Annotated in this window: 42 protein-coding genes and 1 pseudogene; 19 read left to right on the top strand and 24 right to left on the bottom strand. The window is 73.4% G+C overall.

The features are described 5' to 3' along the window. Positions 1 to 524 precede the first annotated feature (524 nt). Complete coding sequence (locus ACIP5K_RS33055) at positions 525 to 1,961, bottom strand: PucR family transcriptional regulator ligand-binding domain-containing protein (RefSeq protein WP_401415577.1); 1,437 nt, start codon at positions 1,959 to 1,961, stop codon at positions 525 to 527. A 183-nt stretch (positions 1,962 to 2,144) separates the two neighbouring features. Between ACIP5K_RS33055 and ACIP5K_RS33060 the strand changes: the two genes are divergently transcribed. The 3 genes from ACIP5K_RS33060 (at position 2,145) to ACIP5K_RS33070 (ending at position 6,409) form a co-directional block, all read left to right on the top strand. Next, positions 2,145 to 3,629 carry a sodium:solute symporter gene (locus ACIP5K_RS33060; RefSeq protein WP_401415580.1) on the top strand — a complete coding sequence of 495 codons (1,485 nt, stop codon included), beginning with the start codon at positions 2,145 to 2,147 and terminating at the stop codon, positions 3,627 to 3,629. 63 nt (positions 3,630 to 3,692) lie between these two features. Next, positions 3,693 to 4,688 (top strand): agmatinase, encoded by a 996-nt coding sequence (gene speB / locus ACIP5K_RS33065; RefSeq protein WP_401415583.1) that lies wholly within the window; start codon positions 3,693 to 3,695, stop codon positions 4,686 to 4,688. A gap of 47 nt (positions 4,689 to 4,735) precedes the next feature. After that, positions 4,736 to 6,409, top strand: coding sequence for a thiamine pyrophosphate-binding protein (locus tag ACIP5K_RS33070; RefSeq protein ID WP_401415585.1), 1,674 nt, complete (start codon positions 4,736 to 4,738; stop codon positions 6,407 to 6,409). A gap of 43 nt (positions 6,410 to 6,452) precedes the next feature. Here the strand turns inward: ACIP5K_RS33070 and ACIP5K_RS33075 are convergent, their stop codons facing one another. Both ACIP5K_RS33075 and ACIP5K_RS33080 read right to left on the bottom strand, forming a co-directional pair. Beyond that, entirely contained in the window at positions 6,453 to 7,247 is a 795-nt protein-coding gene (locus ACIP5K_RS33075) for an endonuclease I family protein (RefSeq protein WP_401415587.1), read from the bottom strand. Positions 7,248 to 7,395: 148 nt separating this feature from the next. Beyond that, complete coding sequence (locus ACIP5K_RS33080) at positions 7,396 to 9,489, bottom strand: ArnT family glycosyltransferase (RefSeq protein WP_401415590.1); 2,094 nt, start codon at positions 9,487 to 9,489, stop codon at positions 7,396 to 7,398. Positions 9,490 to 9,635: 146 nt separating this feature from the next. On the opposite strand from ACIP5K_RS33080, the gene ACIP5K_RS33085 reads away from it, so the two are divergent. The 3 genes from ACIP5K_RS33085 to ACIP5K_RS33095 all read left to right on the top strand — a co-directional run bounded on the left by ACIP5K_RS33085 (position 9,636) and on the right by ACIP5K_RS33095 (position 15,427). Beyond that, positions 9,636 to 13,397, top strand: a complete 3,762-nt coding sequence (locus ACIP5K_RS33085) for an ABC transporter ATP-binding protein (protein WP_401415591.1) — start codon at positions 9,636 to 9,638, stop codon at positions 13,395 to 13,397. Between the two features lie 129 nt (positions 13,398 to 13,526). Then, positions 13,527 to 13,946, top strand: coding sequence for a hypothetical protein (locus ACIP5K_RS33090; protein ID WP_401415593.1), 420 nt, complete (start codon positions 13,527 to 13,529; stop codon positions 13,944 to 13,946). An 86-nt stretch (positions 13,947 to 14,032) separates the two neighbouring features. Continuing rightward, positions 14,033 to 15,427, top strand: a complete 1,395-nt coding sequence (locus ACIP5K_RS33095) for an aminopeptidase (RefSeq protein WP_401415596.1) — start codon at positions 14,033 to 14,035, stop codon at positions 15,425 to 15,427. Positions 15,428 to 15,483: 56 nt separating this feature from the next. Here ACIP5K_RS33095 and ACIP5K_RS33100 read toward each other — a convergent pair whose 3' ends face one another. Both ACIP5K_RS33100 and ACIP5K_RS33105 read right to left on the bottom strand, forming a co-directional pair. Continuing rightward, positions 15,484 to 17,298 (bottom strand): glycoside hydrolase family 3 protein, encoded by a 1,815-nt coding sequence (locus ACIP5K_RS33100; protein ID WP_401415598.1) that lies wholly within the window; start codon positions 17,296 to 17,298, stop codon positions 15,484 to 15,486. Positions 17,299 to 17,467: 169 nt separating this feature from the next. Next, positions 17,468 to 18,391 (bottom strand): LysR family transcriptional regulator, encoded by a 924-nt coding sequence (locus ACIP5K_RS33105; protein WP_401415600.1) that lies wholly within the window; start codon positions 18,389 to 18,391, stop codon positions 17,468 to 17,470. A 104-nt stretch (positions 18,392 to 18,495) separates the two neighbouring features. On the opposite strand from ACIP5K_RS33105, the gene ACIP5K_RS33110 reads away from it, so the two are divergent. Continuing rightward, positions 18,496 to 19,449, top strand: a complete 954-nt coding sequence (locus ACIP5K_RS33110) for an EamA family transporter (RefSeq protein WP_401415602.1) — start codon at positions 18,496 to 18,498, stop codon at positions 19,447 to 19,449. Here ACIP5K_RS33110 and ACIP5K_RS33115 read toward each other — a convergent pair. Together ACIP5K_RS33115 and ACIP5K_RS33120 are read right to left on the bottom strand one after the other, a co-directional pair. Beyond that, a complete protein-coding gene (locus tag ACIP5K_RS33115) occupies positions 19,433 to 20,233 on the bottom strand; it encodes a sugar phosphate isomerase/epimerase family protein (RefSeq protein WP_401415604.1) in 801 nt (266 codons plus the stop codon). The two genes, ACIP5K_RS33110 and ACIP5K_RS33115, sit on opposite strands and share 17 nt — an antisense overlap. 10 nt (positions 20,234 to 20,243) lie before the next feature. After that, a complete protein-coding gene (locus ACIP5K_RS33120; protein WP_401415605.1) occupies positions 20,244 to 20,444 on the bottom strand; it encodes a hypothetical protein in 201 nt (66 codons plus the stop codon). Positions 20,445 to 20,704: 260 nt separating this feature from the next. Between ACIP5K_RS33120 and ACIP5K_RS33125 the strand changes: the two genes are divergently transcribed. Then, positions 20,705 to 22,132 (top strand): alkaline phosphatase family protein, encoded by a 1,428-nt coding sequence (locus ACIP5K_RS33125; protein WP_401415607.1) that lies wholly within the window; start codon positions 20,705 to 20,707, stop codon positions 22,130 to 22,132. 79 nt (positions 22,133 to 22,211) lie between these two features. Here the strand turns inward: ACIP5K_RS33125 and ACIP5K_RS33130 are convergent, their stop codons facing one another. Together ACIP5K_RS33130 and ACIP5K_RS33135 are read right to left on the bottom strand one after the other, a co-directional pair. Then, positions 22,212 to 22,979, bottom strand: coding sequence for an SAM-dependent methyltransferase (locus ACIP5K_RS33130; protein WP_401415609.1), 768 nt, complete (start codon positions 22,977 to 22,979; stop codon positions 22,212 to 22,214). A gap of 518 nt (positions 22,980 to 23,497) precedes the next feature. Continuing rightward, the gene (locus ACIP5K_RS33135; RefSeq protein ID WP_401415612.1) at positions 23,498 to 24,547 is read right to left on the bottom strand and encodes a LacI family DNA-binding transcriptional regulator; all 1,050 of its coding nucleotides are present in this window, start codon (positions 24,545 to 24,547) and stop codon (positions 23,498 to 23,500) included. 166 nt (positions 24,548 to 24,713) lie between these two features. Here ACIP5K_RS33135 and ACIP5K_RS33140 point away from each other — a divergent pair, with 166 nt between their 5' ends. Genes ACIP5K_RS33140 through ACIP5K_RS33150 form a run of 3 tightly spaced genes read left to right on the top strand, consistent with a single transcriptional unit; the run spans position 24,714 to position 27,861 of the window. Beyond that, complete coding sequence (locus ACIP5K_RS33140) at positions 24,714 to 25,880, top strand: Gfo/Idh/MocA family protein (RefSeq protein ID WP_401415614.1); 1,167 nt, start codon at positions 24,714 to 24,716, stop codon at positions 25,878 to 25,880. Further along, on the top strand, positions 25,877 to 27,034 hold the full coding sequence (locus ACIP5K_RS33145) for a dihydrodipicolinate synthase family protein (RefSeq protein WP_401415616.1): 1,158 nt from the start codon (positions 25,877 to 25,879) through the stop codon (positions 27,032 to 27,034). Before ACIP5K_RS33140 ends, ACIP5K_RS33145 begins: the two co-directional genes overlap by 4 nt. Before the next feature lie 29 nt (positions 27,035 to 27,063). Next, positions 27,064 to 27,861: a sugar phosphate isomerase/epimerase family protein gene (locus ACIP5K_RS33150; RefSeq protein ID WP_401415812.1), complete on the top strand. Its 798-nt coding sequence runs from the start codon at positions 27,064 to 27,066 to the stop codon at positions 27,859 to 27,861. A 183-nt stretch (positions 27,862 to 28,044) separates the two neighbouring features. On the opposite strand, the gene ACIP5K_RS33155 is transcribed toward ACIP5K_RS33150, so the two are convergent. The 3 genes from ACIP5K_RS33155 to ACIP5K_RS33165 form a co-directional block, all read right to left on the bottom strand. Further along, positions 28,045 to 29,403, bottom strand: a complete 1,359-nt coding sequence (locus ACIP5K_RS33155) for an MFS transporter (protein ID WP_401415619.1) — start codon at positions 29,401 to 29,403, stop codon at positions 28,045 to 28,047. A gap of 88 nt (positions 29,404 to 29,491) precedes the next feature. Further along, the gene (locus ACIP5K_RS33160; RefSeq protein ID WP_401415620.1) at positions 29,492 to 31,276 is read right to left on the bottom strand and encodes a sulfatase; all 1,785 of its coding nucleotides are present in this window, start codon (positions 31,274 to 31,276) and stop codon (positions 29,492 to 29,494) included. Next, positions 31,273 to 31,926, bottom strand: a complete 654-nt coding sequence (locus ACIP5K_RS33165) for a PadR family transcriptional regulator (protein WP_401415622.1) — start codon at positions 31,924 to 31,926, stop codon at positions 31,273 to 31,275. The genes ACIP5K_RS33160 and ACIP5K_RS33165 overlap by 4 nt, the downstream gene beginning before the upstream one ends. A gap of 161 nt (positions 31,927 to 32,087) precedes the next feature. Here ACIP5K_RS33165 and ACIP5K_RS33170 point away from each other — a divergent pair, with 161 nt between their 5' ends. After that, positions 32,088 to 33,062, top strand: a complete 975-nt coding sequence (locus ACIP5K_RS33170; protein ID WP_401415624.1) for a formylglycine-generating enzyme family protein — start codon at positions 32,088 to 32,090, stop codon at positions 33,060 to 33,062. A gap of 214 nt (positions 33,063 to 33,276) precedes the next feature. Here ACIP5K_RS33170 and rbsD read toward each other — a convergent pair whose 3' ends face one another. The 5 genes from rbsD to ACIP5K_RS33195 all read right to left on the bottom strand — a co-directional run bounded on the left by rbsD (position 33,277) and on the right by ACIP5K_RS33195 (position 39,237). Continuing rightward, positions 33,277 to 33,666 carry a D-ribose pyranase gene (gene rbsD, locus ACIP5K_RS33175; protein ID WP_401415625.1) on the bottom strand — a complete coding sequence of 130 codons (390 nt, stop codon included), beginning with the start codon at positions 33,664 to 33,666 and terminating at the stop codon, positions 33,277 to 33,279. Further along, complete coding sequence (locus ACIP5K_RS33180; RefSeq protein ID WP_401415626.1) at positions 33,663 to 34,562, bottom strand: ribokinase; 900 nt, start codon at positions 34,560 to 34,562, stop codon at positions 33,663 to 33,665. The genes rbsD and ACIP5K_RS33180 overlap by 4 nt, the downstream gene beginning before the upstream one ends. Before the next feature lie 82 nt (positions 34,563 to 34,644). Further along, complete coding sequence (locus tag ACIP5K_RS33185; protein WP_401415627.1) at positions 34,645 to 36,591, bottom strand: substrate-binding domain-containing protein; 1,947 nt, start codon at positions 36,589 to 36,591, stop codon at positions 34,645 to 34,647. Continuing rightward, positions 36,578 to 38,167: a sugar ABC transporter ATP-binding protein gene (locus ACIP5K_RS33190; protein WP_401415629.1), complete on the bottom strand. Its 1,590-nt coding sequence runs from the start codon at positions 38,165 to 38,167 to the stop codon at positions 36,578 to 36,580. The genes ACIP5K_RS33185 and ACIP5K_RS33190 overlap by 14 nt, the downstream gene beginning before the upstream one ends. 74 nt (positions 38,168 to 38,241) lie before the next feature. Next, complete coding sequence (locus ACIP5K_RS33195; protein WP_401415631.1) at positions 38,242 to 39,237, bottom strand: LacI family DNA-binding transcriptional regulator; 996 nt, start codon at positions 39,235 to 39,237, stop codon at positions 38,242 to 38,244. A gap of 215 nt (positions 39,238 to 39,452) precedes the next feature. Here ACIP5K_RS33195 and ACIP5K_RS33200 point away from each other — a divergent pair, with 215 nt between their 5' ends. Then, positions 39,453 to 40,034 (top strand): hypothetical protein, encoded by a 582-nt coding sequence (locus ACIP5K_RS33200; RefSeq protein ID WP_401415633.1) that lies wholly within the window; start codon positions 39,453 to 39,455, stop codon positions 40,032 to 40,034. A 379-nt stretch (positions 40,035 to 40,413) separates the two neighbouring features. Here the strand turns inward: ACIP5K_RS33200 and ACIP5K_RS33205 are convergent, their stop codons facing one another. Both ACIP5K_RS33205 and ACIP5K_RS33210 read right to left on the bottom strand, forming a co-directional pair. Further along, positions 40,414 to 41,109 (bottom strand): DUF5701 family protein, encoded by a 696-nt coding sequence (locus tag ACIP5K_RS33205; protein ID WP_401415634.1) that lies wholly within the window; start codon positions 41,107 to 41,109, stop codon positions 40,414 to 40,416. A gap of 159 nt (positions 41,110 to 41,268) precedes the next feature. Continuing rightward, on the bottom strand, positions 41,269 to 41,490 hold the full coding sequence (locus ACIP5K_RS33210; RefSeq protein WP_401415636.1) for a DUF4287 domain-containing protein: 222 nt from the start codon (positions 41,488 to 41,490) through the stop codon (positions 41,269 to 41,271). Between the two features lie 163 nt (positions 41,491 to 41,653). Here ACIP5K_RS33210 and ACIP5K_RS33215 point away from each other — a divergent pair, with 163 nt between their 5' ends. Continuing rightward, entirely contained in the window at positions 41,654 to 43,909 is a 2,256-nt protein-coding gene (locus tag ACIP5K_RS33215) for an ATP-dependent RecD-like DNA helicase (RefSeq protein WP_401415639.1), read from the top strand. Positions 43,910 to 44,095: 186 nt separating this feature from the next. Beyond that, a complete protein-coding gene (locus ACIP5K_RS33220; RefSeq protein ID WP_401415640.1) occupies positions 44,096 to 45,415 on the top strand; it encodes a citrate synthase in 1,320 nt (439 codons plus the stop codon). Between the two features lie 569 nt (positions 45,416 to 45,984). Here the strand turns inward: ACIP5K_RS33220 and ACIP5K_RS33225 are convergent. Together ACIP5K_RS33225 and ACIP5K_RS33230 are read right to left on the bottom strand one after the other, a co-directional pair. Then, on the bottom strand, positions 45,985 to 46,293 hold the full coding sequence (locus ACIP5K_RS33225) for a heavy-metal-associated domain-containing protein (protein WP_401415643.1): 309 nt from the start codon (positions 46,291 to 46,293) through the stop codon (positions 45,985 to 45,987). Positions 46,294 to 46,370: 77 nt separating this feature from the next. Next, positions 46,371 to 47,315, bottom strand: a complete 945-nt coding sequence (locus ACIP5K_RS33230) for a PrsW family intramembrane metalloprotease (RefSeq protein WP_401415645.1) — start codon at positions 47,313 to 47,315, stop codon at positions 46,371 to 46,373. Between the two features lie 74 nt (positions 47,316 to 47,389). On the opposite strand from ACIP5K_RS33230, the gene ACIP5K_RS33235 reads away from it, so the two are divergent. The 3 genes from ACIP5K_RS33235 to ACIP5K_RS33245 all read left to right on the top strand — a co-directional run bounded on the left by ACIP5K_RS33235 (position 47,390) and on the right by ACIP5K_RS33245 (position 53,870). After that, on the top strand, positions 47,390 to 48,607 hold the full coding sequence (locus tag ACIP5K_RS33235) for a cation:proton antiporter (protein WP_401415648.1): 1,218 nt from the start codon (positions 47,390 to 47,392) through the stop codon (positions 48,605 to 48,607). 88 nt (positions 48,608 to 48,695) lie between these two features. After that, positions 48,696 to 49,748 (top strand): zinc-binding dehydrogenase, encoded by a 1,053-nt coding sequence (locus tag ACIP5K_RS33240; protein WP_401415651.1) that lies wholly within the window; start codon positions 48,696 to 48,698, stop codon positions 49,746 to 49,748. 477 nt (positions 49,749 to 50,225) lie between these two features. Continuing rightward, positions 50,226 to 53,870, top strand: coding sequence for an ABC transporter ATP-binding protein (locus ACIP5K_RS33245; RefSeq protein ID WP_401415653.1), 3,645 nt, complete (start codon positions 50,226 to 50,228; stop codon positions 53,868 to 53,870). Positions 53,871 to 53,878: 8 nt separating this feature from the next. Here ACIP5K_RS33245 and ACIP5K_RS33250 read toward each other — a convergent pair whose 3' ends face one another. The 3 genes from ACIP5K_RS33250 to ACIP5K_RS33260 all read right to left on the bottom strand — a co-directional run bounded on the left by ACIP5K_RS33250 (position 53,879) and on the right by ACIP5K_RS33260 (position 56,404). Then, complete coding sequence (locus ACIP5K_RS33250) at positions 53,879 to 54,070, bottom strand: AlpA family transcriptional regulator (RefSeq protein WP_111664699.1); 192 nt, start codon at positions 54,068 to 54,070, stop codon at positions 53,879 to 53,881. A 363-nt stretch (positions 54,071 to 54,433) separates the two neighbouring features. Further along, complete coding sequence (locus ACIP5K_RS33255) at positions 54,434 to 55,471, bottom strand: helix-turn-helix domain-containing protein (RefSeq protein WP_401415656.1); 1,038 nt, start codon at positions 55,469 to 55,471, stop codon at positions 54,434 to 54,436. Between the two features lie 12 nt (positions 55,472 to 55,483). Continuing rightward, the gene (locus ACIP5K_RS33260; protein ID WP_401415658.1) at positions 55,484 to 56,404 is read right to left on the bottom strand and encodes a sugar phosphate isomerase/epimerase family protein; all 921 of its coding nucleotides are present in this window, start codon (positions 56,402 to 56,404) and stop codon (positions 55,484 to 55,486) included. A 124-nt stretch (positions 56,405 to 56,528) separates the two neighbouring features. Here ACIP5K_RS33260 and iolC point away from each other — a divergent pair. Continuing rightward, a pseudogene (gene iolC, locus ACIP5K_RS33265) lies at positions 56,529 to 57,467 on the top strand (5-dehydro-2-deoxygluconokinase); the annotation flags it as partial. Positions 57,468 to 57,671 lie beyond the last annotated feature (204 nt).

Here is a 57,671-nt window from a genome sequence, read left to right on the forward strand (position 1 = left end):
CGCAGTTCCCCGCGCCCCTGGGTGGTTCGTCGTCTGCGGCCCGGTGGCCGCGTCTCGCGCAGTTCCCCGCGCCCCTGAGATGCGCACTGCGTGCGGCATCTCATCAGAGAGGCGCGCCACCGTCCCGTCCCTCAGTGGAGGCGCGCGGAGCGCAGCCTCTGGGGGAGGCTGCGCGCAGCGCATGCCTCAGGGGCGCGGGGAACTGCGCGAGAAGCGGCCACCGGGCCGCGGATGGCGAACGACCCAGGGGCGCGGGGAACTGCGCGAGAAGCGGCCACCGGGCCGCGGATGGCGAACGACCCAGGGGCGCGGGGAACTGCGCGAGAAGCGGCCGCCGGGCCGCGGATGACGAGCCACCCAGGGGCGCGGGGAACTGCGCGAGAAGCGGCCGCCGGGCCGCGGATGACGAACCACCCAGGGGCGCGGGGAACTGCGCGACCAGCCGCCACCGGGCCGAACCCGAAGGATCACCGCTGCGCGACCAGCCGCCACCGGGCCGCGCCTGACGAAGCGGCGGCGGGGGGTTACGGGAGGTCTCTCAGGGTGAACCAGAGTTCCATGCGGACGTCCGGGTCGTCCAGGTCCGCCGACACCAGCACCCCGCACTTGGAGATCCGCTGCCGCACCGTGTTCCGGTGCACCCCGAGCGCCTGGGCCGAGCGGTCCCAGCTGCCGTGCAGGGAGAGCCAGGTGCGCAGGGTCTGCCGGAGTTCCGGGCGGTCGGCGAGCGCGGCCACGTCGGGCGCCGGGGTGTCGGCCCGGTGCCGCACCAGCGGCGCGCGCAGGGCCCGGGCGCGGGCCAGCGCATGGGCCGCCTGGGTGTCGGCGACGGCCAGCTGCCCGGCGCCGGCGGGGGCGGAGACGCCGAGGGTCCAGCCGTCGTGCGCGACGACGTCCTGGCCGGCCGGCACGAGCGCGCGGACCAGGGAGCCGGTGGCGTCGACCAGCGGGGTGCCGAACTCCGGCACCGGCCGGACACCCTGCGCCTGCGCGTGCGCCTGCGCGTGCACCACCCGCCAGCTGCCCCCGGCACCGAGCGCCCCGGCGGCGTCCTCGGGGCGCTCGCCGAGCAGCAGCCGGACCAGCGCCGCCGACCTCCGGGCGTCCCCCGTCGACCGGTGCTCGCCCTGGAGCAGCGAGAGCAGCACGACCGCGACGCCCGCGACGGTGTGGTCGCCGGGCGCCCGCGCCCCCGTGGCCAGGCCGAGCGCCCGGCCGTCGGCGCCCCCGAGCGCGTACGCCGACAGGTGCACGCCCGCCACCTCGTCGGAGGCGGACGCGGGCGTCGGGAAGAGCCGCGTCGAGGCGGGCCGCACCACCCGCAGCAGATCGGCGAGGGCCGCCTCCACCGCCTCGGACGGCGGGGTGCCCGCGTGCTGCGGCCCGGTGCCGTCGGGTCCGGCCAGCACCGCGTACCCGCCGGTGCGCTGGGCGAGCTGGCGCAGCACGGCCGGGACCGGATCGGGCCGGGCGGCCGCGGTGGCCAGCCCCTGCTGCGCCTCGGTGACCCGGCGCAGTTCGAGATGGCGCACCGCGGTCATCAGGTCCCACAGGGCGCGGCCGACGGCGCTGAACGTCGTCCGCTCGGGCACCTCCACCAGCGCGAGAGCGCGCCGCTCGCACGCCGCCACCAGAGCGGGCGGCACCGTGTCGTGCACCGGCGCCACCCCGAACCCCAGGGCGGCGGCGCCCGCCGCGACGATGCGTTCCGCGTAGGCGTCGTAGTAGGCGTCGGTGCCGGTGTCCTCCGGCGCGTGCACGCCCGCCGTCAGCAGCAGCTCGCCGCCCAGCAGGTACGGGTAGGGGTCCGACATCTCCGAGGTGTGGGCCGAGTGCACCGGCACCTCCTCGGCCGGCGGGCCCGCGATCTGCCGCAGCCCCAGCTCGGCGCGGGCCAGCAGCGCGCTCAGCGGGACGGCGGGCAGCGGGGGCACGGCGGGCAGCGCCGACGGGGAGGACATGGTGTGCGTTTCCTCTGGTTCGTACGCGATGAGTAGAGGAAACGTACACTTCAGCGACGCTTTCCAGCCACCTAAGGTCGTCCCGACCGGTGAGCACGGGTACGGGCGGATGTCCCCGTGTCGAGATCCGGGTCCGTTTCCCCGCACGACACGCCACCGAAGTGTGTGAAGGAGGGCTGCCCCATGGCCGTCGACTACATCGTGATCGTCCTCTACCTGGCCGGCATGCTGGCCATGGGCTGGTGGGGCATGCGCCGCGCCAAGTCGAAGAGCGACTTCCTGGTCGCCGGGCGGCGCCTGGGCCCCGCCATGTACTCCGGCACGATGGCCGCCGTGGTCCTCGGCGGCGCCTCCACCATCGGCGGCGTCGGCCTCGGCTACCAGTACGGCCTGTCGGGCGCCTGGATGGTCTTCACCATCGGCCTCGGCATCCTCGCCCTGTCGCTGTTCTTCTCGGCGCGCATCGCCCGCCTGAAGGTCTACACCGTCTCGGAGATGCTCGACCTGCGCTACGGCGGCAGCGCCGGGATGATCTCCGGCATCGTGATGTGGGCCTACACGCTGATGCTGGTGGTCACCTCCACGATCGCCTACGCCACGATCTTCGACGTCCTCTTCGACGTGCCGCGCTGGCTGGCCATCGTCATCGGCGGCGCCATCGTCGTCGCCTACTCGACGCTCGGCGGCATGTGGTCCATCACCATCACCGACATGGTGCAGTTCGTCGTCAAGACGATCGGCGTGCTGCTGATCCTGCTGCCGGTCGCCGTCGTCAAGGCGGGCGGCTTCAGCGAGATGAAGGCGGCGCTGCCCACCTCGTACTTCGACCCGCTGGGCATCGGCGGCGAGACGATCTTCACGTATGTGCTGATCTACACCTTCGGCATGCTCATCGGCCAGGACATCTGGCAGCGCGTGTTCACCGCCCGCAACGACAAGGTGGCCCGCTGGGGCGGCACCGTCTCCGGCGTCTACTGCCTGCTCTACGCGATCGGCGGCGCCGTCATCGGCACCGCGGCCAAGGTCATCTACCCGCAGGGCCTGGGCCAGGCCGACGAGGCCTTCGCCCAGATCGTCAAGGACGAGCTGCCGGTCGGCGTGCGCGGCCTGGTCCTCGCCGCCGCGCTCGCCGCCGTCATGTCGACCTCCTCCGGCGCCCTGATCGCCTGCGCCACCGTCGCCAACAACGACATCTGGAAGCGGCTGCGCGGCGTCCGGCCGGACGCGGCGCCCGAGGCCGAGCACGACGAGGTCAAGGGCAACCGGATGTTCATCCTCGGACTCGGTGTCGTCGCGATCATCACCTCGATCATCCTCAACAACGTCGTCGAGGCGCTGACCGTCGCCTACAACCTGCTCGTCGCCGGCCTGCTCGTGCCGATCCTCGGCGGGCTGATCTGGAAGCGCGGCACCGGCACCGGCGCCCTCGCCTCCGTCGTCGTCGGCGGGCTGTCCGTCATCGGCCTGATGATGTCGTTCGGGATCCTCGCCAACGAGCCCGTCTACTACGGCCTGTCGGCGTCCCTCGTCGTCTACGTCGTCGTCTCGCTGGCCACCCGGCCGACCGACGCCGCCGTCCTCGCCCACTGGCGCGAGCGGCTCGCCGGCCGCGGCGCCCCCGAGTCCGAGCCGGCGGCCGCCGACCCCGTGGCCGCCGCCACCCGGTAACCCGCCGGACAGCCAGTCACCGACTGGAGAGCCCGTCACCCGCAGGAAAGAAGGCACCCGCGCATGAACAGCAACGAGACGCCCCGCGTCCAGGCCGACCCGAACGGTCCGGTCGGCCCCGTCGACTCCTCGCTCGTCCCCCGCTACGCGGGCCCCGCGACCTTCGCGCGCCTGCCGCGCCCGGACGAGGCCGGCGCGGCGGACGTGGCGGTCGTCGGCGTGCCCTTCGACACCGGTGTCTCCTACCGGCCCGGCGCCCGCTTCGGCGGCAACGCGATCCGCGAGGCGTCCCGGCTCCTGCGCCCCTACAACCCGGCGCAGGACGCCTCCCCGTTCGCGCTCGCCCAGGTCGTGGACGCCGGTGACATCGCCGCGAACCCGTTCAACATCAACGAGGCCGTCGAGACGATCGAGGCCGCCGCCGACGGCATCCTCGGCTCCGGCGCCCGCATGATGACCCTCGGCGGCGACCACACCATCGCGCTGCCGCTGCTGCGCAGCGTCGCCAAGAAGCACGGCCCGGTCGCGCTGCTCCACTTCGACGCGCACCTGGACACCTGGGACACCTACTTCGGCGCCGAGTACACGCACGGCACCCCGTTCCGCCGCGCCGTCGAGGAGGGCATCCTCGACACCTCCGCCCTCAGCCACGTCGGCACCCGCGGCCCGCTCTACGGCAAGAGCGACCTCACCGACGACGAGAAGCTCGGCTTCGGCATCGTCACCTCCGCCGACGTCTACCGGCGCGGCGCCGACGAGGTCGCCGACCAGCTGCGCCAGCGCATCGGCGACCGCCCGCTGTACATCTCCATCGACATCGACTGCCTCGACCCGGCCCACGCCCCCGGCACCGGCACCCCGGAGGCCGGCGGCATGACCTCCCGCGAGCTGCTGGAGATCCTGCGCGGTCTGGCATCGTGCAACCTGGTGTCGGCGGACGTCGTCGAGGTGGCCCCCGCCTACGACCACGCCGAGATCACCGCCGTCGCAGCCTCGCACACCGCGTACGAACTGACGACGATCATGGCCCGGCAGATCGCGGCGTCCCGCACCGTCTGACCGCACCACCGGACCGCCCTCCCGCACCTCAAGGAGAGACCCCCGCGATGACCCACGACCACGACCTCGACCTGCGGCCCACCGCCGCCCAGACCGAAGCGGCCCTGAACCCGCCGCCCGGCCGGACCGGCGGCGACCTGGTCGTGGAGACCCTCGCGGGGCTCGGCGCGTCCACCGTCTTCGGCCTGCCCGGCCAGCACGCCCTCGGCCTGTTCGACGCGCTGCGCCGCTCGGACCTGCGCTATGTCGGCCTGCGCGTCGAGAACAACGCCGGGTTCGCGGCGGACGCCTACGGCCGGGTGACCGGTGAGGTCGCGCCGCTGTTCCTGTCCACCGGGCCGGGCGCCCTCACCTCGCTCGCCGCCCTCCAGGAGGCCGCCGCGGCCTCCGCGCCGGTGCTCACCGTCGTCAGCCAGGTCCCGGTGGCCGGGCTCGGCGGCGGCCGGCACGGCTACCTGCACGAACTGCGCGACCAGCAGGCCGCCTTCCGCGACGTGGTCAAGTCCGTGCACACCGTGCGCACCCAGTCGCAGATCCCGTCCGCGATCGCCGCGGCCTGGGAGTCGGCGCTCAGCGCGCCGCACGGCCCGGTCTACGTGGAGATCCCGCAGGACGTCCTGCTCGCCGAGGCCACCCTGCCCCAGGTCACGGCGGTCGACGCCACCCCGCACGAGCTGGTGCCGCGCCCCGAGCTGACGGCCGTCGCCGCCGACCTGCTCGCGAAGGCCGAGCGGCCCGTGATCATCGCGGGCGGCGGCGTGGTCCGCGCCGACGCGGCGGGCAAGCTGCGCGCGCTGGCCGAGCGGCTCGACGCGCCGGTGGTGTGCACCTTCGGCGGCAAGGGCGCCTTCCCCTGGGAGCACCCGCTCTCGCTGCGGTCCTGGATGGAGGACCGGCACGTCACCGACTTCCTGGAGGACGCGGACGTCCTGCTCGTCGTCGGCTCGGGCCTCGGCGAACTCTCCTCGAACTACCACACGTTCGCCCCGCGCGGCCGGGTCGTCCAGATCGAGGCCGACGCGGGCAAGCTGGAGTCCAACCACCCGGCGCTCGGCATCCACGCCGACGCCCGCCTCGCCCTCCAGGCGCTCGTCGAGACGGTCCCGGAGCGCACGGACGGGACCGCACCGGCGCGCGTCGCCGAGGTGCTGAAGGCCGTACGAGAACGCATCGAATCCCAGGAACTCACCCTGGAGCAGGACGTGCTGGCCTCGGTGCGGGCCGCGCTCCCGGACCGGGCCCCGTCCTTCTGGGACATGACGATCCTCGCCTACTGGGCCTGGTCGGCCTGGCCGGGTCCGCTGCACTCGGCGCAGGGCGCGGGCGGCCTCGGCTACGGCTTCCCGGCCGCGCTCGGCGCCGCGGCGGCCGACCCGACGACGCCGGTCCTCGCGGTCTCCGGCGACGGCGGCGCCCTGTACTCGATCGCCGAACTCGCCACGGCGAAGCAGGAGTCCCTGAACGTCACCTGGCTGATCGTCGACGACGGCGGCTACGGCATCCTGCGCGCGTACATGAACGACACCTTCGGGCAGGCCACCGCGACCGAGCTGTCCCGCCCGGACTACGTGGCCCTCGCGGAGTCCTTCGGCGTCCCGGCCGTGCGCACGTCGCCGCGGACCCTGCGCGAGGACCTGGCCGCCGCCCTGGCCGCGCCCGGCCCGCGCGTGGTCGTGCTGCCCGCCGTGCTGCGCATGTTCGCGCCGACGCACCTGGGCTGACGGGCCGGGTCCGCCGGGCCGTGCGGCCCGGCGGGCGGGGCGCCTACCAGATCGACTCGACCCACTCCGGGTGGTCGATGAACGGGTTGCGGTTGTGCTGGTAGGTGTCGTAGATGACCTGGTTGCGCTTCTCCTCGAAGGCGCTCGGCGGGTCCTCCTGGCTCCACTGCTTGAGGACGGAGAGCTTGCCCATGAAGGCGGCGCTGCCGTTGTTGACCTTCTCGTTGGGCTCCAGGTCGGCGAAGCCGTCGCCGCCGTCGTAGCGCACCGCCATGTAGAGGATCATGCGGGCCACGTCGCCCTTGTCCGCGTCGCGCGGCTCGAAGGAGTCGGAGTCGGTGAGGCTGCCGCCGCCGCCCGAGACGGCGCTGCCGCCGTCGTCGAAGTCCTTGTTGCCGCGCACGCTGTTGACCTGGACGTCGGCGGGCCGCAGATGGTGCAGGTCGGTGCCGGGGCCCGTCACCTCGCCGAAGTCGCCGTGGGACTTGGCCCAGGTGTGCTCGCGGTTCCAGTCGCCGAGGTCGCCGCCGTTGAGCGTCTTGGCCCGCGAGACGCCGCTGTAGAGCAGGATCACGTTGTTGCTGTTGTTCGGGTCCTGGTCGGTGACCTTGAGCGCGTTCCAGACCGCGGAGTACGAGATCTTGGTCTGGCTGCTGATGATCGTGTGCAGCGAGGACTTGAGGCTCGCGCCGGTCTTGCCGATCGCGTTCTTGTAGTACGTCGCGTCGTACGCGGTGGTCGTCGCGGAGGCGGGGCCCGCGGTGGCCAGGGGGAGGGCGACGGCCGTCATCAGGGCGGCCGCGGTGAGCGCCGCGGTGCGTATGGGGATTCCGGGCATGAGGGGTGTCCGTCCGTTCTACGCGGGTCGACAGGGAGGCAACCCGCGTAGAATGACATGGACACGAGGAGTTTGGGTGAACAATTCGCGTCAATCATGTGACGTGGATGCGGTCCCTGACGGGGTGTCAAGGACCGCCGTGTGCGCGTCAGTTCACGTCCGACGGGTCCAGCCGGTACAGGGACGGGAACGCCTTCACCGCCGTGCCGTGCTCCTTCACCCACGCGGTGACCGCGGAGCTGACGTCGTTGCCGCCGCCCATCCCGCCGCCCAGGCCGCTCCCGCCGACCTGGACGTAGTGCAGCCGGCCGCTCTTCACCAGCTTCGTGAGCTTGGCGACGGTCATGCCCTTGTCGGAGCCGGTGAAGCCGTACATGGAGATGACGGGCTTCTCGGTGCTGAGGATGATCCGCGCGGCGGACTGCGAGTCGGACACCGCGAGCAGCCACTCGGCGCCGTCCTGGTGCTTCTCCAGGTACGCGATCAGGTCACTGTCGATGGAGCCGCCCAGCCCGCCACCGGGTGCCTCTCCGCCGCCCGGCATCCCGCCGCCGCCCCGCTTCTCACTATCGCCGGGCATCCCGCCGCCGCCCGGCTTCCCGCCGCCGTCCGGCGGGGTGAACCCGCCCTCCTGGCCGCCCGAGCCTTGGCGCTGCCCGCCACCCGGCATCTCGCCCCCGCCGGGGAAGCCGCCCCGGCCGCCTCCGCCGCCTCCGCCGCCCGGGCCGCCCGCGCCGCCGCCCGTCGCGGGCCCGGCCGTCGGGTTCGTGCCGCCCATGCCGCCGCCCGCGCCGGACGAGAACGGCTCGGCGAAGGAGTACGCGGCCGGGCCCGCCACGGACGCCACGACCGCCGCCGCCACCGCGGCGGCGAACAGCCGCACCCGCCGCCCCGACGCCGTCCGCAGGACGAGCAGGCCCGCGAGCGCCAGCGCCATGACGAGGGCGACCAGCGGCCACAGCCACCCGTTCCAGCCGGCGGCCCGCCGCAGCAGGACGACCGCCCAGATCCCGGTGGCCCCGAGCGCGACGGGCAGCACCCACGCCCACCGCCTGTCGGCGCGGAAGGCGCGCAGCAGCAGCACCCCGCCGCCTCCGCACAGCGCCGCGATGCCGGGGGCGACCGCCGTCGTGTAGTACGGGTGCATGGTGCCCTCGGCCGTCGCGAACGTGACGTAGTGCAGCACAAGCCAGCCGCCCCACAGCACCAGCGCCGCGCGCGCGGGGTCGGTGCGCGGGGCCCGCCCGCGCAGCACCAGACCGCCGACGAGGGCGATCACCGCGAAGGGGATCAGCCAGGAGATCTGGCCGCCCAGGGTGTCGTTGAAGAGGCGGCCGAGGCCCGCGGCGCCCGCGAAACCGCCTCCGCCTCCGCCGCCCCCGCCGTTGCCCTCGCCGCCGAGGACCCGGCCCAGCCCGTTGTAGCCCAGGATCAGGTCCCAGGCGGAGCCGTCCATGGAGCCGCCGATGTAGGGGCGCTCGGCGGCCGGTACGAGGGAGACGGCCGTCGCCCACCAGAAGCTGGAGACGGCGAGGACCACGGCCGCGAGCACCAGGTTGCGGATCTTCTTCGCCCGGCCCGGCCGGGCCGCGTACAGGTACACGGCGAAGGCGACGGGCAGCGCGATCCAGCCCTGGAGCATCTTGGTGTTGAAGGCCAGGCCGAAGCAGAGGGCCGAGCCGAGCAGCGGCAGCAGCCGGCCGTCGCGGGTGGCGCGCAGCGCGAGGGCCGCGCCGCCCACCATCAGCAGGAGCAGCAGGGTGTCCGGGTTGTTGTCCCGGTCGATCGCGACCGTGATCGGGGTCAGGGCCAGGACCAGCGCGGCGAGCGCGGCGGCCGCGTGGCCCCAGACCCGCTTCACGGAGGAGTGCAGGATCCAGATCGTGCCGAGCGCGGCCCCGATCTGCGGCAGCATCATCTGCCAGGTGCCGAAGCCGAGGATCCGGCAGGACAGGCCCATCACCATCAGGGACAGCGGCGGCTTGTCGACGGTCAGGAAGCCGCCCGCGTCGAGGGAGCCGAAGAACCAGGCCCGCCAGCTCCGCGTGCCGCTGTACACGGCGGCGCTGTAGAAGCTGTTCAGCTCGTTCGACGACAGGTTCCAGGCGTACAGCACCCCGGCCAGCGCCAGGACGCCGAGCAGCGCGGGCAGCGACCAGCGCGGCGCGCGGTGCGCGGTCGGCGGGGCCGCCGGCGGGGGCGGGGCGGGGGCGTGCGGGAGCGGTTCGGTCGCAGAGGTCACCAGGGAAAGGTGCCCGGCGCGGGTGGGCGGGGGCTGTGCCGGAGCTGGGCACCAGCTGTGAAACCCCGGGCGCGGCGCCGCCCCGATTGTTGCGGCGGGATGAAATCGGCTCCTCGCCGCGTTGGTCATCACGGCACAGCAGCAGGATGGCGAGAGGCGACGGTGTGACGGCGGACGAACAGGTCGGGCGGGGCTGGGCGAAGCGGCTCGCGGGATACGCCTGGCGGTATCCCAAGGACGTCGTGCTCGCGCTCGGGGCCTCGCTCGGCGGGATGGCCGTCATGGCGCTGGTCCCGCTCATCACCAAGGTGATCATCGACGACGTCATAGGCGACCACACCCGCTCCATGGGTGTCTGGGCGGGCGCGCTGGTCGCCGCGGCCGTCGTCGTCTACGTCCTCGCCTACGTCCGCCGCTACTACGGCGGCCGGCTCGCCCTCGACGTCCAGCACGACCTGCGCACCGAGATGTTCGGCACGATCACCCGGCTCGACGGGCGCCGGCAGGACGAGCTGTCCACCGGCCAGGTCGTCGGCCGCGCCACCAGCGACCTCCAGCTCATCCAGGGGCTGCTCTTCATGCTCCCGATGACCATCGGGAACTTCCTGCTGTTCCTCATCTCCCTGGTGATCATGGCGTGGCTCTCGCTGCCGCTGACCCTGGTCGCGCTCGCCGTGGCCCCCGCGCTGTGGTTCATCGCCCGGCGCAGCCGCTCCCGGCTGCACCCCGCCACCTGGTACGCGCAGGCGCAGGCCGCCGCCGTCGCCGGGGTCGTCGACGGCGCGGTCAGCGGCGTGCGCGTCGTGAAGGGGTTCGGGCAGGAGGAGCAGGAGACCGGCAAGCTGCGCGAGGTCGGGCGGCGGCTGTTCGCCGGGCGGCTGCGCACCATCCGGCTCAACTCCCGGTTCACCCCCGCCCTCCAGGCCGTGCCCGCGCTCGGCCAGGTCGCGATGCTGGCCCTGGGCGGCTGGCTCGCGGTGCGCGGACAGATCACGCTCGGCACCTTCGTCGCGTTCTCCTCGTACCTGTCCCAGCTCGTCGGCCCGGTGCGCATGCTCGCCGTCGTGCTGACCGTCGGACAGCAGGCCCGCGCCGGTGTGGAGCGCGTCCTGGAACTCATCGACACCGAGCCGTCGCTCACCGACGGCACCAGGGACCTGCCCGCCGACGCGCCCGCCACCGTCGAGTTCGACGACGTCGCCTTCGCGTACGCGGGCGGCGACCGGCCGGTCCTGGACGGGCTGTCCTTCGAGATCCGCGCGGGCGAGACGCTCGCCGTCGTCGGCTCCTCCGGCTCGGGCAAGTCCACCGTCTCGCTGCTGCTGCCGCGCCTGTACGACGTCACGCGCGGCGCCGTCCTCGTCGGCGGCCACGACGTGCGCGAGCTGAGCCTGGCCTCGCTGCGGGCCGCCATCGGCCTCGTACCGGAGGACTCGTTCCTCTTCTCCGACACCGTGCGGGCGAACATCGCGTACGGCGTCCCGGACGCCACCGACGAGCAGATCGAGGCCGCCGCGCGCGCCGCGCAGGCCGACCGGTTCATCGCCGAGCTGCCCGCCGGGTACGCCACCAAGGTCGGCGAGCACGGGCTGACCCTCTCCGGCGGCCAGCGCCAGCGCGTCGCGCTCGCCCGCGCCCTCCTCACCGACCCGCGCCTGCTGGTCCTCGACGACGCCACGTCCGCCGTGGACGCGCGCGTCGAGCACGAGATCCACGAGGCGCTGCGGCAGGTGATGGCGGGCCGCACCACGCTGCTCATCGCGCACCGCCGCTCCACGCTGAACCTCGCCGACCGCATCGCCGTCCTCGACGGCGGCCGGCTCGCCGCGATCGGGACGCACGCGGAGCTGGAGGCCGCCTCGCCGCTCTACCGGCGGCTGCTGACCGACCCCGACGGGCTGGGCGGCGTGTCGCCCGGGCACGCGCCGACCGCGGCCCCGGCCGAGGACACCTCCGTACGGGAGGAGCTGGACGCCGAGTTCGACGCCGAGCGCGGGGTCACCCCCCGGCTGTGGACGGGCGACCGGGAGCCCAAGGACGCCGCGCTGTCCGGGATGCCCGCCACCCCCGAACTCCTGGCGCAGGTGGACGCGCTGCCGCCGGCCACCGACACCCCCGACATCGACGAGACGCGGGCCGTCACGCCCGAGGACTCCTACGGCCTGCGGCGGCTGCTGCGCGGCTTCGGGCCGGTGCTGCTGATCAGCCTGGGCCTGGTCGCGGTCGACGCGGGCGTCGGGCTGCTGCTGCCCGTCCTGATCCGGCACGGCATCGACGACGGCGTCAGCCGGCTGGCGCTCGGCGCGGTCTGGGCGGCGTCCGGGCTCGCCCTGGCCGCCGTGCTCGTGCAGTGGGCCGCGCAGATCGGCGAGACCCGGATGACCGGCCGCACCGGCGAGCGCGTGCTGTACTCGCTGCGCCTGAAGATCTTCTCCCAGCTCCAGCGGCTCGGGCTCGACTACTACGAGCGCGAGCTGACCGGCCGGATCATGACCCGGATGACGACGGACGTCGACGCGCTGTCGACGTTCCTCCAGACCGGCCTGGTCACCGCGTTCGTCTCCGTCGTCACCTTCTTCGGCATCATGGGCGTCCTGCTCGTCATCGACCTCCAGCTGGCCCTCGTCGTCTTCGCGACGCTGCCGCCGCTGATCGTCGGCACGTACTTCTTCCGCCGCTCCAGCGTCAAGGCGTACGAGCTGGCGCGCGAGCGGGTCTCCGTCGTCAACGCCGACCTCCAGGAGACCGTCGCCGGACTGCGCATCGTGCAGGCGTTCCGCCGCGAGAAGGACGGCCGGGAGCGGTTCGCGGCGGGCAGCGACAGCTACCGCAGCGCGCGCACCCGCGGCCAGTGGCTGATCTCCGTCTACTTCCCGTTCGTGCAGCTGCTGTCGTCGGTGGCGGCCGCCGCCGTGCTGATGGTGGGTGCCCACCGGGTCGACGCGGGCACGCTGACGACCGGCGCGCTCGTCGCCTACCTGCTCTACATCGACCTGTTCTTCGCGCCCGTGCAGCAGCTCTCCCAGGTCTTCGACGGCTACCAGCAGGCCACCGTCTCGCTGGGCCGCATCCAGGAACTGCTGCGCGAGCCGACCTCCACGAAGGGCGCCGCCGAGCCGCTGGACGTGCTGTCGCTGCGCGGCGAGATCGCCTTCGAGGACGTCGACTTCGCGTACGGGGCCCCGGACGCGGGGGAGACGGCCCTGACCGGGGTGCGGCTGCGGATCCCGGCCGGGCAGACCGTCGCGTTCGTCGGCGAGACCGGCGCCGGCAAGTCGACGCTGGTCAAGCTGGTCGCCCGGTTCTACGACCCGACGGGCGGCCGGGTCACCGTCGACGGCAGCGACCTGCGCGACCTCGACCTGACCTCGTACCGGCACCGGCTCGGCGTCGTCCCGCAGGAGGCGTACCTCTTCCCCGGCACGGTCCGCGACGCCATCGCCTACGGGCGTCCCGAGGCGACCGACGCCGAGGTGGAGGCGGCGGCCCGCGCGGTCGGCGCGCACGAGATGATCGCCACCCTGGACGGCGGCTACCTGCACGAGGTCGCCGAGCGCGGCCGGAACCTGTCGGCCGGCCAGCGCCAGCTGATCGCCCTGGCCCGCGCCGAACTCGTCGACCCCGACGTCCTGCTCCTCGACGAGGCCACCGCCGCCCTCGACCTGGCCACCGAGGCGCTGGTCAACCAGGCCACCGAGCGGCTGGCCGGGCGGCGCACCACCCTCGTCGTCGCCCACCGGCTGACGACGGCGGCCCGCGCCGACCGGGTCGTGGTGATGGACCACGGGCAGGTCGTCGAGGACGGCACCCACGACGAGCTGCTGCGCCTCGACGGCACGTACGCACGGCTGTGGCGCACCTTCATCGGCGAGGACGACACGGCGGACGTGGTGGGCGCGTCCTCCTGACGGACGCGTGTCCACCGGCCCGGAGAGGGCGACATCCGTCCACCCGGACCTGATTCGCGCAACCGTGCGACCCGCGTGGCGCGTCCGTTCCTCAGTACGCTGCTGCCGAGGTGACGGGAGGGAACAGTGGTGCGAAGAGACGGAGAGGCGGGCGCCGGCATACGCCGCGGGCCGCGCCGCCCGGCCGCGTTCCTGCTGGCCGTGCTGCTCGGCTCGGGTCTGCTCGTCCTCGGCGGTCCGGCCGCCGGCAGCGCGCACGCGGCCGGGCTGTGCTCCGGGCACAAGGTGCGCACCCTGTCCTTCGCGACCGGCCGGACGGTCGTCTACAGGAGCAACGGCTACGTCTGCGCCGTCACCTACCCCAGGAAGTCCGGCGCCCGCCGGTACATGTCGGTCGGCGTGCAGGCGCGCGGCAACCGCAAGGTCGTCGACGCGGGCCGCTTCACCCATCACGCGGGACCGGTCATCGTGCACGCGGGACACCGCTGCGTCCGGGTGACCGGCGCCGTGGGCTCCCGGTCCGTCGCCACGGGCTGGATTCTCTGCTGAGCGGACACCCGGTCCCTCTGGTGGTACGCGGAGCGCTCCGATAGTTTCCGGGGCGCTGTTGTCTTCGCGTTACCAGGGGAGTGTGTATGCGCAAGGTGCTCAGATGGCTGCTGTCGCTCGTCGTGCTGATAGGCACGGTGGCCGCGGCCGGCACGACGACGGCCACCGCCGCCGCGGACGCCACCGACATCAAGGACCGGCTGCTCGCCGTACCCGGCGTCAGCCTGATCGAGGAGAAGCCGTACACCGGCTACCGCTACTTCGTCCTCGACTACACCCAGCCGGTCGACCACCGGCACCCGTCCAGGGGCACCTTCCAGCAGCGGATCACCGTGCTGCACAAGGACGTCAGCCGGCCGACGGTCATGTTCACCAGCGGCTACAACGTCTCGACGAACCCCTCGCGCAGCGAGCCGACCCGGATCGTCGACGGCAACCAGGTCTCCGTCGAGTACCGCTTCTTCACGCCGTCCCGGCCGCAGCCCGCCGACTGGTCCAAGCTGGACATCTGGCAGGCGGCCAGCGACCAGCACCGCATCTACGAAGCCCTCAAGCCGGTCTACGGCGCCAACTGGCTGACCACCGGCGGCTCGAAGGGCGGCATGACCGCCACCTACTACGAGCGTTTCTACCCGCGGGACATGGACGGCGTCGTCGCCTACGTCGCCCCGAACGACGTCGTGAACGACGAGGACTCCGCGTACGACCGCTTCCTCGCGCACGTCGGCCCGAAGGACTGCCGCGTCGCCCTCCAGAAGGTGCAGCGCGAGACGCTGGTGCGCCGCACCGCGCTGGAGAAGAAGTACCGGGACTACCTCACGGCGAACAACTACACCGTGCGCACCGTCGGTTCGCTCGACAAGGCCTACGAGGCGACCGTCCTCGACCTCGTGTGGGGCTTCTGGCAGTACCAGCCGGAGTCGGCCTGCGCGGACGTCCCGGACGCGAAGACCGTCACCGACCAGGCCCTCTTCGACTACGTCGACGCCGTCGGCGGCTGGTCCTCCTACGCCGACCAGGGCCTGGAGCAGTACACGCCGTACTACTACCAGGCGGGCACCCAGCTCGGCTCGCCCGACATCCGGCAGCCCTGGCTCGGCAAGCTCTCGCGCTACGGCTACCAGCCGCCGCGCAACTTCGTGCCGCGCTCCATCCCCATGCGGTTCGACGCGCGGGCCATGCCCGACGTGGACGGCTGGGTGCGCCACCACGCCACGCGCATGCTGTACGTGTACGGCGACAACGACCCGTGGGGCGCCGAGCGGTTCCGTCTGGGCCGCGGCGCCGAGGACTCGTACGTGCTGACCGCGCCGCACGCCAACCACGGTGCGAACGTCGCCGCGCTGACCGCCGCCGACAAGGAACTCGCCACCCAGCGCATCCTCGCGTGGGCCGGCCTGTCCGGGACGACCGCGAAGGCGCCGCACGACGCGAAGCTGGACCGGCCCGCACCGGCCCGGGAGCTGACGCTGCGTCCGTGACCCGGCAGGCACCGTGACGGGACGGCGGCCACCCGCCGCCGTCCCGCCACGGCGGCTCAGTACGTCAGGCCGTACCCGATCGGATAGAGCACCCGCGTCGGGTCGTCGGCCCGCTGGACCGGTACCGGCAGCCTGCCGCGCGGTTTCACGGCGCCCGTCAACACCCGGACGGCGGCCCGCAGTTCGACGTCGATCCAGGAATACGCGGCCACGTGCGCGGTGGCGGCGGACAGCTGGGCGACGTCGTAGGGGTTGCGCAGGGACAGGGTCACGACCGGGACGCCGGTCGCCGCGACCGCGTTCACCAGCTTCTGCTGGGCGCTGCCCGCCGTCACGTTGTACGTGCCGATGACGACGGCGTCCACGTCCGCGGCGGCGGCGACGGCCCGGTCGATGACCGCCTGGCCCGGCGCCGTGCCCGTCGCGAGGACCGTGGCCCGGAAGCCGCGTTCGGTGAGGGCCGCGCCGATCACCGTGGTCGGCGGGCCGTCGCTGAGCGAGGGCGAGGCCGGATCGGCGCCCAGGACGAGGACGTCGCGGTGGGTGCGGCGGGAGAGCGGCAGCAGCCGCCCCTTGTTCACCAGGAGCGTCGTGGTGCGCTCGGCGATCCGGTCGGCGGCGGCCAGGTGGGCCGCCGTCCCGACGGCGCGGTCGACGCCGCGGTGCGAGACGTAGGGGTCCTTGAACAGGCCCAGCTTCGCCTTCAGGCGCAGGATGCGCAGGATCGACGCGTCGAGCCGCGCCTCGGTCAGCTCGCCGGAGCGCACGGCCGTGAGCACCGCGTTCCAGGAGACGTCCAGGGTGGGCGGGTTGAGCAGCTGGTCGACGCCGGCCTGGAGCGCGAGGACGGGGACCCGGGCATCGCCGTACTTCGTCCGGACGCCCTCCATGCCGAGCGAGTCGGTGATGACGACACCGTCGTAGCCGAGTTGTTCGCGCAGGATGCCGGTGAGGATCGGGCGGGAGAGGGTCGCCGGGTCCTCGGCCGGGTCCAGGGCCGGTACGACGATGTGGGCCGTCATGATCGAGTCGATGCCGGCGGCGATCGCGGCCCGGAACGACGGCTTGTCGAGCGCCTCCCACTGCTCGCGCGTGTGCGTGATGACCGGCAGGCCGGTGTGCGAGTCGGTGGCGGTGTCGCCGTGCCCGGGGAAGTGCTTGGCCGTCGAGGCGACGCGGGCCGACTGGTAGCCCTTGACCTGGGCGGCGACCAGGGCGGCGACGGCGTCCGGGTCGGCGCCGAAGGAGCGGACGCCGATGACCGGGTTGGCCGGGTTGACGTTGACGTCGGCGTCGGGCGCGTAGTCCTGGACGATGCCGAGCGCGCGCAGTTCGGTGCCCGCGAGCTGTCCGGCGCGGCGGGCGTCGGTACGTGAGCCGCCCGCGCCGAGCGCCATCGCGCCGGGGAACAGGGTGGCCGGCCTGCCGACCCGGCAGACGATGCCGTGCTCCTGGTCGGTGGCGATCAGCAGCGGTATCCGGGAGGGCTGGCGCTGTCCCGCCCGCTGGATGCCGTTGCTGAGGTCGGCCGTCTGGTGCGGGTCGCGGACGTTGTGGGCCCACTGGAAGTAGATGATGCCGCCGAGCTTGTATCTGTCGATCAGCTCGTCGGCCGTGCGCACCCCGATCTCCTTGAGGTTCGCGTCGATGTCGGCCTGGTCCGGGGCGTCGGCCGAGTGGCCGTAGACCCGCATCACGAAGAGCTGGCCGACCTTCTCCTCCAGGGACATCCCGGAGATGATCTTCTTGAGGGCGCGGTCGGTGGGGGGTGCCGTGGCCTGGGCGGGGAGGGCGGCGCCGAGGGTCACGGCGGCGGTGCCGGCCGTGGTGGCGGCGAGCAGGGTCCGTCTGGACAGGTGACGGTGGTGCACGTGCGCTCCTTCCGGAGGGAGGGGCGGGGCATGCTGCGTACCTCATGCTGAAGGAAACTTCCGCGCGTCATGAATAAGGGGAAAGTTTCTGCCAGTCAAGGGCCCGAGCAGGACCCCGGCCCACGGCGCCGGCGGGGCGGGCGCTCCGCGGGGGCGGCGCGGGGCGTGGTCACCGGGCCGCGGCGGGCGGGAGGAGGAGGTGGGCGGCCTCCGCGTGGAGGGCGCCGACGGCCGCCGTGATCGCGGGGCGCCGCGAGACCCCGGTGCGCCACAGCGCGTACACCCGCCGCCGCGGCAGCGGATCGAGCCCCACCACCGCCACCCCGCCGGGCAACGGCCCCCGCCCGAGCCGCGGGATGACGGCCACCCCCAGCCCGGCCGCGACCAGCGCCACCAGCGTCGGATTCTCGTCGGCCCGGTGCACGATCTCCGGCTCGAACCCGGCCCCCCGCATCGTCCGCACCAGCCAGTCGTGACACACCCGCCCCGCGGGCTGCGAGACCCACCGCTCCCCGGCCAGCTCGGCCCGCCGCACGGCCGCCCGCCCGGCCAGCGGATGCCCCGCCGGCACCAGCAGGTCGCACAGGTCGTCCCCGAGGACCGCCTGCTCGACCCCGGCGGGGGCCGGGAGCGGCGCGATGTCCCAGTCGTGGGCCACCACGAGATCGACGGCCCCCTTCGCCACGAGGTCGACCGACAGGTGCGGGTCGACCTCGGTGAGCCGGGTGTCCAGCGCGGGACAGCGCCGCGCCAGCGCCGCGAGCGCCCCGGGCAGCAGCCCCCGAGCCGCCGAGGCGAACGCGGCGACGGTCAGCCGCCCCGCGGGCACCCCGCGCCGCTCCTCGATGCCGGTCTCCGCCCGCTCCAGGACGGCCATCAACTCGGCTGCCGCGGCGACGAGTTGCAGCGCCTCCTCGGTGAGCTTCACCCCGCGCCCCGCCCGTTCGAGCAGCACGGTCCTGGTCTCCCGCTCCAGCTTGGCGATCTGCTGGGACACCGCGGACGGCGTGTAGCCGAGCGCGGCCGCGGCGGCGCCCACGGTGCCGTGCACGGAGACGGCGTGCAGTGCGCGCAGCCGCTGAAGATCCAGCACCCCGGGCCCCTCTCGTCGGCGCCGCTTCCCGTTAGCGTCGCTTCATCCCACCATGCAGCAATCTTCGCTGGTGCTACACGGTCGTCGCGCGTGATCCTCGACGCATGAGACCCGCACACACCGGCCTCGCCGTGCTCGTCGCCGCCCTGTGGGGCGTGAACTTCGTCGTCATCGACATCGGCCTCGCCCACTTCCCGCCGCTGCTCTTCTGCGCCCTGCGCTTCCTGCTGGCGGCGCTGCCCGCCGTGTTCCTGGTCGGCCGGCCGTGCGTGCCGTGGCGCTGGATCGTCGGGCTCGGACTCGCCCTGGGCGTCGGCAAGTTCGGGCTACTGTTCGTCGGCATGAACGCCGGGATGCCCGCGGGCCTGTCGTCCCTGGTGCTCCAGGTGCAGGCGGTGTTCACGGCGATGATCGCGTTCGCGTTCCTGGGGGAGCGGCCGCGGCCCGCGCGGGTGGCGGGCATGGCGGTGGCGCTCGCCGGGATCGCGGTCGCCGCCGTCGACGAGGGCGCCTCGGGCCCGCTCGGCGCCTTCGCGCTGGTGCTGGTCGCCGCCGCGTTCTGGGGCGTGGCGAACGTCCTGACCCGCAAGGCGGCGCCCGACGCCCCCTTCAACTTCATGGTGTGGTCGAGCGCCGTCCCCGTGCTTCCGCTGCTCGGGCTCTCGCTGCTCTTCGAGGGCCCCGCGCGCGACGCCCGCGCCCTGGCCGCCCTCGACCTGCCGGGCGTCGCCGCCCTCGGCTATGTGGCGCTGGTGACGACCCTGTTCTGCTTCAGCGCCTGGAGCCGCCTGCTGCGCCGCTACGACGCGTCGACGGTGGCCCCTTATTCGCTGCTGGTGCCTGTCTTCGGCATGTCGTCGGCCGGGTTGTTCCTGGGGGAGTCGGTGAGCGGGCTGCGCTGGTGCGCGGCGGCGCTGCTGGTCGCCGGGGTCGCCCTGACCTCCCTGCGCACCCCCGGCCGGACGGCGCCCGCACCCGCGCCGGGGGCGCCGGGCGCCGGGCGGGCGCCCGCGCCGCACCCGGCGCCCGCCGGCGAGCCCCTCACGCCGACTCGTTGAGCAACCGCCCGAGCACCTCCCGGCCGTCCGCCAGCAGCTCGGGGAGCGGCGCCGCCGACTCGTACCAGCGCGCCTCGTACTCCCAGCACAGCCACCCGTCCCAGCCCTCCCGGCTGAGCACCTCCACGCACTCCGCGAGCGGCAGCGCCCCCGCCCCGAGCGCGAGCGGCGTCGTGTCGTCGGCCCCGGCGACGTCCTTGACCTGGACGTAGCCGAGGTACGGGGAGAGCGCGGCGAACGAGGCCGCGGGCTGCTCGCCGCCGAGCCAGGTGTGCATGACGTCCCAGAGGACGCCCACGTTGCGGTGGCCGACCAGCCCGGCGACCCGGGAGGCGGCGGCGCCGGTGCGGTGCGAGTCGTGGGTCTCCAGCAGCACCCGTACCCCGCGGTCGGCCGCGTACTCGGCGGCGACCCCGAGCCGCCGGGCGGCCGTCGCGTCGGCCTCCTCGGCGCTCTGCTCGTCACCGCCGCCGGGGAAGACCCGGACGTAGCCGGCGCCCAGGTCGCCGGCGAGGTCGATCAGCTCGCGCACCTGGCCGAGCACGGTCTCGTCGTCGCCGGGCGCGGCCACCCGCGCGTATCCGGCGACGCCGAGCACCTCGACCCCGGCCGCCGCGAACCGCGCGACGGCGTCCGCCCGCTCCTCGGGACCGATGCCGGGATGGACCGGCTCCTCGGGATGCGCGCGCAGTTCGACACCGTGATAGCCGTGCGCGGCGGCGAGGCGCAGGACGTCGTCGAGGGGGAGGCCAGGGACACCGAGGGTGGAGAACGCCAGTTTCATGGGGCGGACCCTACCCGTCGGCCCGCCCGCTCATGGCGGGCCGTCCTCCAGTCCCGTCCGACGGGATCCGCGCCGAAGGACCGGTGCGGGCGCTCGCCGACCAGGACGAACCCGCGGCGCCGACGTGCTCGGTGTGCTCGGTGTGCTCGGTGTGCTCGGGGTGCGCCAGCTCGTACGGGAAGGACCGGATGGCGTGCACGGTCCTGGTCACCTCGTGATCACCTCGCGGCCCGGACGGCCGACCCGGTCGGTAGGTCCCGCGCGCCGGTTCAATTCCGTGTATAGGGCAGGTATGGCGTGGGCCAAGAGGTCGGGTTCCGGCCCATGGGTTGGCCAAACCCTTGCCGCGCGTTGTCCCCGATTTCATCGCGGGCCTCCTCCGCGCCACATCGGCGGGAGCGCAGGGTTGGTCGCAACGGCCCGTACTCCACGGGCCGTTGGCATGTCACCGGCTCAGACAGGGGACCTTCCATGGCCGAACTGACCCGACGCAGACTCCTCGGCTCCGCGGCCGGCGCCGTCGGCGGCGCCGCGGCGCTCTCCCTCCTCCCGCCCAGCGTCCAGAAGGCGGTCGCGGCGGGCCCGCCCCGCAAGGGATCGCTGCGCGACATCGAGCACGTCGTGATGCTCATGCAGGAGAACCGCTCCTTCGACCACTACTTCGGCACCCTCAAGGGCGTACGCGGTTTCAGCGACCCCCACGCGCTGAAGCTGGACACCGGCCGCTCGGTCTTCTACCAGCCCGACGCGCAGAACCCGAAGGGGTACCTGCTCCCCTTCCACCTGGACACCCACTCCACCAGCGCCCAGGCGATCCCCTCCACCTCGCACGCCTGGGCCGTCCAGCACGAGGCGTGGAACAACGGCAGGATGGACCGGTGGCTGCCCGCCCACCGCAAGGCCGACGGCGTCAACGGGCCGTACGTGATGGGGTACTACACCCGCAAGGACATCCCGTTCCAGTTCGCGCTCGCCGAGACCTTCACCGTCTGCGACCACTACTTCTGCTCGGTCTTCGGCCCGACCTGGCCCAACCGGCTCTACTGGATGACGGGCACCATCGACCCGGGCGGCACACAGGGCGGCCCGATCCTCAACAACACCGCCCCGCAGCCCTACCGGTGGACGACGTACGCCGAGCGCCTCCAGGCCGCCGGGGTGAGCTGGAAGGTCTACCAGCAGGACGACGACTACGGCTGCAACATGCTGGAGAACTTCGCGTCGTTCAAGAACGCGCAGCCCGGCTCCGACCTGTACGAGCGCGGGGTGCGCCCGCAGCCCGAGGGCACCTTCGAGGACGACGCCCGCAACGACCGCCTCCCGGCGGTCAGCTGGATCATGCCGACGAGCCACCAGTCGGAGCACCCGGACTACCTGCCGGCCGCGGGCGCCGACTTCGTCGCGCAGAAGATCGAGGCGATCGCCGCCAACCCCAAGGTCTGGGCGAAGACGGCCTTCATCCTCAACTACGACGAGAACGACGGCCTGTTCGACCACGTCGCACCGCCGACACCGGCGGCGGGCACCGCGGGCGAGTTCGTGAAGGGCCTGCCCATCGGCGGCGGCTTCCGCGTGCCCGCCATCATCGTCTCGCCGTGGACGGTCGGCGGCTGGGTCGCCTCGGAGACCTTCGACCACACCTCGGCCCTGCGGTTCCTGGAGCGTATCACGGGCGTCGAGGAGCCCAACATCACCGACTGGCGGCGGGACACCTTCGGCGACCTCACCTCGGCGTTCCGCTTCTCCCGCCCCACGCACCGCGCGCCCCGGCTGCCCCGCGACACGGCCGAGCAGCTGGCGCGGGCCGAGGACGAGGTGGCCACCCTCCCCGAACCGACCCTCCCCGGCGCCGACCAGCGCTTCCCGCACCAGGAGCCGGGGCGCCGGCCGCACGTGTAGCCCCGGGCCCGCACGCGGGTTCCGGTACGGCCGCCGCCGGGCGGGGTGTGGCCCCCGCCCGGCGGCCCCGGTACGGGGGTCAGTCCACCGGCACCAGGGTGAGGTAGGCGATCCCGAGGACGTCGCGGTAGCCGCGCAGCCAGCTCGACCGGTGGCGGTCGAGCTTCTCGCGGGTCTCCTCGGCCAGCGGGTGGTCCGGGTGGCCGGCCAGCCAGACCTCCTGGTCCGACTGGTAGCCGGACTCGAACGTCTCCCACTCGTCGCGGTTCGCCGTCTCGATCCACACGGGCCGGAAACCGGCCGCCACCGCGCGGTCGACGAGCCCCGCGAGGCCGTCGTACTCGTCCGCCCTGGCGTCCGGCCACATCGCGCCCAACTCCTGCGGTGTGGGAGGTCGTTGCCAGTACCCGTCGGCGAACACCACCCGGCCGCCGGGCGTGACGAGCCCGCGCAGCGCGCGCAGGGCCTCGGTGGTGAGCCGGGGTGGCTCGGCGCCGCTGAGCGCGTGGCTGGCGCTGAGGCAGAACACGAGGTCGGCGGGGTCGAGCGCGGCGTCGGTCGCGGACTTCTCCAGGAACTCGACCCGGTCGGCGAGGCCGCGGGCCGCGGCGTTCGTACGGCCCCGGGCCAGATCCTCCCCGTTGAGATCGACCCCGGTCCCGCGCGCCCCGGGCACCGCCTCCAGCACTCTCAGCATCAACTCGCCCCAGCCGCAGCCGATGTCGAGCACGGTGGACGGCGCCTCGGCCGCCGCCCGCTCGATCAGGCTCGCGGCGCGGGGTTCGGAGAGGGGGCTGTGGAAGGAGAGGGTGGTGAGACGCGGTGGCAGTTTCTGCGATTCGGTCATGCCGCACAACGCTACGACCCCACCCCCACCCACCCGAACCCATTTACGCCCCCGGGCCCCTGGGGGCCGTCTTTCGGACGCGGCGCGGTGGGGTCTGACCACGCAGGTGGTCTTTCGGGCGCGGCTCGGTGGCGGCTGGCCGCGCAGGTGGTCTTTCGGGTGCGCCACGGTCGTGGCTGGTCGCGCAGTTCCCCGCGCCCCTGGGTAGTCCGTCGTCTGCGGCCCGGTGGCCGCTTCTCGCGCAGTTCCCCGCGCCCCTGAGATGCGCACTGCGTGCGGCATCTCATCAGAGAGGCGCGCCACCGTCCCGTTTCTCGGGAGAGGCGTGCCACCATCCCCCACCTCTCAGTGGAGGCGCGCGGAGCGCAGCCTCAAGGGGAGGCTGCGCGCAGCGCATGCCTCAGGGGCGCGGGGAACTGCGCGAGAAGCCCCACCGGCCCGCAGGTGGCGACGGTCCCGGCTCGACCCCGGCGCCCCGCACGCGAGACGGAACCCAGGGCAGCGGCCCGGAGGGAGGGTCACGGCTCGCGCGGCACCCCCGTGGACCCCCGCACCATCAACTCCCCGCGCACCCCGTCCACCCCCCCCGCCGGCGCCCCCTCGCGCCCCATCGCGATCCGCCCCGCCCGAGCCGCCGCCTCCGTCAGCGGAAGCCGGACCGTCGTCAACGCGGGCACCGCGTCCACGCTGAAGGGCAGGTCGTCGAAGCCCGCCACGGAGACGTCCTCGGGGATGCGCAGCCCGGCCTCCCGCAGGGCCGCGCAGGCCCCGAGCGCGACGGTGTCGTTGGCGGCCACCACGGCCGTCAACGAAGGATCCCTGCGCAGGAGTTCGCGCGTCGCGGCATGCCCGGCGGCCCGGTCGTAGGGGCCGTGCACGACCAGGTCGTCCGGCGCCTCGACCCCGGCGGCCCGCAGCGCGTCCCGGTGCCCCTCCAGGCGGTCCCGGGTCGTCGTGCGCTCCTCGGGACCGGCGACGTAACCGATGCGCCGATGCCCCAGCGCGAGCAGATGCGCCGTCAGATCCCGCCCCCCGCCCCGGTTGTCGAAGGTGAGCGCCACCGCCTCGGCCCCCGGCACCGGCGGCCGCCCGCACAGCACCACCCGGGTCCCGGCCTCCGCCAGCCGCCGCAGCTTGGCCGCGACGGCCGCCACGTGCGCCGGATCCTCGATCGCCCCGCCGGTGAGGACGACGGCCGCCGCCCGCTGCCGCTGGAGCAGCGTCAGGTACGTCAGCTCGCGCTCCGGGGAGCCGCCGGTGTTGCAGACCACCGCGAGCCGCTCGCCGCCCGCGCGCCCGCCGGGCCCGACGATCTCCGACTGCACGGCGGACGCCATGATCCCGAAGAAGGGGTCGGCGATGTCGTTGACCAGCACCCCGACCAGGTCGGAGGTGGCGGCGGCCAGCGCGCTCGCCGGGCCGTTCAGCACGTAGTCCAGGTCGTCCACGGCCCGGAGCACCCGCTCCCGGGTGGCGGCGGCGACCGGGTAGTTGCCGTTGAGCACCCGCGAGACGGTGGCGGGGGACACCTGCGCGCGGGCGGCCACGTCCGCGAGAGTCACGGTCATCGAGTCATCCTCCGACTGGGGTGCGGCCGGTGTCCGCTGTCATCCGCCGCGTATCCGCTCTTGTCCGAGCGGCTGTGCAGAGGCTAGCTTCTCCCCAGATAGAAAGCGCTTGCTACGAGCGATCGAACATGCGGCAGAACGTGTACGGCAGGACGAAGGGACTCACGTGACACGCAAGACGGTGCGCATCGCCATGAACGGTGTGACGGGGCGCATGGGCTACCGCCAGCACCTCGTCCGCTCGATCCTCGCGCTGCGCGAGCAGGGCGGCCTCGATCTCGGGGACGGCACGGTGCTGTGGCCCGAACCGGTCCTCGTGGGCCGCCGCGAGCACGCCCTGAAGGCGCTCGCCGCGCGGCACGGCCTGGACGAGGCGAACGTCTCCACCGACGTGGACGCCGTACTCGCCGACGACAGCGTCGACATCTTCTTCGACGCCGCGATGACCTCCGGCCGCGAGGAGGTCCTCACGAAGGCGATCGCCGCCGGCAAGCACGTCTACACCGAGAAGCCGACCGCCACCGGCCTGGCCGGCGCCGTCGAACTGGCCCGCCTGGCCCGCGAGAAGGGCGTCAAGTCGGGCGTCGTGCAGGACAAGCTGTTCCTGCCGGGCCTGCTCAAGCTCAAGCGGCTCGTCGACGGCGGCTTCTTCGGCCGGATCCTGTCCGTGCGCGGCGAGTTCGGCTACTGGGTCTTCGAGGGCGACTGGCAGGAGGCCCAGCGCCCCTCCTGGAACTACCGCGCGCAGGACGGCGGCGGCATCGTCGTCGACATGTTCCCGCACTGGGAGTACGTGCTGCACGAGCTGTTCGGCCGGGTCACCTCGGTCACCGCGCTCGCCACCACCCACATCCCCACCCGCTGGGACGAGCACGGCAAGCCCTACGACGCGACCGCCGACGACTCCGCGTACGGCATCTTCGAGCTGGACAACCCCCGGGGCCCGGTCGTCGCCCAGATCAACTCCTCCTGGGACGTGCGCGTCCACCGCGACGAGCTGGTCGAGTTCCAGGTCGACGGCACCGAGGGATCGGCCGTCGCCGGACTGCGCAACTGCCGCGTCCAGCACCGCGGTGCCACCCCCAAGCCGGTCTGGAACCCCGACCTCCCGGCGACGTACTCCTTCCGCGACCAGTGGCAGGAGGTCCCGGACAACACCGAGTTCGACAACGGCTTCAAGGTGCAGTGGGAGCTGTTCCTCCAGCACGTGTACGCCGGTGCCGACTACCACTGGGACCTGCTGGCCGGCGCGCGCGGCGTGCAGCTGGCCGAGCTGGGCCTGAGGTCCTCGGCCGAGGGCCGCCGCCTCGACGTTCCGGAGATCTCGCTGTGATCCTCCGGCTGCCCACCCCCGACGGCGGGACGAAGGCGTACGAGCCGCGCGCCGAACCGCTCGCCTTCGCCGCCGGAGCACCCCTCGCCTCCCGGGTCGTCCTCTCGGCGGCGCACGTCGTCGCCGACCCGCTCGCCGACACCACCCCCGACTCCCCGGCCGCCGTCGACTGGGACGCCACCCTCGCCTTCCGCCGTCACCTGTGGTCCCACGGGCTCGGCGTCGCCGAGGCGATGGACACCGCGCAGCGCGGCATGGGCCTGGACTGGGCGGGCGCCGCCGAACTGATCCGGCGGTCCGCCGCCGAGGCCAGGGCGGTCGGCGGCCGCATCGCCTGCGGCGTCGGCACCGACCAGCTCACCGCCCCCGCCCGCGACCTGGCCGAGGTCAGGACCGCGTACGAGGAACAGCTCGCGCTCGTCGAGGGGACGGGCGCCCAGGCGATCCTCATGGCCTCCCGCGCCCTCGCCGCCGTCGCCCGCGGCCCCGAGGACTACCTCGACGTCTACGGCCACCTGCTCCGGCAGGCCGGCGAACCCGTCGTCCTGCACTGGCTGGGCCCGATGTTCGACCCGGCCCTGGACGGCTACTGGGGCGCCGCCGACCTCGACACCGCGACCGAGACCTTCCTGGAGGTCATCGCCGCGCACCCGGACAAGGTCGACGGCATCAAGGTGTCCCTGCTCGACGCGCGCCGCGAGGTCGAGCTGCGCCGCCGGCTGCCGCAGGGCGTGCGCTGCTACACGGGCGACGACTTCCACTACCCCGAGCTGATCGCGGGCGACGACCGCGGCTTCAGCCACGCGCTGCTCGGCATCTTCGACCCGCTGGGCCCGCTCGCCGCGCAGGCCGTCCGCGTCCTGGACACCGGCGACACCGCGGGGTTCCGCGCCCTGCTCGACCCCACCGTCGAGCTGTCCCGGCACCTCTTCCAGGCGCCGACCCGCTTCTACAAGACGGGCGTGGTCCTCCTGGCCTGGCTCGCCGGCCACCAGGAGCACTTCGCGATGGTCGGCGGCCTCCAGTCGGCGCGCTCCCTGCCGCACCTCGCGCGCGCCTACGAACTCGCCGACTCCCTGGGCCTGTTCCCGGACCCGGAGCTGGCCGCGACCCGCATGACGAACCTGCTCGCCCTGTACGGAGTGACGACGTGAGCGCCGATCCGCGATTCTCCATCAACCAGATGACGGTCAAGCAGCTCACCTTGCCCGAACTCGTCGCGTCCTGCGTCGAGTTGGGGGTGCGCAACGTCGGCACCTGGCGCGAGCCCGTCCAGGCGTACGGCGTCGAGAAGGCGGCCGCGCTGCTGCGCGACGCCGGGCTGACCGTCACCACCCACTGCCGCGGCGGCTTCCTCACCGCGATCGACGCGGCCGGGCGCACGGCCGCGCTCGACGACAACAAGCGCGCCGTCGACGAGGCCGTCACCCTCGGCACGGACGTCCTGGTCCTGGTCTCCGGCGGTCTTCCGGCGGGCTCCCACGACCTGGCGGGCGCCCGCGAGCGCATCGCCGACGGCATCGGCGTCCTCGCCCCGTACGCCGCCGAGCGGGGCGTACGGCTGGCGATCGAACCGCTGCACCCGATGTACGCGGCGGACCGCTGCGTCGTCTCCACCCTCGCCCAGGCCCTGGACATCGCCGAACGCTTCCCGGCCGACCGGGTCGGCGTCTGCGTGGACACGTACCACATCTGGTGGGACGACCTGGCGCCCGCGCAGCTCGCGCGGGCCGGTGCGCAGGGGCGCATCGCGGCGTTCCAGCTCGCCGACTGGACGACCCCGCTGCCCGCGGGCGTGCTCAACGGCCGGGGGCAGCTCGGCGACGGCGCGATCGACCTGCGGTACTGGCGCCGCCTGGTGGAGGAGCAGGGCTACGCGGGCCCGATCGAGGTGGAGCTGTTCAACGACGGCCTGTGGGCGCGCGACGGCCGGGCGGTGCTCGCGGAGACCGCCGACCGGTTCACCCGGCACGCCGTTTAGGGCGTGTCCGGCGGATCAGGTCGTGGTCGGGTGGCCCGCGTATTTCTGTGCTGGTGAGCGGGGTCCGGTGCGTCGGGATGCAAGGCGGAGGAGGGCGTCAACGCGGAGCGTTGGCAACCGACGACAACGCCGCAGGTCGGCGTGCCAGACCCCGCGCCCGCGACAAGATCCGCCGGACAGGCCCTAGGCTCCGGGCGCGTCCTGCGCCGCGCTGTCCAGGGCCCGTGCCACGTCGTGCGGGTAGGTGCGGTGGAGCAGCCCGCAGAAGAGCGCGTTGACCGCCATCAGGACCACCAGCACCCACAGGAAGACGGTCCGGAGTCCGAGGGCGTCGCCCAGCGCGCCCGCGCCGAGGTTGAACAGGGCGTAGGCGAGCGCCTCGGCGACGGAGATGAGGACGGCGAAGGCCGGGCCGCGCAGGTCGGGCGGGGTGACGGCCATGACGATGGGCCGGTTGACGCCGGGGTTGGCGCCCTGCACGGCCGCCATCGCCCCGAAGAGCAGCAGATAGGCGCCGATGCCCTGCCAGTCGATCTGCGTGCCGAGGAAGGCGAGCCCGGCGTAGAGGAGTTGGAGCACCTGGAGGGTCCGTACGCGCCCGTGCTCGGGGTCGGCGCGGTGGACGCGGTCGGTGACGAGGCCGCCGGCGACGCTGCCGAGCAGGTACCCGACGCCGCTGGGTATCGCGACGAGCGCGGCCGTCGCGGTGCCGAAGCCGCGCTCGGTGAGGAAGACGACGCCGAAGCCGGCGACCAGCAGGTGCCCGCTGAGCAGCCGCTGGACCACCATCAGGGTGAACGTGCGGATGCCGAAGAGGCGGCGCAGGGTCTGCCGGGAGAACGCCCCTGAGGTGTGGTGGGCGGCGGTCGCCGTCGCCTCGCTCGCCCCGGCGCCCGGGTCCCGGAAGAGGAACAGCACCAGCAGGGCCGCCAGGACGCAGAGCGCGCCCACCGCGCAGAAGCCGGAGCGCCAGCCGCCGGGGGCCTCGGCGAGCTGCGCGACGAGCGGGCCGATGACCGCGCCGAGCAGGGTCACCCCGCCGTACATCGCGCCGATCGCCCGCCCGCGGGAGCCCTCGTCGAAGAGGTCGGCGACGAGGTCGTGGACGAGCGGCTGGCCCGCGGCGGCGCCCACGGCGGCCAGCAGGTAGCAGGTGAGCAGCTGCGCGAAGTTCTGGCTCAGCCCGCAGGCGGCGAGCCAGCCGCCCATCCACAGGCCGGTGCCGGCCAGGACGCTCCGGCGGCCGGCGCGCCGTGCGGCGGCGACCCACAGCGGGCCGGACACGGCGCCGGTCACCCTGCTGAGCGCCTGGAGCAGGCCCAGGTGGCTCAGGGACATGCCGAGGGTCTGCCGCATCGCCGCGAAGAGGGTGCTGACGACCGAAGACTCGCTGTTGTCGGTCAGCACCGTCGGCGACAGGACGGCCAACTGCCGCCAGCGGCCCGGGACATGTTGTCCGGCGGCGGGGACCTTCGCCGGGACGGCGGCACCCGGACCGGTGGTGGTGGTGGCGAGCGGGACGGACGGGGAGTTTTCGGGCATGGCGGACTCACCTCTGCCGCGCGGCGGCGTGACGGGGAGAAACGGGGAGGCGGGGAGACGGGGAGAAGGGGACGGGCGGGGGCGGGGCTCAGGCGGCGGGGGACACCTGGGCCAGGTCGGTGTGCAGGGCGTGCAGCAGGGTGCGGTCGACGGCCGGTGTCATGGCGGCGAGTTGCAGCGGGCTCATCGCGCCGACCATCGCCAGCAGGCCGGGGTGCGCGAGCATCGGCAGGTGGCGCCGCAGGACGTCCGCGCCGTGCGGTGCCTCGGCGATGCGGTGCACCGGCGTGGTCACCGACAGCTCCTGCGCGGGGAACTCCGCGGCCGTGGGCAGCGGCGCGGTGGAGCGTTCGACCTGCTCGCGCTGGGCCCGCAGCAGCAGGTGCTCCTCGGTGACCGGCCCCTCGGCGGGCAGGCCGAGGCGGGCGTACTGCCCGGCGGGGGCGGCGCAGGCGCGCATCCGCTCCACCAGGAGCGTGGCCATGCGCAGCTCCAGTTCGTCGTCCAGGAGCGGGTGTTCCTGGTCGGGGTCGGTGGCGAGGTCGTAGAGGCGGGTGCCGAGGGCGTAGGGGTTGCCGACGGCGAAGCCCGGCAGGTCGAGGACGGGGACGCCCTTGGTGAAGGGGAAGGGGTCCGCAAGGGTCGCGTCGCGCAGCTCGTCCGGGGTGAAGCGGCCGTCCATGTGGGTGGGCATGAGCGTGTACTCGCGCAGCGGCTGGTTGTCGGGCCGGACGCAGGCCCGCATGTAGACGTGGCGGCCGTCGGTGACGTTGACGTGGGCGCCGTAGGAGCCGAAGAGGCCGGCCTCGCGGACGGGGCGGTCGTCGGCGGTGGTGTCCCCGAGCGGGACGCCGAGCATGTCGGGGGTGCGTTCCAGGCCGAAGAAGTCCAGCAGGGTGGGGCCGATGTCGATGGTCTGCACGAGTGCGGAGCGGCGGCCGGTGGCGCGGGTGCGCGGGTCCCAGACGAAGAGCGGGGTGTGGATGTTCTCGTCGAACCAGGGCTGGACGTTCTTGCCCCACCAGCCGTGTTCGCCGAGCAGGAAGCCGTGGTCGGTGCAGACGATCAGGAGCGTGTCGTCCCACAGGCCGTGGGTGTCGAAGGCGTCCAGGACCCGGCCCAGGGAGGTGTCGCACATGGTGAGCAGGGCGGCGTACTCGTGGCGGGCGTGGGCGACGGTCTCCGCGTCCTCGGTGACGCGCTTGTAGTCGGGCCAGTCGAAGTGCGGGCCGGTGTAGGCGGCGTCGCGGGCGGCGTAGTGCTTCTTGTGCTCGGCGTAGGAGAAGAACGGCTCGTGCGGGTCGAAGGTCTCGATCTGGACGAACCAGCGGTCCTCCTCGCGGTTGGTGGCGATGAACTCCAGGCCGGCGTCGAAGGTGCGGTTCTGCGGGTGGTCGGCGGGGTCGGTGAGGTGCTGGCGGTTGACCCAGTCCTGCCGCCAGATCCGGCCGCGGCGCAGGGTGTGCGTGGGCGGGATGTCCGGGTCGGCGACCTGGCCCTTCCACTTGTCGCCCTCCTGGCCGCGGAAGAACTCGAAGGAGCTGTAGCGCTGGTGGTAGGTGGCGCCGCCGTCCTCCCAGTAGTGCTGGTGGTCGGTGACGAGGTGGGTGTGGACGCCGTCCTGCGCGAGCATCTGCGGCACGGAGTCGTCGAAGGGCTCCAGCGGGCCCCAGGAGCGGTGCAGGAAGTTCGGGCGGCCGGTGTGCATCTCGCGGCGCGCCGGCATGCAGGGCATGGAGCCGCCGTAGCAGTGGTCGAAGACGGCGGTGTGCTCGGCCAGGCGCTGGAAGTGGGGGGCGTGGGTCCAGTCGCAGCCGTAGGGCGGGAGCATCCTGCGGTTGAGGCTGTCGAACATGACCATGACGGCTTTCACGCGGGATCCCCCTCGGTGCCGGGGCGGTCCCCGCCCTCGCTGTCGTGCCGGTCCCCGCCCGCGCTGTCGTGGTGGGCGTCCCGCGTGTCGTCGCGGTGGTCCGCGAGCAGCCGGCGGGTGCGCTCCAGCCAGTCGATCCAGGCGTCGATCTGCCGGACGCCCTCCAGGTGCAGCAGCTCGTTCAGCAGCCGGGCGCGGGGCGCGTCGATCTCCGGCAGGGCCTGGTCCAGGCGGAGCGCGCGGTCCCGGCCGCGGGAGTGCGCGACCTGGGCGCGGCGGTGGGCGAGTTCGGTGTCGATGAGCCGCACCGGCAGGTCCGCGTCGAGCATCCCGGCGAACAGCAGGCGCGCGACGAACTCGGGGTCCTGGAAGCGGCTCGGCGGCTCGTACGGGGAGTGCGCCCAGGCCGTCAGCGCCTCGCGCCCGGCGTCGGTGAGCCGGTAGACCTTGGCGTCGGGCGCGCCGTCCCGGGCGTCCGCCTCCCAGGTGATCCACCCCTGGTCCGTCATGCGGCCGAGGAGCCGGTAGACCTGGCTCTGGTGGACGCCGGAGCGCAGGAAGCGCCCCTCGCGCTCCAGCCACCGCCGCAGGTCGTAACCGCTCTGCGGCCGCATGGCGAGCACACCGAGCAGCACGTGCTCGAACTTCACGCGAACCCCTCACTCCTGACGCGCGGGCCGTGACGCCCCGAGGGCCGTGACGCCCCGAGGGCCGTGACGGCCCTCGGGCCTCGACGGCCTTGACGCGATGCCGACCTAGGTGCAGATTCACCTAGGTGCATAGTGTTATAGGTGGGAGGCGCGACACGTCAATGGATACGACCGAGGGAACTCCGGCGCCCTGCTGCACGGGCCCCCGCCCGACCGGCGCGCCCCCGCCGCGCGGGAGGGCCCGCCCGGCCGCCCCGGGGACGCGTCCCCTCCCGCACGAGCAGCGGGCGCTGCCCGGCGGCACCTTCGCCATGGGCGACGCCTTCGCCGAGGGCTACCGGGCCGACGGCGAACTCCCGGTCCACACCGTCACGTTGTCGTCGTTCGCCCTCGACACGACGACCGTCACCAACGCGCACTTCGCGCGGTTCGTCCGCGCCACCGGGCACCTGACCGCCGCCGAGCGCGCCGGCTCATCGGCGGTCTTCCACGCCTACGCGCTCGCCGGTCCCGCCGACGTCCTGGGCCGCTCCCCGTCCGCCCCCTGGTGGCTGGAGGTCCGCGGCGCCGACTGGCGCCACCCGCACGGCCCGCTCAGCGGCGTCGACGGGCTCGACGACCACCCCGTCGTCCACGTCGGCCTCGGTGACGCCCTCGCCTACTGCGCGTGGGCCGGCCGCGCCCTGCCCACCGAGGCCCAGTGGGAGTACGCGGCCCGCGGCGGCCTGAGCGGCGCGCGCTACGCGTGGGGCGACGAGCTGACCCCCGGCGGCGCGCACCGCTGCCACGTCTTCCAGGGCGCCTTCCCCGCCGCTCCCACCGGCGCCGACGGCTGGTTCGCCACCGCGCCGGTCCGCGCCTTCCCGCCCAACGGCTACGGCCTGTACGACATGGCGGGCAACGTCTGGGAGTGGTGCGCCGACGGCTTCGACCCCACCTGGTACGCGCGCTCCCCGCGCCGCGACCCCCGCTGCCCGGCCTCGGACGCCCCGGACGCCCGGCACGTCCTGCGCGGCGGCTCGTACCTCTGCCACCCCTCCTACTGCAACCGCTACCGCGTCGCGGCGCGCACCGCCGCCCCCGCCGACTCCTTCGGCGGCAACTGCGGCTTCCGTACGACGGAAAAGGGGGCGTGAGGCGTCCGTTTTCGCGCCCCTTGCGCGCCTCGCGCTCCCGCCATTCGGCATCTCTCAGAGATTTCCGGAATCCCGTGCAACCTTTGCGGCGCCAGGCGGGTCGTTACTTGCGTCGGAGTCCTGAGGGGGGAGATCTGGGGGGATCGAGGGATTCCGGCGAAGGAGGGGAAGGCCCGAGGGGCCCGGTCCGCGGACCGGGCCCCTCGTCGGTTCATCAGAAGAAGACCCCGCACCGCAGCAGCACATTGGCGAACGGCCGCGCCTCGCCGGTGCGCACCACGAGCCGCGCCGACGCCGACAGCGCCTTCAGCTCCTCGTGCGGGACGTAGGAGAGGTCCGGCAGCCGCCCCGCGAGCAGCGCGGCCGCCCCCGGGTTGGCGGCCCGCACCTCGTCGGCCGCCGTGCCCGCCTCCACGACCAGTTCGTCGAGGAGGCCGTCGAGCACCTCCGCGAACGACGGCACCCCGGCCCGGAAGGCCAGGTCGACGAGGCGCGGCCCGGCCGGGACCGGCATCCCCGCGTCGCACACCAGCACCCCGTCCCCGTGCCCCAACTCCGCGAGGGCGCCCGCCAGATGACGGTTGAGGATCCCGGCCTTCCTCACAGCGCGGCGACCTCCTCCGCCGTCGGGTACGAGGCCTGCGCCCCCTCCTTGGTGACGGCGGCGGCACCGACCCGGGCCGCGTACGCCGCCGCCTCGGCCAGCGTCGCGCCGGTGCCGAGCCGCCAGCCCAGCGCCGCCGTGAAGGCGTCCCCCGCACCGGTGGTGTCCACGGCCCTCACCTGCACCGACGCCACCCGCTGCACGCCGTCCGCGTCCGCGACCAGGGCGCCCTCGGCGCCGAGCGTCACGACGACCGAGCGCGGGCCCAGCGCGAGCAGCTGCCGCGCCCACTCCTCGGGGTCCGGGCCCGGCTCCGCACCGAGGATGACCTTCGCCTCGTGCTCGTTGACGATCAGCGGGTCGCACACGGCCAGCACCTCGTCGGGCAGCGGCGCGGGCGGCGAGGGGTTGAGGACCAGCCGCGCGCCGTCGGCCAGCGACCCGGCCACCTCGGCGACCGTCTCCAGCGGGATCTCCAGGAGCGTGGAGACCACCGGCGCCGCCGCGAACAGCCCACGGGCCGCCCGCACGTCGTCCGGCGTCAGCCGCCCGTTCGCCCCCGGCGACACCACGATGCTGTTGTCGCCCGACGGGTCGACGGTGATCAGCGCGACCCCGGTGGGCGCCCCGCCGACGAGCACGCCCGAGGTGTCCACCCCGGCCGACTCCATCGACGTGCGCAGCAGCGTCCCGTGCCCGTCGTCGCCGACCCGCGCGAGCAGCGCGGTGCGCGCGCCGAGCCGGGCCGCGGCCACGGCCTGGTTCGCCCCCTTGCCGCCCGGGTGGACCACCAGGTCGGAGCCGAGGACGGTCTCCCCGGCACCCGGGCGGCGGTCGACGGCGACCACCAGATCGGCGTTGGCCGATCCCACGACGAGGAGGTCATACGTGCTCATGCTCTGCCTTTCTTCGTGCACGGACGCCGTACACAGGTCGTCGTGCACCCGTCTTCGTGCGGGCACCCGTCTTCGTGCGGGCTCAGTGGAAGTCTGCCGCGTTCTTCGAGGTCACGACCTTCACCGGCACCTTCACCGCCGGATCGATCCGCTCGTCGTGGGCGGCCCGCACGGCGTTGCGCACGGCGATCTCGCCCAGTTCGCGCGGCTGCTGCGCCACCGAGGCGTACATGGTGCCCGCCTCGACCGCCTTGATGCCGTCGGCCTCGCCGTCGAAGCCGATGACCGGCACCGACTTCCCGGCCTTGGCGCCGAGCGCCTTGACCGCGCCCAGCGCCATCTCGTCGTTGGCGGCGATGACGCCCTGGACGTCGGGGTGCGCCTGGAGCAGGTTCGACATCACGTCGAGGCCCTTGGTGCGGTCGAAGTCGGCGGGCTGCTGGGCCAGGACCTCGATACCCGGGTACTGCTTCAGGCCCTTGGCGAAGCCCGCCGCACGCTCGCGCGCGGCCGACGTCCCCGCCTGCCCCTGAAGAATGACGATCTTCCCCTTGCCGCCCAGCTTCTCGGCCATCGTGCGCGCGGAGAGCACCCCGCCCGCGACGTTGTCGGAGGCGACGAGCGTGGCGACCTTGCCCTTCTCCACACCGCGGTCGACGGCGACGACCGGCATGCCGGCCCTGTTCGCCGCGGCCACCGAGTTGCTCGCGGCGGCCGAGTCGACCGGGTTGAGGACGATCGCGTCGAGGCTGGAGCTGGTGAAGTTCTGCAACTGGTTCGCCTGCTGCGAGGCGTCGTTCTGCGCGTCGGTGACCGTCAGGTCCACGCCGAGCCGCTTCGCCTCGGCCTGCGCGCCGGACCGGATCTGCACGAAGAACGGGTTGTTGAGGGTGGACAGCGACAGCCCCACCTTCGGCCTGTCGGACGCCGCCGTGCCGCCGTGCAGGAAGGAGGTGGCGCCGACGATCGCGACGGTGACCACGGCCGCCAGCCCGTACGTCGCCGCCTGCCTGCCCCGGTGCCCACCGCCGCCGGAGGTCACCGGCGTGGCCCCGGCCTTGCGGCGCAGCGTGTCGAGGAGCACGGCGAGCGCGATGACGACACCGATGACGACCTGCTGCCAGAAGGCCGACACCGACAGGAGGTTGAGGCCGTTGCGCAGCACCGCGAGGATCAGCGCGCCGATCAGCGTGCCCGACGCCTTGCCCGTGCCGCCGGCCAGCGAGGCGCCGCCGATGACGACGGCGGCGATCGCGTCCAGCTCGTAGCCGTCGGCGGCCTGCGGCTGCGCCGAGGAGAGCCGGGAGGCGAGCACGATGCCCGCGGCGGCGGCGAACAGGCCCGACAGCGCGTAGATGACGAGCTTCTGCTTCTTCACGCGGAGCCCGGACAGCCGGGCGGCCTCCTCGTTGCCGCCGATCGCGTACATGGCCCGGCCGATGTACGTACGGCCGAGGACGACGGCCGCGATCAGACCCATCACGACCATCACGAGCACCGGCACCGGCAGCCAGCCGCCGAGCGTGTCGCCGAGGTGCGAGACCGAGTCGGGGAACGGGATCGGAGAGCCGTCGGAGAGCACCAGCGCCAGGCCGCGCCCCACCGACAGCATCGCGAGCGTCGCGATGAACGGCGGCAGCTTCCCGTACGCGATGAGGAAGCCGTTGACGAGACCGGCCACGACGCCCGTCGCGACGGCGAGCACCAGCGCGAGGACGACCGGCACGCCGTGCTGCGTGGCGCTCCACGCCAGCACGGTCGCCGACAGGGCCGCCACCGAACCGACCGACAGGTCGATGCCCGCGGCGACGATCACGAAGGTGACGCCGAAGGCGAGGATGGCGGTCACGGCCGCCTGCACACCGATGTTCAGCAGATTGTCGGTGGTCAGGAAGTCCCCGGACAGCGCCGACAGCGCGATGACGAGGACGATCAGCGCGGTCAGCGCGCCGTTGTCGAGCAGCAGCCTGCGCAGCTGCGCGGCACCACCGGTGCCCGGCTTGCTCTTGAGCGTGTCAGTGGCGGCCACGGCCGGCCTCCTTGTCGGTCGTTGTGGTGCTGGTGGTGCTGGCAGTACTGGTGGGGGTGGTGGCGTCGGTGGCGCCCACGGTGCTCTTGGTGCTGACGGCGAGGGCCATCACGGCGTCCTGGGTGGCGTCGTCGGCGGCGAGTTCACCGGCGATCCGGCCCTGCGCCATGACCAGCACGCGGTCGCTCATCCCGAGGACCTCCGGCAGATCGCTGGAGATCATCAGGACGGCGTGCCCGGCGGCGGTCAGTTCGTTGACGAGCTGGTAGATCTCGACCTTGGCGCCGACGTCGATGCCGCGCGTCGGCTCGTCGAGGATCAGCACCCTGATGTCGGCGAGCAGCCACTTGCCGATGACGACCTTCTGCTGGTTGCCGCCGGACAGCGTGCGCACGTGCTGGCCGAGCCCCGCCATCCGCACCCCCAGCTGGGCGGCGATGCGCGCGGCGGCGGTGTGCTGGCCCCTGCGGTCCACGAACCCGCCGCGGGTGGCGGCGCGCAGGGTCACGAGCCCCAGGTTCTCCTCGACCGACTGGTCGAGCACCAGACCCTGCCCCTTGCGGTCCTCGGGCACGAGCCCGACGCCCGCGGCCATGGCGGCGTTCACGTCGTGCCGCGGCAGCGCCACGCCCGCGACCTCCACCGAACCCCGGTCGTACGGGTCGGCGCCGAACACCGCCCGCACCACCTCGGTGCGCCCGGCGCCGACGAGCCCGGCGATGCCGACGACCTCACCGGCCCGCACCTCGAAGGACACGTCGTGGAAGACGCCGTCGCGGGTCAGCCCCTCGACCTTGAGCAGGGCGCTCCCGGCGCCGTCCGGCCGCTCACGCGGGTACTGCTGCTCGATCGAGCGCCCCACCATGAGCCGGACCAGCTCGTCCTCGGGCGTCGACGCGGGCACCTGGCCCACACTGCGCCCGTCCCGGATCACCGTCACCCGGTCCCCGAGGGCGGCGATCTCCTCCAGGTGGTGGGTGATGAACACGATGCCGACGCCGTCCTCGCGCAGCGCGCGCACGATGGCGAACAGCTTGTCGACCTCCTCCGAGGTCAGCACGGCGGTCGGCTCGTCCATGATCAGGACGCGCGCGTCGAGACTCAGCGCCTTGGCGATCTCCACCATCTGGAGCCGGGCGATGCCGAGTTCCCGCACGCGCGCGCGGGGCGACACGTTCACGCCCACGCGCGCGAGCAGCTTCTCGGCGTCGGCCTCCATCCGCCCGCGGTCGACGAGACCGAAGCGGCGCGGCTGGCGGCCCAGGAAGATGTTCTCGGCGACGGTCAGGTCGGGGACGAGGTTGAACTCCTGGTAGATGGTCGCGATCCCGAGCTTCTCGGCGTCCTGCGCACCGTGGATACGGACCTGCTCGCCGCCCGCGAGGATGCGGCCCTCGTCGGGGGTGTAGGCGCCGGAGAGCATCTTGATCAGCGTGCTCTTCCCGGCACCGTTCTCGCCGAGCAGGACGTGCACCTCCCCGCGGCGCAGGTCGAAGTCGACGCTGTCGAGCGCGACGACACCGGGGAAGGTCTTCCGTATCCCTTCGATACGCAGCAACTCGTCGGAGCTGCTCATCCGTTGCTCCTCTCCATTGAGGTTCGCGGTTGTGGGCATGGTGCGGGTGACGCGGTGGCCGTCACCGGTGGTGCTCAGGCGGGGGCGCCGCAGGAACGGCGCACGACGAGAGCGGCGGGCAGGGTGACCGAGGCGGGGGCGCGCCCCTCGATCCGGTCCACCAGGGCCCGCACGGCGGCCCGTCCCAGCGCGCCGGTCGGCTGGGCGATCGCCGTGATCGGCGGATCGGTGTGCACGAACCAGCGGATGTCGTCGAACGCGGCGAGCGCGATGTCGTCGGGGACGCGCAGCCCGCGCGCGCGGATCGCGTCCAGCGCGCCGAGCGCCATCAGGTTGTCGGCGGCGAAGACGACCTGGGGCGGCTCGGGCAGGTCGAGGAAGCCCTCGGTGACCCGGCGCCCGCTCTCCGCCTGGAAGTCGCCCTGCCCGATGTAGGCGTCCGGCAGTTCGATCTCGTACGAGGCGAGCGCCTCCCGGAAGGCGTCGACGCGCTCGCTGCCGGTGGTCGTGGCGGCCGGGCCCGCGATGATCGCGAGCCGCCGGTGCCCGAGCCCGTGCAGGTGCGCCACGAGGTCGCGCACGGCCGCGCGCCCGTCGGAGCGCACGACCGGCACGTCCACGCCCGCGATCCAGCGGTCGACGAAGACCATGGGGGTGCCGGAGCGGGCGGCGTCCAGCATCAGCGGGGAGCCGCCGTCGGTGGGGGAGACCAGCAGCCCGTCGATCCGCCGGTCGAGGAGGGTGCGCACGTGGTGGTCCTGGAGGTCGGGGCGCTCGTCGGCGTTCCCGATGATCACGCTGTAGCCGAGGGCCCGCGCCGCCTCCTCCACGGACCGGGCCAGCTCGCCGAAGTACGGGTTGAGCACGTCGCTGATGACCAGGCCGAGCGTGCGGGTCTGGTCGGTGCGCAGGGAGCGGGCCACGGCGTTGGGCCGGTAGGCCAGCGACTCCACGGCGGCCAGCACGCGCGCCCGGGCGTCCGGGCTCACGGACGGGTGGCTGTTGAGGACCCGGGAGACCGTGGCGACGGAGACCCCGGCCGCGGCCGCGACGTCCTTGATGCTTGCCATGGGGGCCACCTCCTTGTGGCTGGCGGGTGTGCGTGGAATCGATTACATCGACCTCTGAGAGGGATTGGAATCGATTACACGGGGAGCTGGCAACCCCCGTTCCGGTTCTCGTGACCGGATCGTGATGGGAGCGGGGGAGATGTCGGTGCGGCGTGCGAAGGTGGGAAGCCGGACGAAAGCCGGCAGCCCCGCCCCAGGAGAGGGAGCACAGGATCGTGAACCACGCGCAGCTCACCGCACTCGGCCGCGCCCTGCGCGTGCTCGGGGAGCACGGCGAGAAGCTGACCGCCGACACCCCGGACGACATGCTCCACGAGGTGCGGGGCGACCTGATGCGCGCGCTCGACCAGCTCGACGACGCGACGACGGGCCAGAAGCCGGCGACCCGCTGCAAGGAGCATCCGTACGGCCCGGTCGAGACGTCCGCGCCGGATCTGTGCCTGCTGTGCGAGACCCGCCGCCGCAAGGCCCACCGCTCCCAGATCTCGGGGGACTACGGCACCCCGGCGTCCCGCCCGACCGCCGACCGCCCGGTCCTCTCGCGCTACGGCACCCGCGAGGACCGCCCCCAGCCCCAGCAGCGCTGGATCCCGGAGTTGTGGAACGGCCAGGTGTGGCAGCTGTGCGGCACCCCCCGCCACGACCGCCGCGAGGCGGATCTCTACCTGGCGGCCCAGCGCCGCCGCCCCGACGCCGCGATGGCCTACCGCCTGGTCCACGAGTTCACGGACTACGAGGTGGTGCGGGTATGGGGCACGCCGGTGCGGGTGGACCCGGAGCCGATGGGCGGCATCTAGGCCCTTGCGCCACGCGCGGGGACGGCGCGCTCAGCCAGGACGAAAGCGAAACTCACCCACCGGGGGTTCGGGGCACCCTGCGAGGGGCGCGGGGAACTGCGCGCTCAACCACGACGAGAGCCGCACTTACCCACCGGGGGTTCGGGCACCCCCTGAGGGGCGCGGGGAACGGCGCGCTCAGCCACGACGAGACCCGCACCCACCCCCCGGGGGTTCGGGCACCCCCTGAGGGGCGCGGGGAACGGCGCGCTCAGCCACGACGAGACCCGCACCCGCCCACCGGGAGTCCGGGGCACCCCCTGAGGGGCGCGGGGACCTAAGCACGCAGCCACGGCGCGGTAGTGCACCGCGCGGCGCGCCACCGCGCATTCGGGAACGATCAGCGGACCCGCCCCGCGGCGGAGCCGAACCCCAGCCACGTGTGCCGGTTCCCCGCCCAGCACCATCCGATCTTCGCGGCGCCCCGCCGCTCCCGCCCGTCGCGCCCCGTGCCGTTGCTGATCCAGATGGCGGGGGTCCGCGCGTCCAGCGACCCGTTCGCCCTGCGCAGCCGCGAGCCGATCGTCATGAAGCAGTGATTGCGCTCCAGGGCCGCCGGCTGCTGGAGCACCCAGTGGAGGCCCTCGGTGAGCAGCAGCGGGGTGCGCCCGCGCCCGACGAGGGCCGAAAGCGCCTCGTCCGGGCTCCAGTTGGCCATCTCGTCGCCCCGGTCCGGACGGTCGACGAGGTAGAGCGGCGCGTCGGGCAGGTCCGTGACGGCGTCGGCCGGCGCGAAGAGGTCGACGTCCGTCATGTCGACCACGACGAACCCGGGCCGTCCGTCGCGGCGCAGCAGCGGCGCGAGCGCGGACGCGGGCGCCCGGTCCGGGTGTACGGCGAGCAGGACATTCTCCCGCCCGGCGTCCTCGGCGCTCCTGGCGAAGTCCCGCACCGCGTCGGCGCCGAGCCCCGCGATCTCGTGGACGCCGAGCTCCACCAGCCGCTCGGCCTGGGCGGTCGGCGACGGCAGCGGAGGCACGACGGCGCCGGGGGCGCGGTCGGACGCGGGGGCAGGGACGGGGACGCTGTCGGACACAGAACTCCCTCGGGCGGGGCGAGTACGGCGGACGTGCCCCCAACGGCCGGCCACCCCCGCGAGTTCCCCGCCCCCCCCCCCGCGAGTTCCCCGCCCTCCCGCGCGGCACCCGCCCCACGGCGCTCACCCCGGGGCCCACACCGGTGGCCCCCACCGCGCTCACCCCTCCGCGCGCGCCTCGGCGAGAGTGTGGGCGACCAGCGCGTTCGCGTGCCCGTGACCGAGGCCGTGCTCGGTCTTGAGCCAGCCCACCAGCTCCATGTGCTTGCTGAGCGGCGAGGAACGGATGAGGTCCTGCCAGTACGCGATCGGCTGTCCGTACTTCTTCTCGATGGACGGGAAGTAGCTGGCGGGGCCCTTGACGGCGGGGGTGGTGGCCATGGCGGCGCTCCTGTCTCGGTCGCGATGCGTTGCGGTCCTGTCTTTTTGACCGGCCGGCGGCGCCGAACTCATCGCCCGTGCGGGTGACTTGGATCACGTGGCCGAAGCGGCGGCCGTCACCGGGCCCTCCCGCGCTGTCGGTGCCCGGCGCTACCGTCGGATCATGACCGATCAAGCGGCGGGGGCGCGCCCCATGGCGGTGCTCGAAGGGGTCCTGGAGCGGATCACGTACGCGAACGAGGAGACGGGGTACACGGTCGCGCGCGTCGACACCGGCAGAGGCGCGGGCGACCTGCTGACCGTCGTCGGGTCGCTGCTCGGCGCGCAGGCGGGGGAGTCGCTGCGCATGGAGGGCCGCTGGGGCTCCCACCCGCAGTACGGCAAGCAGTTCACCGTGGAGAACTACTCGACGGTGCTGCCCGCCACCATCCAGGGCATCCGCCGCTATCTCGGCTCCGGCCTGGTCAAGGGCATCGGACCGGTCTTCGCCGACCGGATCACGCGGCACTTCGGGCTCGACACCCTCGACATCATCGAGCAGGAGCCGAAGCGGCTCATCGAGGTGCCGGGGCTCGGCCCGAAGCGGACGAAGAAGATCGCCGACGCGTGGGAGGAGCAGAAGGCCATCAAGGAGGTCATGGTCTTCCTCCAGTCGGTCGGCGTCTCCACCTCCATCGCCGTACGCATCTACAAGAAGTACGGGGACGCCTCGATCGGCGTCGTGAAGAACCGGCCGTACCGGCTCGCCGCCGACGTCTGGGGCATCGGCTTCCTCACCGCCGACCGCATCGCCCAGTCCGTCGGCATCCCGCACGACAGCCCCGAGCGGGTCAAGGCCGGACTCCAGTACGCGCTGTCGCAGTCCACCGACCAGGGCCACTGCTTCCTGCCCGAGGAGCGGTTGATCGCCGACGCGGTGAAACTGCTCCAGGTCGACACCGGGCTCGTGATCGAGTGCCTGGCCGAACTGACCGGGCCCGACCCGGACTCCGGCGAGGTCGGCGTCGTGCGCGAGCAGGTGCCCGGGGAGCACGGGGAGCCGGTCACCGCCGTCTACCTCGTCCCCTTCCACCGGGCCGAGCTCTCCCTCTCCGCGCAGCTGCTGCGCCTGCTGCGCACCGACGCCGACCGGCTGCCCGCCTTCCGGGACGTCGGCTGGGACAAGGCGCTGGCCTGGCTCGCCGACCGGACCGGGGCGACGCTCGCCCCCGAGCAGGAGGCGGCCGTCCGGCTGGCGCTGACCCGGAAGGTCGCCGTGCTGACCGGCGGACCGGGCTGCGGCAAGTCGTTCACCGTGCGGTCCGTCGTGGAGCTGGCCCGCGCGAAGAAGGCGAAGGTGGTGCTCGCCGCGCCGACCGGGCGCGCCGCCAAGCGGCTCGCCGAGCTGACCGGCGCCGAGGCGTCCACCGTCCACCGGCTCCTCGAACTCAAGCCGGGCGGCGACGCCGCGTACGACAAGGACCGGCCGCTCGACGCCGATCTCGTCGTGGTCGACGAGGCGTCCATGCTCGACCTGCTCCTCGCGAACAAGCTGGTCAAGGCCGTGCCGCCGGGCGCCCACCTGCTCTTCGTCGGTGACGTGGACCAGCTGCCGAGCGTCGGCGCGGGCGAGGTGCTGCGCGACATGCTCAGCGACGGCAGCCCCGTGCCCGCCGTCCGCCTCACCCGCATCTTCCGCCAGGCCCAGGAATCCGGTGTCGTCACCAACGCGCACCGCATCAACTCCGGTGTGCCCCCGCTGACCCAGGGCCTGAAGGACTTCTTCCTCTTCGTGGAGGAGGACACCGAGGAGACGGGCCGGCTCACCGTCGACGTCGTCGCGCGCCGCATCCCGGCCCGCTTCGGCCTCGACCCGCGGCGGGACGTCCAGGTGCTGGCTCCCATGCACCGCGGCCCGGCCGGCGCCGGGAACCTGAACGCGCTGCTCCAGCAGGCCGTCACCCCCGCCCGCCCCGACCTGCCCGAGAAGCGGTTCGGCGGCCGGGTCTTCCGCGTCGGCGACAAGGTCACCCAGATCCGCAACAACTACGAGAAGGGGGCGAACGGCGTCTTCAACGGCACGGTGGGCGTCGTCACCGCCCTCGACACCGACGAGCAGAAGCTGACCGTCCTGACGGACGAGGACGAGACGGTGGAGTACGAGTTCGACGAACTGGACGAGCTGGCCCACGCGTACGCCGTCACCATCCACCGCTCGCAGGGCAGCGAGTACCCCTGCGTGGTGATCCCGGTGACCATGAGCGCCTGGATGATGCTCCAGCGCAATCTCCTCTATACGGCGGTCACCCGGGCGAAGAAGCTGGTCGTACTGGTCGGGTCGAGGAAGGCGCTGGCGCAGGCGGTGCGCACGGTTTCGGCGGGAAGACGCTGTACAGCGCTGGATTTCCGGCTGGCGGGCACGACTCTTCAAAAGGTTTGATCGATCAAACGAGTCGGAAACGTCACAGGGCACTTCCGGAACCAGGGTGATAGGGGGCAGGATGGGCAGGCTGGAGGCACTGAGTGCCGCCAAACAGTCCAATGGACGACCCCGAGTGCACTCTGCTGGGCCAAGTGGGGGATGGTAGAGACAGTCAGGGCACCTCGAAGAAGAGGCACTACGTCGGTGAGGGATGACGTGAGCGAGAACAGCACGAATGCTGACAAAGCTGTAGTACTGCGGTACGGCGACGGCGAGTACACCTACCCGGTGATCGACAGCACCGTCGGCGACAAGGGCTTCGACATCGGGAAGCTCCGGGCGCAGACGGGCCTGGTGACCCTCGACAGCGGATACGGCAACACCGCGGCCTACAAGTCCGCGATCACCTATCTGGACGGCGAAGAGGGCATCCTTCGCTACCGCGGCTACCCGATCGAGCAGCTGGCCGAGCGCTCCACCTTCGTGGAGGTGGCCTACCTGCTGATCAACGGCGAGCTTCCCACCGTGGACGAGCTCTCCACCTTCAAGAACGAGATCACGCAGCACACCCTGCTGCACGAGGACGTCAAGCGGTTCTACGACGGGTTCCCGCGCGACGCCCACCCGATGGCCATGCTGTCGTCGGTCGTCTCGGCGCTGTCCACCTTCTACCAGGACAGCCACAACCCGTTCGACGAGAAGCAGCGCCACCTCTCGACGATCCGCCTGCTCGCCAAGCTCCCGACCATCGCCGCGTACGCGTACAAGAAGTCGCAGGGCCACCCGGTGGTCTACCCGCGCAACGACCTCGGCTACGTCGAGAACTTCCTGCGCATGACGTTCTCCGTGCCGGCCGCCGAGTACGAGCTGGACCCGGTCGTCGTCTCCGCGCTGGACAAGCTCCTCATCCTGCACGCGGACCACGAGCAGAACTGTTCGACGTCCACCGTGCGTCTGGTCGGCTCCTCGCAGGCCAACATGTTCGCGTCGATCTCGGCGGGCATCTCGGCCCTCTGGGGTCCGCTGCACGGCGGTGCCAACCAGTCGGTCCTGGAGATGCTGGAAGGCATCCAGGCCGCCGGCGGCGACGTCGACACCTTCATCCGCAAGGTGAAGAACAAGGAAGACGGCGTGAAGCTCATGGGCTTCGGGCACCGCGTCTACAAGAACTTCGACCCCCGGGCGAAGATCATCAAGGCGGCGGCGCACGACGTCCTCTCCGCGCTCGGCAAGTCCGACGAGCTGCTGGACATCGCGCTGAAGCTGGAGGAGCACGCGCTGGCCGACGACTACTTCGTCGAGCGCAAGCTCTACCCGAACGTCGACTTCTACACCGGCCTGATCTACCGGGCCATGGGCTTCCCCACCGAGATGTTCACGGTGCTCTTCGCGCTGGGCCGCCTCCCGGGCTGGATCGCCCAGTGGCACGAGATGATCAAGGAGCCCGGGTCGCGCATCGGCCGCCCGCGCCAGATCTACACGGGCGTCGTCGAGCGCGACTTCGTGCCGGTCGAGCAGCGCTAGGCACTCCGTCGGAGCCGCGAGGGCTCCGGGGTAGTAGAAAGCGCCCCGCTGTCAGTCCCCCCACGGGCCGACAGTCGGGGCGCTTTCCTTTTCCCGGTTCGGATTCCCCCCACGGGATCCGGCCGGGCGTCTGTGTGTGCGTCGGTCGCCGAAGCACGTACGCACGGGATGGGCCGCTCAAGCTTTCCCGGTGCACGTGCCCCGGCCAACGCATCCGGGTCCGTCCCCCAAGACGAGCCCGCTCGATACGGAAACGCCCCCCAAGACGTTTCTGCATCGCCTCCTTAGACTCACGAGACCTGCAAAGGGTTACGTTCGGATCGGTGTGATCTGCGTCTCTTGCATATGTCCCGTGCGTGCGCAAGAGGACCGATATGGGGATACCGGCCTCCCGCGTGGGAGTGCTGCAATTGTGCCGTGTGGATTGTGTGGAGGTCCAGGCGTAACTAGGTGAACTTGCGAAGTCGAAGGCTGTTTGTGACCACAAACACGGATGAGACCGCCAAAGCGGTCTCCGTGGTCGCCGCTCGCGCGGCCGTCCGCGCCCCTCGCGGGGCGCGGCGCTCGGGTCAGGCCCGGCCGATCAGCTCGTAACCGGCCTCGTCGACCGCGGCGCGGACCGCCTCCTCGTCCAGCGGGGCCGCGGAGACGACCGTGACCCGGCCGGTGGCGGCGGCCGCCGTCACCGAGGCGACGCCCTCCAGCTCGGACAGCTCGCCCGCCACCGCGCCCTCGCAGTGGCCGCACGTCATGCCCTTGACCTCGTAGACCGCGGTGACGGCGCCCTCGGTGGCGGGGGCCTGCGAGTGGCAGGCGCCGCCGCAGCAGGAGCCGGCCGGCTCGGCGTCGATCTGCGGAAGCTCGGTGTGGGCGCTCATGTCGTTCTCCTGGAGGGGCGTGGAGTAGCGGACGCCAGGTACCCCCGGCATCGTCTGACGTGCCCGACCCTATACCCCTAGGGGGTATTTTTCCAAGAAGGGTCGCGCCGCGCCAGTGAGCGCGCCCAGGAGAGTGCGAAGAGCGAGATCACGACGAGCCCGCCGATCGAGAACAGGGTGAAGAGGTGCTTCTGCGCGTCGGTCGGCTGCGGCAGGTAGCCCTCCGCGAACAGGCTGCGGTCCAGGCCCGTGGCGGTCAGCCGGACCACCAGCCACAGGGCGATGCCGTGCATCGAGTCCCACAGGGCGTGCAGCAGGGAGACGCCCAGATAGGTGAGGACCACCGGGGCGGCGAAGCGGTAGCGCCCGTCCGGCCGGCGGAAGGAGAGCAGCACCGCGCCGGAGATCGCCGTCCACAGCCCGTGGCCGAACGGCGCGAGCAGCCCGCGCAGCACCTCCGTCTCCAGGAGCGAGCGCAGGTCGATGCCCTTCATGGTGACCGCCGCGTTGAACGCGTAGCCGGCGCTCTCGAACGCCGCGAAGCCGAAGCCGACCGTGGCGCCCAGGACCAGTCCGGCCCGCAGCCCGCTGACGCGCGGATGGCGGTGGAGCACGTACATCAGCGCGGCGAGCTTCACCGCCTCCTCGATCAGGCCGACGCCGACGAACATCCATACGGAGGGGTGCAGGAGGTAGTACTCCATGACCGAGGCGCCGAGCACGCCGAGGATGCCGCCGATGAGGAAGCAGCCCAGGATCAGGTTCACGCCCAGGTCGCGGCCGTGCCGCTCGTACGCCCACAGGACGAAGACCGCCGGCACCAGGAAGCTGCCGAGCAGGATCAGGGTGGGCAGCAGGGTGGTGTTCTTCGTGGCGTACGTGACCACCGCGGTCAGCAGCCACAGGGCCAGGCCGCCCCACAGGCAGCGGCGCCAGAGCCCGGCGCGGATCCGCGGGCCTACCGGTGACGGCTGCTGGGGGATCCGCGCCTGCGGTGCCCCGGAGGGCTGGTGGTTCGCCACGGTGGTCCTCCGACTTCCCCGCAACTGACGGTGCGTATGGGTGATTTGTCGGAATTCTATGGTAGACAGCCGCTATGTCGCAGCCCGGGACGCTCATTCTGATCATGGCCATCGCGGTCCTGGCCCCGCTCCTGGCCTACGGCGTGGGGCGCTGGCTGCCCGTTCCGCTGGTGATCTTCGAGATCCTGCTGGGCATCCTGGCCGGCCCCGACGCCCTCGGCTGGGCCTCCGGATCCGGGGCGGTCGTCGACACCCTGTCCGACCTCGGGCTCGCCATGCTGATCTTCCTCGCCGGGTACGAGATCGACTTCGACAGGATCCGCGGCGGCACCCTCCAGCGGTCCCTCTGGTCCTGGGCCGTCTCGCTCGTCGTCGGCCTCGGGCTCGGCGTCGCGCTCGCCGGCTGGTCGTACGCGCGCGGGGTCTACGTGGGAACGGCCCTCACCAGCACCGCCCTGGGCACCATCCTCCCCGTCCTGCGCGACGCCGGGGACCTGCACTCGCGGTTCGGTTCGGTGCTGATGGCGTTCGGCGCCGTCGGCGAGTTCGGGCCGATCATCGCCATGGCGCTGCTGCTCAGCGGGCGCTCACCGCTCGACTCGGCGCTCCTCCTGCTGGCCTTCGCCGCGCTCACCGCCCTGGCCGTGCTGTGGGCGATGCGGCCGCGGCCCCCGTGGTTCTCCCGGGTCATCGCGAAGACCCTGCACAGCAGCGGACAGTTCGCGGTACGGCTCGTGGTGCTGCTGCTCGCCCTGATGCTCGGCCTCTCCCAGGTGCTCGGGGTGGACACGCTGCTCGGCGCGTTCGCCGCCGGGATGATCGTCCGCCTGGTGCTGCACGGCGCCGCGCCCGACAGCGCCGACGAGGTGGTCGGCAAGGTGGAGGCGATGGGCTTCGGCTTCCTGGTGCCGCTCTTCTTCGTCGTCACCGGCATCGAATTCGACCTGAGAGCGCTGCTCGACGGCGGCACCGCGCTGCTCCTGCTGCCGGTCTTCCTCGTCCTGTTCCTGTGCGTACGCGGCCTGCCGGTCTACTTCTGCGCCCCCGCCGACCTGACCGGCCGCGACCGCCTCGCCCTCACCTTCTTCTCCTCCACCGCGCTGCCGCTCGTCGTCGCCATCACCACCATCGGCGTGCAGGACGGCGCGCTGCCCACGGACGTCGCGGCGGCGCTGGTCGGCGCCGCGATGGTGTCCGTCCTGGTGTTCCCGCTGATCGGGCTGAAGCTGCGGGCCGGCGCGGGGGAGCGGGCGCGGCCGCGGGGGCCGGTGAAGGGGGCCGAATCGTGGTGAGCCCGCGCCCGGCGGGGGCTTGTGCGGACGGGGTGCGTGGCGTGGGGTGGCGGGAGTGAAGATCATCGGCTGACGGGAGGGCGGACACATGCGCGCGGTTGTCTTCGAACGGTTCGGGGAGCCGGCCGAGGTGCGGGAGGTGCCGGATCCGGTGGCCGCGCCGCACGGGGTCGTCGTCCGGGTGGCGGCGACCGGGGTGTGCCGCAGCGACTGGCACGGCTGGATGGGGCACGACCCGGACATCGTGCTGCCGCACGTCCCGGGGCACGAACTCGCCGGGGTCGTGGAGCAGGTCGGCGCCGACGTGCGCGGCTGGCGGGCCGGCGACCGGGTGACGGTGCCGTTCGTGTGCGCCTGCGGGCGGTGCGCGGCGTGCGCGGCCGGGGAGCAGCAGGTGTGCGAGCGGCAGACGCAGCCCGGGTTCACGCACTGGGGTTCCTTCGCCGAGGACGTCGCTCTGGACCACGCCGATGTGAACCTCGTGGCCGTGCCGCAGGACATGGAGTTCACCACGGCGGCGTCGCTGGGCTGCCGGTTCGCGACCGCCTACCGGGCCGTGGTGCGGGTGGGGCGGGTCGCGGCCGGGGAGTTCGTGGCCGTGCACGGGTGCGGGGGCGTCGGGCTGTCGGCCGTGATGATCGCGGCGGCGGCCGGGGCGCGGGTGATCGCCGTGGACGTCTCCGCCGGGGCGCTGGAACTGGCCCGGCGCTTCGGCGCCGTCGCCTGTGTCGACGCCGGGGCCGTGGCGGATGTGCCGGGGGCCGTACGGGAGCTGACCGGGGGCGGGGCGCATCTGTCGCTGGACGCGCTGGGGTCCGCGGTGACGTGCGCGGCGTCCGTGGAGTCGTTGCGGCGGCGGGGGCGGCATGTGCAGGTGGGGTTGTTCGCCGAGGATCCGGTGGTGCCGATGGGGCGGGTGGTGGCCTGGGAGCTGGAGGTGCTGGGGAGTCATGGAATGGCCGCGCATGCGTATCCGGGGGTGCTGGAGTTGGTGCGGGGTGGGGTGGTGCGGCCCAAGTGGTTGGTGACGGCGGTGGTCGGGCTTGAGGGGGCTGTGGGGGCGTTGGGGGCGATGGGGGCGATGGAGAGTGGTGACGGGGGGAGCGGGGTGACCGTGGTCACCCCGTGGGACGACCTGTAGACCCCACCACCGCCCGCGTCGTGACTGGACGCGCCCCAGAGGTGACCTCTCCCGCGCGCCACCGCGGTGGCTGGTCGCGCAGTTCCCCGCGCCCCTGGGCCGTCTTTCGGGTGCGCCACCGTCGTGGCTGGTCGCGCAGTTCCCCGCGCCCCTGAGGCATGCGCTGACGCGCAGCCTCCCCTTGAGGCTGCGCTTCGCGCGCCTCTAAAGGGGGGCTCTCATGGGGGAACGGCCGGTGGCGCGCCTCTCCTGCCCGGCCGGGCAGGAGATGGCGCACGCAGTGCGCATCTCAGGGGCGCGGGGAACTGCGCGAGAAGCGGCCACCGGCCCGCGGGTGACGTACGGCCCAGGGGTGCGGGGAGGTCCGGGTGGGGCTGTCACCTGGGCGGATCGGGGGAAAATCGGTTGCCCGGGGTGGGTGGGGGATGCCACGTTGCTTCGGTTTGGGCCGATGGGTGAGGGAGAGGGCGGCGCGGCATGCCGAGCGGGAACAAGGACTGGCTGCGCCGGTTCGCCGGACTGTGCTGGGCCAGACCGGGAGCGGTACTGCTGGCCTGCGCGGGCGCCACCACCGCGGTGGCACTCACCACCACGACCCCCTTGATCATCCGCCAGGTCGTCGACCAGGTCATCGTGGCGGGCCACACCCCGGCGGCCCCCTGGATCACCCTGCTCCTGACCGTGGCGGCGGCCCAGTTCGGCGCGTCCTGGGTGCGCCGCTGGTGGGCCGGCAAGGTCCAGTGGGGCGTCGAGCGCGACCTGCGCCTGCTCCTGCACGACGCCATCCAGCGCATCGACGGCCGCCGCCTGGACCGCCTGCGCTCCGGCGACGTCCTGAGCCGCGCCGTGAACGACGTGGCCGTGGTGCGCGACCTCACCGGCTCGCTCCCCCTCCTCGCCCAGAACGGCCTCACGCTGCTGGTCACCCTCGGCGTGATGCTCGCCCTCTCCCCGCTGCTGGCCTGCGTCGCCCTCGCCGTCGTCCCGCCGATGGCCCTGCTCGCCCGGCACTCCCGGGACCGGATCTACCCCGCCGACCGCGCCGTCCAGGAACGCACCGGGGAGACGTCCGAGGCCGTCGAGTCCAACATCGCGGGCGTCCGCGTCGTCAAGGGCTTCGCCCAGGAGGACGCCGAGACCGCGCGCTACGCCGGGCTGGCCCGGCGCCTGTTCGCGGCCCGCGTGCACCGCCGCTACCTCGCCGCCCGTTACGCGGGCCTGCTCGGCGAGCTGCTGCCCGGCACCGCCCGGTTCGGCGTCGTCCTGCTCGGCGGCTGGCTCGCCGTGCGCGGCGACATCACCCTCGGCACCTTCGTCGCCTTCACCACCTACCTGGCCGCGATGATGGGCCCGGTCCGCATGCTCTCCACCGTCGTCGGACAGGCCCAGGAGGCCCGATCGGGACTCGTCCGGATCTTCGAGCTCGCCGACGCCGAGCAGGAGGTGACCGAGCGGCGCGGCGCCACCGCCGTCGGGGACGGCCCGCTCGGCGTCTCCTTCGAGCGGGTCACCTTCACGCACGACCCGGACGGGACCGGCACCACCCCCGCCCTCGACGGCCTCGACCTCACCGTCGCACCCGGCGAGACGCTCGCCCTGGTCGGCGGCTCCGGCTCCGGCAAGTCCACCGTCGGCGCGCTGCTCGCACGGCTGTACGACGCGGACTCCGGCGCCGTGCGGATCGGACCCGCCGGCGCCCTCACCGACGTACGCGACCTGCGTCTGGAGTCGCTGCGCGCGGCCGTCGGCATCGCCTTCGAGGAGAGCCTGCTGTTCTCCGAGAGCGTGCGCGACACCATCCGCTTCGGCCGGCCCGACGCCACCGACGCCGAGGTGCGCGCCGCCGCCGGCACCGCGCAGGCCGACGGGTTCGTCCGTGCGCTGCCCGACGGCTACGACACCGTGCTCGGCGCCCAGGGCCTGACCCTGTCGGGCGGGCAGCGCCAGCGGCTCGCCCTCGCGCGGGCCCTGCTCACCGACCCGCGCGTCCTCGTCCTGGACGACGCCACCTCCGCCGTCGACCCGAAGGTCGAGGCGGCCGTCCTCGCCGGCCTGCGCGGGCAACTGGCCGGGCGCACCGTCCTGCTCGTCGCCCACCGCCGCTCCACCCTGCGCCTCGCCGACCGGATCGCCGTCCTGGAGGCGGGCCGCGTCCTCGACACCGGTACCCACGACGAACTGTCCGCCCGCTGCCCGCGCTACCGCGAGCTGATGCTGGGCGAGTTCCCGCAGGAGCCGGATCCCGGGACCCGGCCCGACGGACCCCCGCGGGCACCGGCCGCCGAGCGGCCCGCCCCCGCCGAGCGGCCCGCCCCCGACGGTGTACCGGAGCGCGCGCCCGACGTCGACGAGAGCCGCGCCCGCGCCGCCGACCCCGACTTCACCCTGGGCCGGCTGCTGCGCCCCTACCGGGCCCGGCTGTGCGCCATCGGCCTGCTCCTGCTCGCCGACACCGCCCTGCTGATGCTCGCCCCGCGCCTCGTCAGCGCCGCGATCGATCTCGGGGTGCGGCGCCACGACGGCGCCGCGCTCACCGCCGTCGCGTTCGGCCTGCTGGCCACGGCCGTCGCCAACTGGCTCGTCTTCGCCGGGGAGATGCGGGCCATCGCACGGACCGGCGAGCGGATCCTGTACGAGCTGCGCGTCAAGATGTTCGCGCACCTGCAACGGCTCGGGCTCGACTACTTCGAGCGGGAGTCCGGCGGCGCCGCCGTCACCCGGATGGTCAGCGACGTCGCCGCGATCGGCGAGTTCCTCCAGAACGGGCTGCTCGACTCGGCCGTCAGCGTGCTGCTGTTCACCGGGGTGCTCGCCCTGATGTTCGCCCTCGACGCCGGTCTGGCCCTCACGGTCCTCGCCGTCGTGCCCGTGCTCGCCGTCGCCTGCTGGTGGTACGGGCGGGTCTCCAAGCGCCGCTACGACCGCGCCCGCACCCAGCTCGGCGACCTCAACAGCGCGTTCCAGGAGGCCATCGACGGGGTGCGGATCACCCAGGCGTACCGCAGGCAGGACCGCAGCGCGGCCCGCTTCCACGTCCTCGCCGAGGAGCAGCGCACCTTCCAGATGCGCTCGCAGTACTCGCTGGCCTGGTTCTTCTCGGCCGTCGAGTTCCTCTCCGACGCCACCACCGCGCTCATCCTCGGCGTCGGCGCCTGGCGGGTCGCGGACGGCGCGGCGAGCACCGGGACCGTGGTCGCGTTTCTGCTCTACGTCGGCCTGGTCTTCGGCCCGATCCGCAACGCCTCGCAACTCCTCGACGGCTACCAGCGGGCCCGCGTCGGCCTCGGCCGCTGCCGCGAACTGCTGCGCGAGCGGCCCACGGTCACCGATCCGCACCGCCCGCTGCCGCTGCCCGCGTTCGGCAGCGCCGGACGGATGCGCGGCGAGGTGGTGCTGAAGGACGTGCACTACGCGTACGAGGGCGGCGGCAAGCGGGCGCTCGACGGGGTCAGCGCCCGGATCGGCGCGGGCGAGACCGTCGCCGTCGTCGGCACCACCGGCGCCGGCAAGTCGACGCTGCTGAAGCTGATCGCCCGGATGTACCTGCCGACCGGCGGCGCCGTCGAGATCGACTCGGTGGACCTGCGGGCGATGGACGGCGTCGCCTACCGCAGCCGGATCGGGCTCGTCCCGCAGGAGGCGTACCTCTTCGGCGGGACGGTGCGCGACGCCATCGCCTACGGCCGGCCGGGCGCCTCCGACGCGGAGGTCCGCGCGGCCGTCGAGGAGGTCGGTGCGCACCGGATGATCGCGGGCCTGCCCGAGGGCTACGGGCACCGGCTCGCCGAGCGCGGCCGGAACCTCTCGGCGGGCCAGCGGCAGCTGATCGCGCTGGCCCGGGCCCGGCTGATCCGCCCCGACCTGATGCTCCTCGACGAGGCGACCGCGGCGCTCGACCTGGCCACGGAGGCGGCGGTGGGGCGCGCGGTGGAGGCGGCGACGGCCGCCCCCACCACGATCGTCGTCGCGCACCGCCTGACGACGGCGGCCCGGGCCGACCGCATCCTCGTCCTGGAGGGCGGCCGGCTCGTGGAGGACGGCCCGCACGAGGAGCTGGTCTCGGCCGGCGGCCCCTACGCGGCGCTCTGGTCCGCGTACGACGACGGGGTGGTCCCCGCCTAGGGCCTTTCCTAGCGCCCGCGGTTGCGGGGGCGGGCGGCCACCCAGGCCCGGACCGTGTCGGCGTACCAGTAGGGCTTGCCGCTCTCGACGTGGTCCGGCGGGGGCAGCAGGCCGTGCTTGCGGTACGAGCGGACGGTGTCGGGCTGCACGCGGATGTGCGCGGCGATCTCCTTGTACGACCAGAGCCTGCGGTCGGCCATCAGTGGCTCCTTCCCTGGCGGGCGTCGCCCGGCGGCTCGGGGGTGGCCGTCGGTGATCACTCACCTTGTGCCCGGAGAACGACGGGCGCGGAGCCGAAGGGAGGGCTGTGGGACGCCTGTGACGCAGAACCCGCGTAGGGCGGACACCCGTGACAGTAAAGGGGCGTTTGTGACGTGAGTGATGCAAAGGGGACGCTGTGACAGCGCATGCGCCGGAGCGGGCGGGGGAGGAGCGGGCGCGCGGCGGGCCGGGCCCGTCCCCCGCCCGCACCCGTGTCCGAGCGGGGGGAACCCCCGTTCTCCGGACCCGGCCCACCGTTTCCCGCATCCCCCGGCCGTGTGGCCCGAAGGGACAAGAGTGCCTCAGGGGCGACCGGCGGTCTTGGACAAAGGCGCACTCCCGGGCCGCGGACCGGGCCGCAGCACCAGACTCGTCGCCTCCCCGGCCAGCCGGTCGGTGGCCGGCGGCCCGCCCGCGTCGACGGGCACCCCGCGGGCGAGGAAGAACGCGCGCGGGGTGCAGCCGGTCATCGCCCGGAACTCACCGCTCAGGTGCGCCTGGTCGTAGTACCCGCAGGCGGCCGCCGTCTCGACCTGGCTGGACCCCGCGCACAGCAGCCGCCGCGCGCGCTGGAGCCGCAGCACCCGGGCCGCCGCCTTGGGGCTGAGGCCGATCTGCTCCCGGAACCGGCCCTCCAAGTGCCGTACGCTCCAGCCGACATGCTCGGCGACCCGGCTCACCGGCACGGCGCCGCCGCTGTGCGCGAGCGCGTACCAGGCCCGCACGGTGCCGCTCGCCGGGCGCGGCCCCGAGCGCAGCCAGCGGCCCAACGTGACGTCCAGCAGCCCGAACCGGGCCCGCCAGGACGTCAACCCGCCCAGCTCGTACGAGAGTTCGGCGACCGCCGCGCTGGGGAGCACGCCCAGGTCGTCCGGCCGCACCCGCCAGCCGGAGAACTCGTGCAGCGGCGTCCCGAACATGGTGAAGGCGGCCCACGGGGTCAGCAGCACCTCCACCCCCGACACCCGGCCGTCGTGCTCGCCGAGGACCGGCGCGGTCGTCAGGCCGGACAGCACCGACGAGAACTCGATCGTGCGCAGCCCGTCCGGCCGCGCCCCGGCCGCCTCCCGCCGCTCGCCGACGCCGACCCAGCCGCCGGTCGCCTCGGTGACCCGGACGGTGCCCTCGAACCCCAGCATCAGCGTGACCGCGCCGATCGGCGCCTCCAGCCGGGCGCGCGGCCCGGGGAAGTCGAGCCGGAAACCGCGGTAGCCGATGACGGCCGGGCGCAGCCCGGCGTGCGGGCGCGCCGCGGCCGTCTCCCAGGTTCCGTCCGGGGAGCGCGCGGGGCGGACGGCGGGGCGCGCGGACCTCGGGGCGCGCGGGGCGCGAGAGCTCATCCGCCGATAGTGCTACACGCCGCACGACCTCAGATAGCCCCTGGTGCGCCGCGCGATCGGCAGCGGGCGGTCCGGATCGCACGGGTACATGTCCTGCTCGACGATGGCGAAGAGATCGACGTCCAGCCGGGCGGCCGCCGCGAGCACCGGCTCCAACTCCGGCACCCCGCGCGGAGGTTCGCACATCACGCCCTGGGCGACGGCCGGCCCGAACGGGGTGCCCTGCGCGCGCACCCCGGCGAGGACGGCCGGGTCGACCTGCTTGAGGTGCAGATAGCCGATGCGCTCCCCGTACGTCTCGATCAGCTTGACGCTGTCGCCGCCGCAGTACGCGTAGTGGCCCGTGTCCAGGCACAGCGACACCAGCGCGGGGTCGGTGGCGTCGAGGAAACGGGTGACGTTCTCCTCGGTGTCGATGTGGGTGTCGGCGTGCGGGTGGACGACGACGCGCAGCCCGTACCGGTCGCCGACCTCCCGCGCGAGCCGCTCGGTCTGCGTGGCGAGGTGCCCCCACTGCTCGGCGGTGAGCGTGGCGTCCTCCCGCACCTGCCCGGTCCTGTCGTCGCGCCAGAAGGACGGGATGACGACGAGGTGCCCGGCGCCCATGTCCCGGGTGAGCGCGGCGATCGACGCCACGTGCTCCCAGGTCTGCTCCCACACGGCCGGGCCGTGGTGCAGCCCCGTGAAGACGGTCCCGGCGGAGACCCGCAGGCCGCGCCGCCCGGTCTCCTCGGCGAGGGTGCGCGGGTCGCTCGGCAGATATCCGTACGGGCCCAGCTCGATCCACTCGTAGCCGGCCTCGGCGACCTCGTCGAGAAATCGCCGCCAGGGGACTTGTCGCGGATCCTCGGGGAACCAGACGCCCCAGGAGTCGGGCGCCGAACCGACGCGGATGCGCATGGGGCGTGATGCCGGGCTTGTCTGGGTCGCCATGGAGCCAGCCTTCGACGCCCCGGAAGGCATGTCAAGTATTCGTCCGAATGTCAGGACAAAATGTTGACAGGCGTCCGGGGCGCCGCTAGACCGGTGCTACCGACCGCCGTCGAAGGGATGCTGCATGGCCCCCAGCGAGTTCGACCTGATCACGATGGGGCGGATCGGGGTCGACCTGTATCCGTTGCAGGCGGGCGTGGGCCTCGCGGACGTGGCGTCGTTCGGCAAGTTCCTCGGCGGCTCCTCGACGAACGTCGCGGTCGCCGCCGCCCGGCTCGGGCTGCGCACGGCCACCGTCAGCCGTACCGGGCGCGATCCCTTCGGCGACTACCTCCGGTCCCAGCTGCGGGAGTTCGGGGTCGACGGGCGCTGGGTCACCCCGGTCGACGGCCTGCCCACGCCGGTCACCTTCTGCGAGATCTTCCCGCCGGACGACTTCCCGCTCTACTTCTACCGGCGCCCCTCGGCCCCCGACCTCCAGATCGCGGCCGAGGACCTCGACCTCGACGCGATCGGCGCGGCCCGGATCTTCTGGATGACGGGGACGGGCCTGAGCGCCGAGCCCAGCCGGGGGGCCACGCTCGCCGCGCTGGCGCACCGCGCGCGGGCCGGGCACACCGTGTTCGACCTCGACTGGCGGCCGATGTTCTGGTCCGAGCCGGACGCCGCGCGGCCCTTCTACCGACAGGCGCTGCGGCACGCGACCGTCGCCGTCGGCAACCTCGACGAGGTCGAGATCGCGACCGGCGAACGCGAACCGGCCGCCGCCGCCCGGGCGTTGCTCTCCTACGGGGTGCGGCTCGCCGTGGTGAAGCAGGGCCCGCGCGGGGTCCTGGCGCTGACCGCCGACGGCCGCTCGGCCGAGGTCCCGCCCCTCCCCGTCGACGTCCTCAACGGCCTCGGCGCCGGCGACGCCTTCGGCGGCGCCCTCTGCCACGGGCTGCTGTCCGGCTGGGACCTGGACCACATGATGCGGTACGCGAACGCGGCCGGGGCGATCGTGGCCTCCCGGCTGGAGTGCTCCTCGGCGATGCCCCGCCCGGAGGAGATCGAGGCGGCACTCAAGCCGGCCCGATCCCCCCAACCCGACCACCCCCTGACCCGGCCCCCTCAAGCCCCTGCCCGACCCCCTCAAGCCCCTGCCCGACCCCCTCAAGCCCTTGCCCGGCCCCCTCAAGCTCCTGCCCGGCCCCCTCAAGCCCCTCCGGCGATTGAGGAGCGGGGTCCGGGGCGGAGCCCCGGAACAGCACCCACGACGACCCGAGCA

The sequence above is a fragment of the Streptomyces sp. NPDC088785 genome, from assembly GCF_044750685.1.
GTDB lineage: Bacteria > Actinomycetota > Actinomycetes > Streptomycetales > Streptomycetaceae > Streptomyces.

Bases quoted from the DNA above. Each gene is read 5' to 3' on its own strand.
- ACIP5K_RS33155 (WP_401415619.1), bottom strand. From the start codon at position 29,403: ATGCCCGAAAACTCCCCGTCCGTCCCGCTCGCCACCACCACCACCGGT.
- ACIP5K_RS33115 (WP_401415604.1), bottom strand. From the start codon at position 20,233: ATGAAACTGGCGTTCTCCACCCTCGGTGTCCCTGGCCTCCCCCTCGAC.
- ACIP5K_RS33210 (WP_401415636.1), bottom strand. From the start codon at position 41,490: ATGGCCACCACCCCCGCCGTCAAGGGCCCCGCCAGCTACTTCCCGTCC.
- ACIP5K_RS33255 (WP_401415656.1), bottom strand. From the start codon at position 55,471: ATGAGCTCTCGCGCCCCGCGCGCCCCGAGGTCCGCGCGCCCCGCCGTC.
- ACIP5K_RS33110 (WP_401415602.1), top strand. From the start codon at position 18,496: ATGAGACCCGCACACACCGGCCTCGCCGTGCTCGTCGCCGCCCTGTGG.
- ACIP5K_RS33055 (WP_401415577.1), bottom strand. From the start codon at position 1,961: ATGTCCTCCCCGTCGGCGCTGCCCGCCGTGCCCCCGCTGCCCGCCGTC.
- ACIP5K_RS33085 (WP_401415591.1), top strand. From the start codon at position 9,636: ATGGCGAGAGGCGACGGTGTGACGGCGGACGAACAGGTCGGGCGGGGC.
- ACIP5K_RS33245 (WP_401415653.1), top strand. From the start codon at position 50,226: ATGCCGAGCGGGAACAAGGACTGGCTGCGCCGGTTCGCCGGACTGTGC.
- ACIP5K_RS33240 (WP_401415651.1), top strand. From the start codon at position 48,696: ATGCGCGCGGTTGTCTTCGAACGGTTCGGGGAGCCGGCCGAGGTGCGG.
- ACIP5K_RS33195 (WP_401415631.1), bottom strand. From the start codon at position 39,237: ATGGCAAGCATCAAGGACGTCGCGGCCGCGGCCGGGGTCTCCGTCGCC.
- ACIP5K_RS33215 (WP_401415639.1), top strand. From the start codon at position 41,654: ATGACCGATCAAGCGGCGGGGGCGCGCCCCATGGCGGTGCTCGAAGGG.
- ACIP5K_RS33170 (WP_401415624.1), top strand. From the start codon at position 32,088: ATGGATACGACCGAGGGAACTCCGGCGCCCTGCTGCACGGGCCCCCGC.
- ACIP5K_RS33225 (WP_401415643.1), bottom strand. From the start codon at position 46,293: ATGAGCGCCCACACCGAGCTTCCGCAGATCGACGCCGAGCCGGCCGGC.
- ACIP5K_RS33070 (WP_401415585.1), top strand. From the start codon at position 4,736: ATGACCCACGACCACGACCTCGACCTGCGGCCCACCGCCGCCCAGACC.
- ACIP5K_RS33250 (WP_111664699.1), bottom strand. From the start codon at position 54,070: ATGGCCGACCGCAGGCTCTGGTCGTACAAGGAGATCGCCGCGCACATC.
- ACIP5K_RS33075 (WP_401415587.1), bottom strand. From the start codon at position 7,247: ATGCCCGGAATCCCCATACGCACCGCGGCGCTCACCGCGGCCGCCCTG.
- ACIP5K_RS33095 (WP_401415596.1), top strand. From the start codon at position 14,033: ATGCGCAAGGTGCTCAGATGGCTGCTGTCGCTCGTCGTGCTGATAGGC.
- speB (WP_401415583.1), top strand. From the start codon at position 3,693: ATGAACAGCAACGAGACGCCCCGCGTCCAGGCCGACCCGAACGGTCCG.
- ACIP5K_RS33180 (WP_401415626.1), bottom strand. From the start codon at position 34,562: ATGAGCACGTATGACCTCCTCGTCGTGGGATCGGCCAACGCCGATCTG.
- ACIP5K_RS33235 (WP_401415648.1), top strand. From the start codon at position 47,390: ATGTCGCAGCCCGGGACGCTCATTCTGATCATGGCCATCGCGGTCCTG.
- ACIP5K_RS33260 (WP_401415658.1), bottom strand. From the start codon at position 56,404: ATGGCGACCCAGACAAGCCCGGCATCACGCCCCATGCGCATCCGCGTC.
- ACIP5K_RS33135 (WP_401415612.1), bottom strand. From the start codon at position 24,547: ATGACCGTGACTCTCGCGGACGTGGCCGCCCGCGCGCAGGTGTCCCCC.
- ACIP5K_RS33130 (WP_401415609.1), bottom strand. From the start codon at position 22,979: ATGACCGAATCGCAGAAACTGCCACCGCGTCTCACCACCCTCTCCTTC.
- ACIP5K_RS33125 (WP_401415607.1), top strand. From the start codon at position 20,705: ATGGCCGAACTGACCCGACGCAGACTCCTCGGCTCCGCGGCCGGCGCC.
- ACIP5K_RS33150 (WP_401415812.1), top strand. From the start codon at position 27,064: ATGACGGTCAAGCAGCTCACCTTGCCCGAACTCGTCGCGTCCTGCGTC.
- ACIP5K_RS33060 (WP_401415580.1), top strand. From the start codon at position 2,145: ATGGCCGTCGACTACATCGTGATCGTCCTCTACCTGGCCGGCATGCTG.
- ACIP5K_RS33190 (WP_401415629.1), bottom strand. From the start codon at position 38,167: ATGAGCAGCTCCGACGAGTTGCTGCGTATCGAAGGGATACGGAAGACC.